The sequence below is a fragment of the Serratia proteamaculans genome, assembly GCF_949794035.1.
Lineage (GTDB): Bacteria > Pseudomonadota > Gammaproteobacteria > Enterobacterales > Enterobacteriaceae > Serratia > Serratia proteamaculans.
This window is the reverse complement of the sequence record NZ_OX461106.1, coordinates 1-54775: the sequence shown is the minus strand read 5'-3', so window position 1 is coordinate 54775 and position 54775 is coordinate 1. Positions and strand designations below refer to the sequence as shown.

At 51.0% G+C, this 54775-nt stretch carries 65 protein-coding genes (1 of these 65 cut by a window edge); 26 read left to right on the top strand and 39 right to left on the bottom strand.

Translation table 11 applies throughout. The features are described from left to right. Nucleotides 1-2540: the 5' portion of a Tn3 family transposase gene (locus QOT07_RS25475; RefSeq protein WP_012817690.1), read on the bottom strand. The gene continues 469 nt to the left of window position 1, outside the view; the window shows 2540 of its 3009 coding nt (coding positions 1-2540); it begins with the start codon at nt 2538-2540; the stop codon falls past the left edge of the window. Between the two features lie 163 nt (nt 2541-2703). Here QOT07_RS25475 and QOT07_RS25470 point away from each other — a divergent pair, with 163 nt between their 5' ends. Then, nucleotides 2704-3276 (top strand): recombinase family protein, encoded by a 573-nt coding sequence (locus QOT07_RS25470; protein ID WP_001556711.1) that lies wholly within the window; start codon nt 2704-2706, stop codon nt 3274-3276. Nucleotides 3277-3284: 8 nt separating this feature from the next. Then, nucleotides 3285-3689, top strand: coding sequence for an ArsA-related P-loop ATPase (locus QOT07_RS25465; RefSeq protein ID WP_004118313.1), 405 nt, complete (start codon nt 3285-3287; stop codon nt 3687-3689). Nucleotides 3690-3719: 30 nt separating this feature from the next. Here the strand turns inward: QOT07_RS25465 and arsC are convergent, their stop codons facing one another. The 8 genes from arsC to mobA form a co-directional block, all read right to left on the bottom strand. Next, nucleotides 3720-4145 carry a glutaredoxin-dependent arsenate reductase gene (gene arsC / locus QOT07_RS25460; protein WP_000065758.1) on the bottom strand — a complete coding sequence of 142 codons (426 nt, stop codon included), beginning with the start codon at nt 4143-4145 and terminating at the stop codon, nt 3720-3722. Between the two features lie 12 nt (nt 4146-4157). After that, nucleotides 4158-5447 (bottom strand): arsenite efflux transporter membrane subunit ArsB, encoded by a 1290-nt coding sequence (arsB, locus tag QOT07_RS25455; RefSeq protein ID WP_000922630.1) that lies wholly within the window; start codon nt 5445-5447, stop codon nt 4158-4160. A gap of 48 nt (nt 5448-5495) precedes the next feature. Further along, nucleotides 5496-7247 carry an arsenite efflux transporter ATPase subunit ArsA gene (gene arsA / locus QOT07_RS25450; RefSeq protein WP_001556710.1) on the bottom strand — a complete coding sequence of 584 codons (1752 nt, stop codon included), beginning with the start codon at nt 7245-7247 and terminating at the stop codon, nt 5496-5498. Between the two features lie 17 nt (nt 7248-7264). Next, a complete protein-coding gene (gene arsD, locus QOT07_RS25445; RefSeq protein WP_000783215.1) occupies nt 7265-7627 on the bottom strand; it encodes an arsenite efflux transporter metallochaperone ArsD in 363 nt (120 codons plus the stop codon). Between the two features lie 47 nt (nt 7628-7674). Continuing rightward, nucleotides 7675-8028, bottom strand: coding sequence for an As(III)-sensing metalloregulatory transcriptional repressor ArsR (gene arsR, locus QOT07_RS25440; RefSeq protein ID WP_001114073.1), 354 nt, complete (start codon nt 8026-8028; stop codon nt 7675-7677). 266 nt (nt 8029-8294) lie between these two features. Further along, nucleotides 8295-9443 (bottom strand): IS30 family transposase, encoded by a 1149-nt coding sequence (locus tag QOT07_RS25435; protein WP_283604497.1) that lies wholly within the window; start codon nt 9441-9443, stop codon nt 8295-8297. Nucleotides 9444-9632: 189 nt separating this feature from the next. Further along, nucleotides 9633-11588, bottom strand: a complete 1956-nt coding sequence (gene traI, locus QOT07_RS25430) for a TraI/MobA(P) family conjugative relaxase (RefSeq protein ID WP_130016777.1) — start codon at nt 11586-11588, stop codon at nt 9633-9635. Nucleotides 11589-11598: 10 nt separating this feature from the next. Beyond that, nucleotides 11599-11904, bottom strand: a complete 306-nt coding sequence (mobA, locus tag QOT07_RS25425; RefSeq protein WP_130016778.1) for a plasmid mobilization protein MobA — start codon at nt 11902-11904, stop codon at nt 11599-11601. Nucleotides 11905-12172: 268 nt separating this feature from the next. Between mobA and QOT07_RS25420 the strand changes: the two genes are divergently transcribed. Continuing rightward, nucleotides 12173-12514, top strand: a complete 342-nt coding sequence (locus QOT07_RS25420; protein WP_242503224.1) for a mobilization protein MobC — start codon at nt 12173-12175, stop codon at nt 12512-12514. A 130-nt stretch (nt 12515-12644) separates the two neighbouring features. On the opposite strand, the gene QOT07_RS25920 is transcribed toward QOT07_RS25420, so the two are convergent. From QOT07_RS25920 to QOT07_RS25335, 18 genes are all read right to left on the bottom strand, one after another. Next, nucleotides 12645-12956, bottom strand: coding sequence for a DUF5983 family protein (locus QOT07_RS25920; protein WP_261159732.1), 312 nt, complete (start codon nt 12954-12956; stop codon nt 12645-12647). A 46-nt stretch (nt 12957-13002) separates the two neighbouring features. Beyond that, the gene (locus QOT07_RS25415; RefSeq protein ID WP_130016779.1) at nt 13003-13821 is read right to left on the bottom strand and encodes a DUF932 domain-containing protein; all 819 of its coding nucleotides are present in this window, start codon (nt 13819-13821) and stop codon (nt 13003-13005) included. Between the two features lie 446 nt (nt 13822-14267). Then, nucleotides 14268-14417: a hypothetical protein gene (locus QOT07_RS25410; RefSeq protein ID WP_165366321.1), complete on the bottom strand. Its 150-nt coding sequence runs from the start codon at nt 14415-14417 to the stop codon at nt 14268-14270. A 60-nt stretch (nt 14418-14477) separates the two neighbouring features. Continuing rightward, complete coding sequence (locus QOT07_RS25405; protein WP_129935340.1) at nt 14478-14930, bottom strand: hypothetical protein; 453 nt, start codon at nt 14928-14930, stop codon at nt 14478-14480. A gap of 563 nt (nt 14931-15493) precedes the next feature. Continuing rightward, on the bottom strand, nt 15494-15937 hold the full coding sequence (locus tag QOT07_RS25400) for a helix-turn-helix domain-containing protein (protein WP_127147056.1): 444 nt from the start codon (nt 15935-15937) through the stop codon (nt 15494-15496). Beyond that, nucleotides 15934-16245: a type II toxin-antitoxin system HigB family toxin gene (locus QOT07_RS25395; RefSeq protein ID WP_017891116.1), complete on the bottom strand. Its 312-nt coding sequence runs from the start codon at nt 16243-16245 to the stop codon at nt 15934-15936. Before QOT07_RS25395 ends, QOT07_RS25400 begins: the two co-directional genes overlap by 4 nt. A gap of 114 nt (nt 16246-16359) precedes the next feature. Beyond that, nucleotides 16360-17088: a plasmid SOS inhibition protein A gene (locus tag QOT07_RS25390; RefSeq protein ID WP_130016780.1), complete on the bottom strand. Its 729-nt coding sequence runs from the start codon at nt 17086-17088 to the stop codon at nt 16360-16362. Next, nucleotides 17085-17549: a conjugation system SOS inhibitor PsiB gene (psiB, locus tag QOT07_RS25385; RefSeq protein ID WP_130016781.1), complete on the bottom strand. Its 465-nt coding sequence runs from the start codon at nt 17547-17549 to the stop codon at nt 17085-17087. Before psiB ends, QOT07_RS25390 begins: the two co-directional genes overlap by 4 nt. Nucleotides 17550-17589: 40 nt before the next feature. Further along, complete coding sequence (locus tag QOT07_RS25380; RefSeq protein WP_130016782.1) at nt 17590-19626, bottom strand: ParB/RepB/Spo0J family partition protein; 2037 nt, start codon at nt 19624-19626, stop codon at nt 17590-17592. Between the two features lie 682 nt (nt 19627-20308). Beyond that, on the bottom strand, nt 20309-20815 hold the full coding sequence (locus QOT07_RS25375; protein WP_130016783.1) for an antirestriction protein: 507 nt from the start codon (nt 20813-20815) through the stop codon (nt 20309-20311). Between the two features lie 326 nt (nt 20816-21141). Next, a complete protein-coding gene (locus tag QOT07_RS25370; RefSeq protein ID WP_130016784.1) occupies nt 21142-21378 on the bottom strand; it encodes a hypothetical protein in 237 nt (78 codons plus the stop codon). A gap of 53 nt (nt 21379-21431) precedes the next feature. Beyond that, complete coding sequence (locus tag QOT07_RS25365) at nt 21432-21839, bottom strand: DUF1281 family ferredoxin-like fold protein (protein WP_165366320.1); 408 nt, start codon at nt 21837-21839, stop codon at nt 21432-21434. Nucleotides 21840-22262: 423 nt separating this feature from the next. Beyond that, nucleotides 22263-22820: a helix-turn-helix domain-containing protein gene (locus tag QOT07_RS25360; RefSeq protein WP_130016787.1), complete on the bottom strand. Its 558-nt coding sequence runs from the start codon at nt 22818-22820 to the stop codon at nt 22263-22265. A gap of 84 nt (nt 22821-22904) precedes the next feature. Next, entirely contained in the window at nt 22905-23309 is a 405-nt protein-coding gene (locus tag QOT07_RS25355; protein WP_129935331.1) for a plasmid partitioning/stability family protein, read from the bottom strand. Nucleotides 23310-23311: 2 nt separating this feature from the next. Then, a complete protein-coding gene (parM, locus tag QOT07_RS25350; RefSeq protein WP_130016788.1) occupies nt 23312-24286 on the bottom strand; it encodes a plasmid segregation protein ParM domain-containing protein in 975 nt (324 codons plus the stop codon). A gap of 256 nt (nt 24287-24542) precedes the next feature. Further along, nucleotides 24543-24884, bottom strand: a complete 342-nt coding sequence (locus tag QOT07_RS25345; RefSeq protein ID WP_165366319.1) for a DUF3085 domain-containing protein — start codon at nt 24882-24884, stop codon at nt 24543-24545. A gap of 45 nt (nt 24885-24929) precedes the next feature. Beyond that, the gene (locus tag QOT07_RS25340; RefSeq protein WP_130016790.1) at nt 24930-25433 is read right to left on the bottom strand and encodes a hypothetical protein; all 504 of its coding nucleotides are present in this window, start codon (nt 25431-25433) and stop codon (nt 24930-24932) included. 461 nt (nt 25434-25894) lie between these two features. Next, nucleotides 25895-26665, bottom strand: coding sequence for an N-6 DNA methylase (locus tag QOT07_RS25335; protein WP_130016792.1), 771 nt, complete (start codon nt 26663-26665; stop codon nt 25895-25897). 361 nt (nt 26666-27026) lie between these two features. On the opposite strand from QOT07_RS25335, the gene QOT07_RS25330 reads away from it, so the two are divergent. The 3 genes from QOT07_RS25330 (at nt 27027) to QOT07_RS25320 (ending at nt 28514) form a co-directional block, all read left to right on the top strand. Continuing rightward, nucleotides 27027-27671: an AAA family ATPase gene (locus QOT07_RS25330; RefSeq protein ID WP_129935326.1), complete on the top strand. Its 645-nt coding sequence runs from the start codon at nt 27027-27029 to the stop codon at nt 27669-27671. A 58-nt stretch (nt 27672-27729) separates the two neighbouring features. After that, nucleotides 27730-28002: a ribbon-helix-helix domain-containing protein gene (locus tag QOT07_RS25325; RefSeq protein WP_127146980.1), complete on the top strand. Its 273-nt coding sequence runs from the start codon at nt 27730-27732 to the stop codon at nt 28000-28002. Nucleotides 28003-28085: 83 nt separating this feature from the next. Then, nucleotides 28086-28514, top strand: a complete 429-nt coding sequence (locus tag QOT07_RS25320; protein WP_130016793.1) for a plasmid protein — start codon at nt 28086-28088, stop codon at nt 28512-28514. A 116-nt stretch (nt 28515-28630) separates the two neighbouring features. Here QOT07_RS25320 and QOT07_RS25315 read toward each other — a convergent pair whose 3' ends face one another. Continuing rightward, on the bottom strand, nt 28631-28879 hold the full coding sequence (locus tag QOT07_RS25315) for a helix-turn-helix transcriptional regulator (protein WP_130016794.1): 249 nt from the start codon (nt 28877-28879) through the stop codon (nt 28631-28633). 773 nt (nt 28880-29652) lie between these two features. Between QOT07_RS25315 and QOT07_RS25310 the strand changes: the two genes are divergently transcribed. Together QOT07_RS25310 and QOT07_RS25305 are read left to right on the top strand one after the other, a co-directional pair. Continuing rightward, nucleotides 29653-29793, top strand: a complete 141-nt coding sequence (locus tag QOT07_RS25310; RefSeq protein ID WP_165366318.1) for a hypothetical protein — start codon at nt 29653-29655, stop codon at nt 29791-29793. Beyond that, nucleotides 29793-30494 carry a helix-turn-helix domain-containing protein gene (locus QOT07_RS25305; RefSeq protein WP_130016795.1) on the top strand — a complete coding sequence of 234 codons (702 nt, stop codon included), beginning with the start codon at nt 29793-29795 and terminating at the stop codon, nt 30492-30494. Before QOT07_RS25310 ends, QOT07_RS25305 begins: the two co-directional genes overlap by 1 nt. Before the next feature lie 146 nt (nt 30495-30640). Here QOT07_RS25305 and QOT07_RS25300 read toward each other — a convergent pair whose 3' ends face one another. Genes QOT07_RS25300 through QOT07_RS25290 form a run of 3 tightly spaced genes read right to left on the bottom strand, consistent with a single transcriptional unit; the run spans nt 30641 to nt 32869 of the window. Beyond that, nucleotides 30641-31366, bottom strand: coding sequence for a hypothetical protein (locus QOT07_RS25300; protein ID WP_207213989.1), 726 nt, complete (start codon nt 31364-31366; stop codon nt 30641-30643). A 40-nt stretch (nt 31367-31406) separates the two neighbouring features. Continuing rightward, nucleotides 31407-32192: a site-specific integrase gene (locus tag QOT07_RS25295; RefSeq protein ID WP_261159727.1), complete on the bottom strand. Its 786-nt coding sequence runs from the start codon at nt 32190-32192 to the stop codon at nt 31407-31409. Beyond that, a complete protein-coding gene (locus tag QOT07_RS25290) occupies nt 32189-32869 on the bottom strand; it encodes a hypothetical protein (RefSeq protein WP_130016796.1) in 681 nt (226 codons plus the stop codon). The genes QOT07_RS25295 and QOT07_RS25290 overlap by 4 nt, the downstream gene beginning before the upstream one ends. Before the next feature lie 863 nt (nt 32870-33732). Here QOT07_RS25290 and QOT07_RS25285 point away from each other — a divergent pair. From QOT07_RS25285 to QOT07_RS25265, 5 genes are all read left to right on the top strand, one after another. Beyond that, nucleotides 33733-34602 carry a nucleotidyl cyclase domain-containing protein gene (locus QOT07_RS25285; protein WP_130016798.1) on the top strand — a complete coding sequence of 290 codons (870 nt, stop codon included), beginning with the start codon at nt 33733-33735 and terminating at the stop codon, nt 34600-34602. 152 nt (nt 34603-34754) lie between these two features. Continuing rightward, nucleotides 34755-35804, top strand: coding sequence for an Abi family protein (locus QOT07_RS25280; protein WP_207213988.1), 1050 nt, complete (start codon nt 34755-34757; stop codon nt 35802-35804). 267 nt (nt 35805-36071) lie between these two features. Continuing rightward, on the top strand, nt 36072-36245 hold the full coding sequence (locus QOT07_RS25275) for a hypothetical protein (protein WP_261159723.1): 174 nt from the start codon (nt 36072-36074) through the stop codon (nt 36243-36245). A gap of 451 nt (nt 36246-36696) precedes the next feature. Next, nucleotides 36697-37056 (top strand): TonB family protein, encoded by a 360-nt coding sequence (locus QOT07_RS25270; RefSeq protein WP_165366317.1) that lies wholly within the window; start codon nt 36697-36699, stop codon nt 37054-37056. A 67-nt stretch (nt 37057-37123) separates the two neighbouring features. Beyond that, the gene (locus QOT07_RS25265) at nt 37124-37462 is read left to right on the top strand and encodes a colicin E1 family microcin immunity protein (protein ID WP_130016801.1); all 339 of its coding nucleotides are present in this window, start codon (nt 37124-37126) and stop codon (nt 37460-37462) included. A gap of 16 nt (nt 37463-37478) precedes the next feature. Here the strand turns inward: QOT07_RS25265 and QOT07_RS25260 are convergent, their stop codons facing one another. Beyond that, nucleotides 37479-39194 carry a colicin-like pore-forming protein gene (locus tag QOT07_RS25260; RefSeq protein ID WP_242503221.1) on the bottom strand — a complete coding sequence of 572 codons (1716 nt, stop codon included), beginning with the start codon at nt 39192-39194 and terminating at the stop codon, nt 37479-37481. A 372-nt stretch (nt 39195-39566) separates the two neighbouring features. Here QOT07_RS25260 and QOT07_RS25255 point away from each other — a divergent pair, with 372 nt between their 5' ends. The 6 genes from QOT07_RS25255 (at nt 39567) to umuC (ending at nt 44416) form a co-directional block, all read left to right on the top strand. Then, a complete protein-coding gene (locus QOT07_RS25255; RefSeq protein WP_006322729.1) occupies nt 39567-39818 on the top strand; it encodes a hypothetical protein in 252 nt (83 codons plus the stop codon). After that, the gene (locus tag QOT07_RS25250; RefSeq protein WP_129935310.1) at nt 39815-40771 is read left to right on the top strand and encodes a hypothetical protein; all 957 of its coding nucleotides are present in this window, start codon (nt 39815-39817) and stop codon (nt 40769-40771) included. Before QOT07_RS25255 ends, QOT07_RS25250 begins: the two co-directional genes overlap by 4 nt. A 19-nt stretch (nt 40772-40790) precedes the next feature. Beyond that, complete coding sequence (locus QOT07_RS25245) at nt 40791-41654, top strand: hypothetical protein (protein ID WP_129935308.1); 864 nt, start codon at nt 40791-40793, stop codon at nt 41652-41654. Nucleotides 41655-41852: 198 nt separating this feature from the next. Continuing rightward, on the top strand, nt 41853-42539 hold the full coding sequence (locus QOT07_RS25240; RefSeq protein WP_283604542.1) for an SOS response-associated peptidase family protein: 687 nt from the start codon (nt 41853-41855) through the stop codon (nt 42537-42539). 195 nt (nt 42540-42734) lie between these two features. Beyond that, nucleotides 42735-43151, top strand: coding sequence for a translesion error-prone DNA polymerase V autoproteolytic subunit (umuD, locus tag QOT07_RS25235; protein ID WP_130016803.1), 417 nt, complete (start codon nt 42735-42737; stop codon nt 43149-43151). Nucleotides 43152-43153: 2 nt separating this feature from the next. Further along, nucleotides 43154-44416, top strand: coding sequence for a translesion error-prone DNA polymerase V subunit UmuC (umuC, locus tag QOT07_RS25230; RefSeq protein WP_130016804.1), 1263 nt, complete (start codon nt 43154-43156; stop codon nt 44414-44416). A 450-nt stretch (nt 44417-44866) separates the two neighbouring features. Here umuC and QOT07_RS25225 read toward each other — a convergent pair whose 3' ends face one another. Further along, the gene (locus tag QOT07_RS25225) at nt 44867-47764 is read right to left on the bottom strand and encodes a Tn3-like element Tn5403 family transposase (RefSeq protein WP_129941809.1); all 2898 of its coding nucleotides are present in this window, start codon (nt 47762-47764) and stop codon (nt 44867-44869) included. A gap of 94 nt (nt 47765-47858) precedes the next feature. On the opposite strand from QOT07_RS25225, the gene QOT07_RS25220 reads away from it, so the two are divergent. From QOT07_RS25220 to QOT07_RS25205, 4 genes are all read left to right on the top strand, one after another. Then, a complete protein-coding gene (locus QOT07_RS25220) occupies nt 47859-48464 on the top strand; it encodes a recombinase family protein (RefSeq protein ID WP_000509966.1) in 606 nt (201 codons plus the stop codon). Nucleotides 48465-48515: 51 nt separating this feature from the next. After that, complete coding sequence (locus QOT07_RS25215; RefSeq protein ID WP_224718488.1) at nt 48516-48653, top strand: hypothetical protein; 138 nt, start codon at nt 48516-48518, stop codon at nt 48651-48653. A 153-nt stretch (nt 48654-48806) separates the two neighbouring features. Further along, nucleotides 48807-49427 carry a ParA family partition ATPase gene (parA, locus tag QOT07_RS25210; RefSeq protein WP_283604466.1) on the top strand — a complete coding sequence of 207 codons (621 nt, stop codon included), beginning with the start codon at nt 48807-48809 and terminating at the stop codon, nt 49425-49427. A gap of 39 nt (nt 49428-49466) precedes the next feature. Further along, nucleotides 49467-49694, top strand: coding sequence for a plasmid partition protein ParG (locus QOT07_RS25205; RefSeq protein WP_283604464.1), 228 nt, complete (start codon nt 49467-49469; stop codon nt 49692-49694). A gap of 183 nt (nt 49695-49877) precedes the next feature. On the opposite strand, the gene QOT07_RS25200 is transcribed toward QOT07_RS25205, so the two are convergent. Genes QOT07_RS25200 through QOT07_RS25190 form a run of 3 tightly spaced genes read right to left on the bottom strand, consistent with a single transcriptional unit; the run spans nt 49878 to nt 50809 of the window. Next, nucleotides 49878-50123 carry a hypothetical protein gene (locus QOT07_RS25200; protein WP_283604462.1) on the bottom strand — a complete coding sequence of 82 codons (246 nt, stop codon included), beginning with the start codon at nt 50121-50123 and terminating at the stop codon, nt 49878-49880. Between the two features lie 41 nt (nt 50124-50164). Beyond that, nucleotides 50165-50497, bottom strand: a complete 333-nt coding sequence (gene mazF, locus QOT07_RS25195) for an endoribonuclease MazF (RefSeq protein ID WP_283604460.1) — start codon at nt 50495-50497, stop codon at nt 50165-50167. Then, the gene (locus QOT07_RS25190) at nt 50498-50809 is read right to left on the bottom strand and encodes an AbrB/MazE/SpoVT family DNA-binding domain-containing protein (RefSeq protein ID WP_310902779.1); all 312 of its coding nucleotides are present in this window, start codon (nt 50807-50809) and stop codon (nt 50498-50500) included. 475 nt (nt 50810-51284) lie between these two features. Here QOT07_RS25190 and QOT07_RS25185 point away from each other — a divergent pair, with 475 nt between their 5' ends. The 3 genes from QOT07_RS25185 to QOT07_RS25175 are packed head-to-tail and all read left to right on the top strand — an operon-like array spanning nt 51285 to nt 52703. Beyond that, entirely contained in the window at nt 51285-51443 is a 159-nt protein-coding gene (locus QOT07_RS25185) for a hypothetical protein (RefSeq protein ID WP_211271130.1), read from the top strand. Nucleotides 51444-51475: 32 nt separating this feature from the next. Then, nucleotides 51476-51793 carry a helix-turn-helix domain-containing protein gene (locus QOT07_RS25180; RefSeq protein ID WP_064645508.1) on the top strand — a complete coding sequence of 106 codons (318 nt, stop codon included), beginning with the start codon at nt 51476-51478 and terminating at the stop codon, nt 51791-51793. Next, nucleotides 51756-52703, top strand: a complete 948-nt coding sequence (locus tag QOT07_RS25175; RefSeq protein WP_261371862.1) for a reverse transcriptase family protein — start codon at nt 51756-51758, stop codon at nt 52701-52703. The genes QOT07_RS25180 and QOT07_RS25175 overlap by 38 nt, the downstream gene beginning before the upstream one ends. Before the next feature lie 62 nt (nt 52704-52765). Here QOT07_RS25175 and QOT07_RS25170 read toward each other — a convergent pair whose 3' ends face one another. The 3 genes from QOT07_RS25170 to repA all read right to left on the bottom strand — a co-directional run bounded on the left by QOT07_RS25170 (nt 52766) and on the right by repA (nt 54775). Then, nucleotides 52766-53050, bottom strand: coding sequence for a type II toxin-antitoxin system RelE/ParE family toxin (locus tag QOT07_RS25170; protein ID WP_283604457.1), 285 nt, complete (start codon nt 53048-53050; stop codon nt 52766-52768). Further along, a complete protein-coding gene (locus QOT07_RS25165) occupies nt 53043-53285 on the bottom strand; it encodes a type II toxin-antitoxin system ParD family antitoxin (RefSeq protein WP_000124732.1) in 243 nt (80 codons plus the stop codon). Before QOT07_RS25165 ends, QOT07_RS25170 begins: the two co-directional genes overlap by 8 nt. 572 nt (nt 53286-53857) lie before the next feature. After that, nucleotides 53858-54775: a plasmid replication initiator RepA gene (gene repA, locus QOT07_RS25160; protein ID WP_283604454.1), complete on the bottom strand. Its 918-nt coding sequence runs from the start codon at nt 54773-54775 to the stop codon at nt 53858-53860.

The window sequence follows — 54775 nt, the reverse complement described above, 5'->3', positions numbered from 1 at the left end:
AAAGAGCGAATGAGTTCTGAAGCATGAATGGTGCCCAGTTTCAGCGAACCGGCGGTTCGCATCATCTCATCCCACTGATCCTCGGCTTTCGACAGATCGGCACAACCACGTGCCAGTTCGTCCAGTGCACCGTAATTTGCCGATTTATCCACTCGCCAGAATACCGCTTCACCGGCATCGGCAAGCCGGGGGGAAAACTGGTATCCCAGCAGCCAGAAGAGGCCAAAAATAATGTCGCTGGTACCGGCTGTGTCTGTCATGATCTCAACCGGATTCAGCCCTGTCTGCTGCTCCAGAAGGCCTTCCAGCACAAAAATGGAATCTCGTAATGTGCCGGGGACAACGATGCCGTGGAATCCAGAGTACTGATCAGAGACGAAGTTGTACCAGGTGATGCCACGTCCGGAACCAAAATATTTTCTGTTAGGTCCTGAATTGACGGTTTTCACCGGCGTGACAAAGCGCATGCCATCAGCTGAAGCCACTTCGCCACCACCCCAGCGGCCAGCAAGCTCCAGTGTGGACTGAAAATCAACCAGGCGGGCATTGGCGCTGACCAGCGTTTCTGCCCGGAGGTAATTCTGTTTTACCCAGCTAAGCCGGTGGCGCGTCAGCGCCGGTATATTGTGCTTTATCAGCGGTTCCAGCCCGATATTGCAGGCCTCTGCCATCAGGACCGCGCACAGGCTGATGTGCAGATCCTGTGCCCGGGCCCCGGATTCACTGACATGCGTAAACTCACGTGTAAATCCCGTTCTGGCATCTATTTCAAGCAACAGTTCCGTCAAATCTACTGGCGGGAGTAGCAGCCTTACCCGACTGTTGAGACGATGCAACGATGTTGGCTCCTCCAGTTTCTCCAGGCTGCTGATAGTCAGGGAAGGATGTTTACCGTCATGGCAAATATGAACCTCCGCATTTCCTTCAAAGCGGGATGCGACGGTTTTCCAGGTTTCATCTAGCTGGACCGCCAACTGTTGCACGCCTTTATGTCCATCAGTGGGATGTCCCAGCGCCCGGCAAACGGGGACCCGCTGAGCCTGCCATTCTTCCCCCTGCAACAGCTTCTCGCGGGGATTTCCCCAGCGATCGCTGTTTTCGAGCCAGATGTCCCTTCGACGTAGTGCATCCTGAAGGCGCTCCAGCAGACAAAGCGAGTAACCGGCACGCTGTATCCGGCCCTCCGCATCGTATACCAGGCGTTTCCAGGGGCCGGTAATAATATGTTCAGGCGCATTGTCCAGGATGCGCTTTTTCGAGCAGTTCAGTTCGGTCAGATAATGAATGGCGGACAACGTATGTTCTCCGGCTGGCGCTGCCTGGAAATGCAGGTCGCGCAATACCGCCGGAAGAAAGCGCTTTACCCGCCCGTACTGCTCCACCATTTCGTCATGGAAATTGTTGTTCTGAGGCCGGGCCAGCTCATTTACCTTGCAGACGGATTCTGCCAGCCTGCTTTTCGGTATGCTGTTGAATATGGTCTCCCTCAGTTCAGCATCGTCAGCCTGTTCATCCAGCAACAATGAACATGCCCGCGCCAATATTAGCGCAGCACGATCAAGATCTTTAAGCGTCCTGAGCCGTTTTTTCTGCCCCGTTTTCTTCGCCGCACGAGTGATATCCAGTATCAGCATATCGAGCACATCAACGGCCTCATCCAGCGCCGCAGTCTCCTGCGCTTTAACGAATGCTGTGAGTACGGCCAGTTTTCTCTGCTGTGGCATTCGCGCGATATATTTTACCGACGCCATGCCTGCGTAACGGGCCAAATTACGCAGTTGTATAGCAGGCAGACCGGTAAAATTCAGTCGGGAAAATTCCAGGTTTCGCAGCCGGATATACCGCTCCAGCGCTTCGGTAAATGCCGGGCCGCTGACGGTGACCGGTCCCTTTTTCAGTTGCTCCAGCGGTGAAGTACGCTGCCCCTCAGGAATGTCCAGAAGCTCCGTCACGCGGGCGGTCTGCCAGCTGTCCGGCAACGCGGCCAGTTTCTTCCACAGCCGCTGATTTGCCCGTTCGCGTATTTCACTGACGAGACGTACAAGTGTGGTTGCTCCGGGCAGCAGGACCTTATTCTGAAGCAGCCACGCGGTGGCAAAATCAAACATAAGGCCGGGTCGCTCATTACTGAGCCATGCGCGGGTGTACAGCAGGCGCTTCAGGCGGAAAGACCAGGGGAAATCGCCAAATTCATGGTAACCGTAATATTCCTTAATCAGCGCAGTATGCTCTCTGAGGGTGGTAACCCGTTCTGCGTAGCGGGTAAGGACTTCTGGACGGCGAATATTAAGCTGCACCGCGACAAATTGCTGAACACCTGGCAGAACCCGGGTTAAGTCTGTCAGAAAGGTGCCCAGAAAACGGGCGGTGGTGAGCTGAAGCGCAATTCCCAGCCGGTTATGCCTTCCCCGCCGCTGGTTAATGAAGGCAAGATCCCGCTCATCAAGATGAAAATAGCGCGCCAGCTGCACGTCATTGGGTTCTGCAACATAGCGACCATAATTCAGTTCCTGCTCAGTGGTCAGAAAATCGACGGGCATACCGGCCTCCCTGCCTGATGGTCATGAATTAACAATTTCGCAACCGTCCGAAATATTATAAATTCTCGGACACACTAAAATGGTGTTGTCTAGGTGTCTATTAAATCGATTTTTTGTTATAACAGACACCCACTGTCCGATATTTGATTTAGGATACATTTTTATGCGACTTTTTGGTTACGCACGGGTATCAACAAGCCAGCAGTCCCTCGATATTCAGATCAAGGGGCTTAAAGAGGCGGGGGTGAAAGCCAGTCGCATATTTACCGACAAAGCATCCGGCAGTTCTACCGACAGGAAAGGACTGGATCTGCTGCGAATGAAGGTGGAGGAAGGTGACGTCATCCTGGTGAAGAAACTCGACCGGCTTGGCCGCGACACTGCCGATATGATCCAACTGATAAAAGAATTCGACGCTCAGGGAGTCGCGGTCCGATTCATAGACGACGGGATCAGCACCGACGGTGAAATGGGGAAAATGGTTGTGACCATTCTTTCAGCTGTAGCCCAGGCCGAACGCAGGAGGATTCTGGAGCGTACGAACGAAGGACGGCAGGAGGCCAGGCTGAAAGGTATCCGGTTTGGCCGAAAGCGCATCATCGACAGAAATAGTGTACTGGCACTTCATCAGCAGGGAACTGGTGCAACAGATATTGCCCGCCGGCTCAGTATTGCCCGTTCCACTGTTTATAAAATTCTGGAAGATGAGAGCCGGGTTAATCTGAGCAAAATTTGAGGACGAACATGAGTGATGTAAAGGCATTCAACAATTGCATGAGTGTGTTCTGGCGACAGCATGAAGCCGAATTCTCTCGCTTTCTGACATCGAAGACAGGTGATAGCGAAAAAGCAGCAGACCCGGAGAAGACGAAGGTGATTATCGTGACGCTTGCCGAAACGACACCTGTACTGGAAGCCGCTAACCTGCAGCAGGATCTACGCCGAGCTGGCATCGAGCCGTGGGCATGGGTCGTTAATAACAGCCTGGCAGCTGCTCAACCGTCTTCGCCTTTCCTGAAGATCAGGGCGAACCGCGAGCTGCCTCTCATCTCTGATGTGGAAGAGCAGTATGCAAAGCGTATTGCATTAACAGCGCTACAGAGCGAAGAGCCGGTTGGTATTGACCTGCTGGAAGAAATGGCGAAGTAATAATGAAGGGGGCAAATGCCCCCTTCGTCTTTATTTCAGTCTTTTACCTGAATCATCAACGACTTTTTCACCGTCTTCCTTGGTGAAAGCCGCTTTCTGGGCATCTGGAAGGATATCGAGAACAACCTCTGAAGGACGGCAAAGTTTAGTTCCCAGTGGCGTCACTACGATCGGACGGTTGATCAGAATCGGATGCTGTAGCATAAAGTCGATGAGCTGGTCGTCAGTAAATTTATCTTCTGCAAGACCCAGTTCCTCATACGGCTCGACGTTCTTACGCAGCAAAGCCCGGACGGAAATGCCCATATCCGCAATGAGTTTGAGCAGCTCATCGCGTGAAGGTGGAGTCTCAAGGTAAAGAATAACGGTCGGCTCGATACCGCTGTTGCGGATCATCTCCAGCGTATTACGCGACGTGCCGCAGGCTGGGTTGTGATAAATGGTGATGTTGCTCATATCAGTATCTCATTACAAAGTGAAAGAGAGACGTAGCGCCAGCGCGGCCAGCGTTACAAACAGCACAGGCAGAGTCATGACGATCCCGGTGCGGAAATAGTATCCCCATGTGATGGTCATGTTCTTCTGTGAAAGGACATGCAGCCAGAGCAACGTTGCCAGGCTACCAATAGGTGTAATTTTCGGTCCAAGATCGCAGCCAATCACGTTGGCAAAAATCATCGCCTCTTTGATAACGCCTGTTGCAGTGCTGCCATCAATAGAGAGAGCACCAACCAGCACGGTAGGCATATTGTTCATGATGGAAGAGAGGAAAGCCGTCAGGAAGCCAGTACCAAACGTCGCGGCCCAAAGTCCTTTATCTGCCAGCACGTTCAACACACCGGAGAGGTATTCTGTTAGTCCGGCATTACGCAGACCATAGACCACCAGATACATTCCCAGAGAGAATATGACGATCTGCCATGGCGCACCGCGAAGCACTTTGCCAGTGTTAATGGCATGGCCTCGCTTCGCCACCGCAAACAGAATGACAGCCCCTACAGCAGCAATCGCACTGACCGGGATACCCAACGGCTCAAGGACGAAAAAGCCAACCAGAAGAAGGATCAACACTATCCAGCCGGTTCTGAAGGTTGCCAGATCTTTAATCGCTTTTGCCGGTGCTTTCAGGAGAGCCAGGTCGTAAGTTGGCGGAATATCTTTGCGGAAGAACAGATGCAGCATCACCAGCGTGGCGATAATGGCTGCGATATCCACCGGCACCATTACCGACGCATACTCAGTGAAACCCAGCCCAAAGAAGTCTGCAGAAACGATGTTAACCAGGTTGGACACGATAAGCGGCAGACTGGCCGTATCGGCAATAAACCCGGCGGCCATGACAAATGCCAGCGTAGTGCCTTTGCTGAAACCTAATGCAAGCAGCATGGCGATAACAATTGGCGTCAGAATCAATGCCGCACCATCGTTGGCAAACAGTGCCGCCACCGCTGCGCCGAGCAAAACGATATAGGTAAACAGCAAACGCCCGCGACCGTTACCCCAACGTGAAACGTGCAGCGCCGCCCATTCGAAAAAGCCCGATTCATCGAGCAGAAGGCTGATAATAATCACGGCAATAAAGGTCGCCGTCGCATTCCAGACAATATTCCACACTACAGGGATATCACCAAAATGGACTACGCCAGAGATCAGCGCCAGTACCGCGCCCAGCGTCGCACTCCAGCCGATCCCTAATCCCTTCGGTTGCCAGATAACCAAAACGATGGTCAGGACAAAAATAGCGCCTGCCAGTAACATAAATCCTCCAGACAGGACGGCTTTGCCGCCCTGTATATACAAAAAAAATTAAACAACCAGCTCTCTGAGTTTCTCGATGCCAGTGGGCTCTGCAGCCATTACCGGTACTAACGCTATGCGGCTTGCATGCTGGTTTTTCACAACCTCGATTTGAGGACGCTCTTGTAGGGCGCGCTGGCAAAGCAGCGGCGATTGCGTCTGTGCAATCGAAAGGCTGTTATTGATAATCCAGCCCCAGGGATGAATCCCCGCACGTTCAAGATCGGACTGCAGGTTTGCCGCTTCCAGTACAGGTGTGGTTTCAGGCAGAGTGACCAGCAAAACTTTGGTACGTTCCTGGTCCTGAAGCTGCATCATCGGAGTGGTAAAATGACCTTTATCCCCCATCTTCCTGGCAATCTCACGGTGATAAGCCCCGGTAGCATCAAGCAGTAATAGCGTATGCCCGGTAGGTGCCGTATCCATGACCACAAACCGTTTGCCAGCTTCACGAATTACGCGTGAAAACGCCTGGAACACCGCAATCTCTTCTGTGCAAGGAGAACGTAAATCCTCTTCGAGCAGCCGTTTCCCAGCCTCATCCAGATCCCTGCCTTTCGTCTCAAGAACATGCTGACGATAGCGTTCAGTTTCATCGTGAGGGTTGATTCGGCTGACCTGCAGATTTTTGAGGCTGCCATTGAGCGTTGTACTGAGATGTGCAGCAGGATCTGAGGTGGTGAGATGCACATCAAAACCCTTATCCGCCAGACTGACGGCGATAGCCGCAGCCATTGTGGTTTTGCCCACACCACCTTTGCCCATCAGCATAATCAAACCGTGTTCACTGCGGGCGATATCATCAACCAGGACAGACAACGACATATTCTCTGGCTTGTTCTGTGGGCTTTGTTCAGGAAGCGATGTTATCTCAGCGTGTTCGTTGAGCAGGCCTTTCAATGCGGATACACCAACCATGTTCAGCGGCTGCAGGTATAAGTTGTCTGTCGGCAAATCAGATAACCCGGCAGGAAGATTTGCCAGCGCCTCTTGCTCCCGTTGCCATATTGCAGCGGCCAGTGCATCACGTTCTGCTTCGCTCGCAGGCAGGACACCGTTAATGACTAAATACTGATTTTTAAGGCCAATAGCTGATAATTCGTCATGAGTACGAGCGACTTCCTGCAGTGTTGATTTTTGCAATCGCGCGACCAGCACAAGGCGAGTTCGTTCAGGATCGGATAATGCCTCAACCGCATGAGCATATTGCTCGCGTTGTTTTTCCAGCCCAGCCATTGGACCAAGACAGGAAGCACCATCCGGGTTACTTTCGATGAAGCTGCTCCAGGCTCCGGGAAGCTGAAGAAGGCGAATAGTGTGGCCAGTTGGGGCAGTATCAAAAATGATGTGATCAAAGCGGGTCAGCAGAGAAGCGTCAGTCAGTAAGCCAGTAAACTCGTCGAATGCAGCGATCTCTGTCGTACAAGCTCCTGAAAGCTGTTCACTGATGCTGTTAACAACGTCATCAGGCAAAAGACCTTTAATAGGGTCAACGATTCTGGCGCGGTATTGCTGGGCGGCGTCCTGCGGGTCAATCTCCAGAGCCGAAAGACCAGACACAGCAGTCACGGGCTGGATAGTGTTACCGATAGTCTGATCGAATACCTGACCGACATTGGAAGCCGGGTCGGTACTGACAAGCAGAACACGCTTTCCCAGTTCAGCCAGACGTATAGCCGTTGCGCAGGAAATCGAAGTTTTGCCTACACCTCCCTTACCGGTGAAAAACAGGTAAGACGGGATATTCTCTAAGAATTTCATATGTCCTCCTGACATACTCAACAACAGGAAGTTTTACCACCACAGCAACTGGTGGAAGCTAAACCCACCTTTTCCAGCGGTATACCAAACCAGCGAGCCAGTTCAGCGCGTTTTGGGTATCGCCCGGCCATCACCGTTTCACCATCAAGCAACAGCAGCGGAAGCCCTTCAGCTCCAGAAGCCTCAAGGAATGCTTTCGCTTTTTCGTTCTCAACGAAGCTCATAGGCTGCTGCGCCAGGTTATAACGTTCGATCTGAACCCCACGCCCTTTCAGCCATTGCACATCAGCAGAAAAATTGACCAAAACCTGATCGACATCTGAACCACAAACGCCGGTACTGCAGCACATCGCCGGATCAAACACCGTTAACATTTTCATCTTTAACACCTCATATTCGTAAAAACATATATGTACAGGCAAAATTTTTAGATACAAACAGCCTTACCGCTGCCAGAGCAGTTGGCCGATGCCAGCTTACGGGCGATGGCCTGTACGTCGTCCTGTTGACTTAACCAGGCCTGCTCAATCACCAGGGCAGCCCAGGAAGGAATATGCGGGGATAAGCGATAATGAACCCATTTCCCCTGCTTGCGATCCAGCAACAGGCCACTTTCCCGAAGCATCGCCAGATGGCGGGAGGTCTTGGGTTGTGATTGTTCCAGCGCTGTGCAGAGATCGCATACGCACAGCTCCCCCATCTCCCTGAGCAGTAGCACGATACCCAGGCGGGTTTCATCAGATAGTATTTTGAAAAGTTGTAGGGATGCAATTTCTGGCATTATGTACTCCTGCTATGAATGGGTATTGTCTCTCCACCAAAACAAGAAGTCAAAATCATATGTGTTTTCTCGCATGTGAGTGCAGGTGTCACTATGCGGTTGAAAAACGACCTGATGTGCGATCGTTACGTTAGTTGGGTAGGTAAAAAAGTCATTTGAGGCTAAAACATTGCTTAGTGCGGGCTTTCAGTTCATAGAGAAGAATGAATAATATCAATTATAACAATTGGTTATTTCCTTAGCGTACGTTTTCGTTCCATTGGCCCTCAGACCCCCTTATTGAACCGTTCTGCGGGTGATTCATAGTCTAGCGTTTTTCTCGGTCTTTCGTTGAGCTGTCTGGCAACGCTGTTTAGTCTCTGCTGACTGTGAACCGATAAGTCAGTTCCCTTTGGAAAATATTGTCTGAGCAACCTGTTCGTATTTTCATTTGAGCCACGTTGCCAGGGAGATTGAGGATCACAGAAGTAAATCTGGATGTCTGTTGCTACAGTAAACCGGGTGTGGCTGGTCATTTCAGCTCCCCGATCCCAGGTTAATGTTTTATAAAGCTCAACAGGCAATTCCCGGGCTTGTCTGATGAGTGCAGATATAACCGTTATGGTCTTGTTGTCCCTGATTTTAGCCAACATAACAAAGCGGGAATGGCGTTCTACGAGGGTGACGATATAGGAGTTTTTCGAGCCCTGGATCAGATCACCTTCCCAGTGACCAGGTATGGCTCTGTCTGCGGTTTCCGATGGCCTTTCGCTGATAGGTATCGCATTCGGGATTTTCCCTAATCCTTTCCCTTTAAGTGATGACGTTCGGGATCTACGAACCGCTCTTCCGCTTCTGAGGCATTGCTGTAGTTCTTTTTTTAATGCTCCCCGGTTTTGTATAAAAAGCGTTTTATAAATCGTTTCGTGTGACACATGCATTTCCTGATTATCCGGATAACAGCGTTTCAGCCAACCGGCGATTTGTTCCGGCGACCAGTCCTGATGCATCTTTTCTGCAATGAGTTTACACAATGTGGGGCTTTCAATTAGCTTGCAAGGTTTTGGTCTCAGAGCACTTTCCCACGCAGCTGTATCTGCTTTTGCTGCACGGTATTGTTTTGCACCTCCATGCCTCTTGATCTCGCGGCTAATCGTTGAGGGGGCTCTTGATAATTTATCAGCGATATCCCTGATGCTACGTCTTGCTACCAATCCTCTGGATATCTCCTCTCTTTCATCAAGTGAAAGAGCCAGCCGGTGCCGCTTTCGAACAGGAGGGCGATACCCACCAGTCTGGTGGATAGTCGGCATAATAGAAGAATGAAATCTGTCGAACATTCTGGCGATATCATGCAGGGAATCACCTTGCTTATACCTGTCCCAGATAATCGCCTTCTGCTCTGGCGTGTAGTTAATCCGAGTTCTTCGTTTCATGGCAACGTCCCCCCTTGATTAAGGATAGCGTTGCATCGACCCATTGAACTCACAGCTCAAAGCCGACCGTCAGATAAGATTGTATTCTATCCGCGGAAACGGTCAGTTCAGGTCTGAGCTACTACAACTGAAGACCCAATATAAAGCCGGCGCAGTGAAAACTGCAGCCGGCTTTTTTCGTTGTAACGATCACTGTTGAGGACGATATCCCGAGCGGGGTTTGCTCTGTTCGACATCGGTTTGTTCAGCGGCAGAAGGTGTATGTTGCCCGTCGCCCGTTGAAATAGTCTGAGAATACGCGTCATAACCTGCCATCCTTCGTTGTTGCGGATCACTCAATGGCAGAGGCTCCTCCCCTCCTTCATTGAACCAACGCACCATAGAACACGCCTGCTGAACAAAATCAGATTCACCCTCAAACTTAAGATGCTCCCAACTTTTATTCTCTGCCAATGCCATCCCGCCGGCGATATGCTCACCTTCATTCACGCGATGATCACCCACTTCGATCCGCTCACCTTTATCCTGAAGCTCGACACACCCATCACGCACATACTGTACCGTCCCATCACGTGTAACCTGTGTGGCATAACCGTCTAATGCAAAGGCCGGTGTATCGTCAGCCACGGCGCACACAATGCTGTTGGTTGATATCGGTGCGGTACGTTGTGTCCGTTTCATGCGATACGCAAATGCACGCAGCTGAGCGATGGCGGCTTGATCATGACTCAAGGCCTGCTGCTCAACCCATTCACGGTAAGACAGTCGACGGTTAGCGGGATCGGCTTTGAAGGCAGCACGTTCGTCCTTAACCGCGAGACGCAATGCTGCCATGGCTTTCATGCGTTCGACTTCAATAATGTGGTACGTCAATTTCCGCAACAACGGATCGCCAATGGCGACTCTTGCTCGCGCCTTCTGCCAGGCAAAGCGTTTTGACTCATTCTGGTAGCGTCGTTTGACGACACTTGCATCTAACTTTGGTCGTTTCCAGGCGTGTTTATACGCCTGGTAACGTGCTTTCAAATCTGCACGTGCATCTGCTCTCGCCAGGCGACGCTCGAGCCGGGCAGTCAAATCACGCGCATGCAATGTTGGCTCATACCGGAACTCATGCACAATGGCATCAGTCGCTGTCGTAGTGTGATCTTTAGTATAAGTACCCACATTTTCCAGGGGCTGGAACTGACCCAGATCTTTCTCCAGACAACCCAGCGTAAGGTCAGGATGAACGCTACTTGCCTTCACCGGAGGAAGCTCGGGATTGTCGATAGAATAGATGGCCAGCCCTTTCCCTTTCGGTTTCAACGCTAACCCGGCATTCACTAAAATGCGGTGAACATCCTTCCACGTCAGGTTAGGATCGGCCATAGCCTCATCAATTTTAAACCCACATTCAGTGACGGCGTAGGTATGGAGGCTTTCAACATCGGCGTAATACTCCAGTGCCTTGGCACCAGAGGGAGTCAGGCTTTTCTCGCGTTTTGAGCGAACAATTTCGCCCTGATCGTTAACAGCAAAGAACCCGTTCGTCGGTGTCCAGTTGTACTTGAGTTCTAGTTCACGTGCCGCTTGCTGCAGTCGGATCCGAGTAAAGGAGTCATCGGCGGCTTTATAGGTTTCTGGATGAATACGGTTGGCAGCAACGTGGCAATGGATGTTGTTCGTATCGGTATGGATCGCCGCGACGTACTGGTGTTCCGACATACCCAGTGCCGATAAACTGTGACGAACGCTATCAAAGATGTGCTCCGTTGACGGGTTATCTGTTTCTGGCCATGACAGGAAATAATGCAGCACGGGATCCTTGCAACGCGTGTTCTGCAGTGCGACTGCATTCATCTCGACCGATGCAGTCGTAATGTTGAAGCAGTTCGTCTCACACATGACGCCATCAAACATCACCTGAGTATGACCGTGAGGATCAGCATGCATGATTTGCTGCAAGTCCGCATCGCCATTACGACTGATGTAATCAACGAGGTGGTTAAAGATAGCGTCTTTTGAACGTGGGCGTCGCCAGCCTGGGTGCTCGGGTTCCAGTGGAGTGTCGGGTTTATCTTCGTCGCGGACAACGGTATAGGCGACCAGCTGTAAGAAGCTGCTCTTGCCATCACGCCGTTTTTCCGGGATTCGAATAATCATGCTGTCAAACTCACTCCATACCCACTTTTAATATTGCCTTCTGAATCGCCATCAACACATCAGAATACTCTTTACTCATCACCCCGCCGCCCTCTTTAAACAAGTGCTTTTGCAAGCCACCAAGGCGCCGGAGTTCCATAATCAGCTCTGTATCACACTTGGCTTCTATACGACGACCGAGCGCGCTACGAAGCATGAAGGCACCTATGCTGAGGCCTGCTGCGTCAGCCTTCTTCATGACGGCTTCTTTGTCTTCGGGAAAACAACGAATGCTGGGAAGCAGGGCTGTTCTGTTCCGGCTTTCGCTTTTACTCATGGTGAGTTTTCCCTTCTAGTCTCGTCAGAAAACAGTCTCGTGGGGTGTCGGGGCTCTGCCCTGACCCAGCGTTTTGTTGAACCGACTGCGTGCAGGCGGTGCTACAAAACACATCTGGTCCCGTCTTTGAAACCGGATATCTGTATTATGGCTGATATCACCTGTTTTGTCATTACACCATGGGAGAACTTTTTCGGGAGTTGTGCTTGTTGAAGGCATTCGTATACTATTGTCATTATTGAGATTAATGAGAATGGAGACGTTGAACATGGCAGCAAAAAATCAGTACAGCTCAGAGCAATTAGAATTGGCTAAAGTTCAGCTTGATGAGCTTCCAGATTTGAGCAAAGAAAGACTCACTGGAAAAGAAGTTCTGGAAGGATTGAAAGACAAAATTATTGTATTGGCTACGCAAAAAGGGTACACCGCCAAGGACATTAAATCCGCCCTTGAAGCATGCGAAATCACAGTCAGTGAACGTTCCATTCAGGACATGATAAAAAGCACAGTTTCCTCGAAGAGGAAAACAGCAACACCACGTAAGTTGAAAACGATAAATAATGCACAACCTGATTCAGTTCATAGTGGCAATTCGGCTGCACAAAACTAAAAATCATCTGGTTACGGTTCAATGCCGTGACCAGATGAAAGGTAAATATACGCACAAAAATGGATTTAACTGAGATGTGTACAGCATTCTCCTTTAGCATTCGATGTGCTTAAGGAGAATAAGAAGATTTTCACCAGTAATACGTGGGCATCTCGTCTATTGTATCCCCATCAGCATCAAACTGAATCATGTTAAAATCGTACTTGAGTATCATCGAATAGACAAACTTTCTAAATTCCTTTGACAATCCTAACGCTTTCAATCGCAAAACGATGTATCGGTATCCCCACAGGTCAATAACAAACCCATACTCATATTCCATTATCCAGTTGTATTTCTCAGTCGTGCAATTTGCTATCAACCCCAGAGTCGCATTGTCTTCAATCGTCATGTGCGCTGTGCTGCACACCAAACACCGTTTTATCTCAACTGTTTTTCTCATAAAAAATCCTTATAGGCGGCAGATTACTGCCGCCTGTTTATAATTATTATTTCAATGCTTTCATCGCTTCGGCCATTTTCCACAATGCATTATTGAGCTTAATATCACCTGTAATGCCATTCACGGCACGCGTTCTGCTACGTTGCCCTTTTGCAGTTCGACCATCAATCCCACCCTTGATCATGTTCTCCTGGACACGTTGATAGGTTGTCCATAAATCCGGGTCATTGTCCTCTCTGCGCCTTGCCTGCAACACTTGTTCTGCGGAAATGGGTTGATGCGTGTCGAAGTATTTGTAACCCAATGCAGCATCTGCATAGAGCATTTGCTCATCACGATTTAACGTTATGGATTTCATCTCTTCACGTGATTCCGTCACTTTATCGAACAAGCCAAGCACCTCATAAGCCCCGTCAATAACTTGTCCAACCACGTCCCCCTTGTGAGGTACACGAACCTCACCAAACGTATCACCGCACACCAAACCGTTATTGCACACGAAACGAAAAACGCCGGGGATCATCTGGTAACTGCTGCTGCCGTCATGACTGTTTAGCAAAATAATTTCCGGAACTTCATCATGTTGACCGAAGCCATTACGGCGCAGGCGAAGCATATGGCGGGTATGCCCCCTCTTGCCTTCATCACGAACTTTAGTCTGACAGGCGTAAAACGGTTGGAACCCTTCTTCCCGGAGTTTATCCAACAGGCTGATCGTTGGAATGTAGGTATAACGCTCGCTACGGGAGGCATGTTTCTCCTCAGAAAAAACACTGGGTACAAATGTTGCCAACTCGTCGTTGGTCAGCGGGCGATCTTTACGGATGACATTGGCGCTGCGGAAACCTGAATATAATCTTTGCATTTTAATTCTCCCAAACCCTGTTTCTGGTGTTACTCCCCTTTCCGGCGTTGCCGGGCGCGGAGCGTCTTGTGCTGTGACATTGAGACCGGGCCGGGGTACAAGACGAAACCACAAGGGCACCACCGCAAGCCGCATGCGCAAGCGAATGACTGAAAGGAATGAGTGCGAACGGGTGAGGATGGAGGCGCAAGCGAACCCTTGTGGGATCGACGCCCCGGCTCAGCGTCTGTCACGGCAAAAGACACTCTGAGCCATGCCTGTTGGCAAGGAGTGGCACCGAAATAATTCACCTGGCAAAGCCAGGTCGCCTTAGTGTTGCCGCAATCTGTGGCAACAGTGAAAGCGGCGCCGGCGAATAGCCGGCTGCAAGCGCGGGGGTGTTTCGGGAGGTGCCGGCTCAATGCCGGCAGCGCCCGATAGCCGCCCTGAGAGGCGGCACAATAAAGCTAACAGGTATAACCGCGCTGAATTTCCAAATAGCGCAGTAACTGCGCCCACTCAAACACTTTTAAGGCGGGGACACGCGCCGGTTTACGCGCATTACGTTGTTGCAAGATGTAGCGCCCGATCGTCTCGATATATTCATCAATAATCATTTTTTGCTCTCCGTGAGAAATGATGTCCCGCTGCGTTATAGCAGCGGGAAACGATGGGTTTTAGGCAGCAACCTGCGCCGATTCCGTTTCACGAAACGCACTCACGTGCGTCATGATCTGACTGTGCGACAGCGTGACATGATCGCGAAGTTTGAAATACGCCTCCCCGAACTGAACATAAATGTCGGTTATGTTACCGCTATACATTTCCATCATTTTGAAGGACGAATAACCCGCGCTAAATTGCCAATCCAGCGGCGGCAACATTTCCAGCTTTTCCATGTATTCGTCTTTGCTGATGCGCTGAACCGGCAATTTTGCCGCATCATTCATCGCACGCAAGGCCGCTTCGAACGTCACCAGTTCGCAAGCTGGCTTGATCTGCTGTAACTGTGCCAAGGTCTGGCCGCAGGAGGTGACATACTCCCCATCCAGCCAGATAGCCACACCAACCGGCCACATTGTCCCCGGCACATAAAAAACCATTTGTTGTTGTTGCTCGATCGTTGACATAACCACTCCCGTTAGTCAGTGAATCAGAAGCCGCGGCGACTTCTTTCTGGTGTATACCCCTTTTGGCTTTTTGCCGGCGCGGGGTGACTGGCGCCGTGACAACATGACCGGGACGGGGTATCAGCTGACGATGCAAGGGCGGGACCGCAAGCCGCATGCGCAAGCGAATGACCAACGGGAGAGAGTGCGAACGGGTGAGGATGCCGGCGAAGCGAACCCTTGTGACGGCGGCGCCCCGGCCCAGGGTCAGTCACGGGGACGGACGCCTTGCGCGTAGCCAGGGCTAAGGGAATACACCAGAAAGGGCCAGGCTTTTGCCTGGCGGCATCAGCGAACGACCGCACAAGCGGTCGGGCAGTGAAAGCGGCGCAGGCGACAGCCTGCTGCAAGCGTTGGGTGCATTGGTTCCTGCCGGCTCAACGCCGGTTGGAACCAACAGGGCAGTGAAAAAAGAAAACGCACAGCAGGACGACGGATAAAAGAAACGGCGCCACAGGCGCCGTCTCACGATGTCAGTCGTTAGGGGGTTGGTCAGACAGGTCACCAGAAACCCGTCCTTCCCATCAGATAAACAAATCAGCAGGGACATCAAAACGCGTCGCCAGCGCCTTAATGTGCTGCACAGTCAACGCACGGCGACCACTGAGAATGTTACTGACATTACTTTTAGACCCCAATTCATCTTCCAGATCAGCCGCTTTCAAACCATGCTGATCCATCAGGGTACGCAACGCGGCGACCCCGGTAGGGATCTCCGCCAAGCGGCGGTTAAACGCCTCAAATTCCGGGGCGCTGTTTTCATACTCTGTAATTTTGGCCGCAAGCGGTTCAAAAAGCGGGTTGCTCAGCTCGTCGCGATCGACAAGATACTCAATCAGCTCAAGCGCTTTTTTGTATTCAGCCTCGCTTTTATCACCCGTCATCAGAGGAATGCATTTCACCGCGTTGGCAAATGTCGCGATCATGCCTTCGGCACTGGCGGCGTCGATATGAGTGGCAACAGTCATTCTTTATGCTCCCTATAATACTTGGTTAACTTGTCGTATTCGGCATGAGTCGCAATGTGCTTAACAAAAACCTTTTGTTTTTCAAAGTCAATGAAGGCCATAAGCCGCAGCGTATTGCCGGACACATCGATAACCCACCACTTTTTACGGTACTTGAAGTTATCCAGTGACGGGATCGCTCTTTTCATTTCATCCGGGCTGTTGAAGGTCTTTTTTTCCAGAACCCGCATCAAATCCAGAAGCGCCAATGCGCTATTAGGGTATTTACCGGCAGCCTCGTTAAACGGCTGTCTGCTAATTACATGCACTGCAGATCCCTCTACCCTGTTTTCATCTTGAAAACATTGTACTCTTCAATCGCATTGTTTTCAAGTTGAAAACTATTATTTTCTTCATTGAGCGCGTATTTCAAGCCGCTCCCCTCATACCTTACGTGGCAGTTTATTCGGAATAAGCAACGCGTTGAATGCCCGTTCGTCATCAGTCAAATCAGCTTCAACCTGCTGCAATCTTTCCATCACCGCCCACAGCGCATCAGATTTGTAATGCTGCAGGTTACAGCCAGCCATGCGCGGAAACCGCTCGAACCACGCGAAAAATCCCTCGGTCAGGTCGTCCTCGTAAATGTCGCGCTTGCTCCAGTACGCATACCATGCGCCGACCGTACTTGGCGTTACAAACGCCAGTTCAACTTCGGCCTGCGCCAGCTGATTCTGATAGCGACGGCGCTGTTGCTGTTTTTCCCTCGACTGCCAACGGTCTTTCCGTTCGGCCTGCATATCCCACTTTCGTTCCCGCCGTTCCCGGCAAAGTTCGCCATAGGCGGGGAACAGGGTTGCAGCAACATCGCCGGACAGCGGAAGTGGACTATATTGGCCACCGCTCTCAATAAGCCTGTCCAGCGCCTCAATGTATTGCTGGATGGATGATCCACCCCGCTCATCCGGGAAATAGTTTGACGATATTTGGCGAATATCGCTCGCTAAAATCTGCCCTCGACCGTTGTTCAGAACCTTGAAAAAGGCTTTGGCATACGGAAACGCGGCGAGCCGCTTGCCCTGCTCTTTCTTACGCTCGACCAACACCACGGCATGGACGGCGGCTTGCTGATATTCGTTGACTGGCACCAGTGCGCGATTATTCGGGATCATACGCAAAATCCCCCCATTCTCAGCGCAACCGCCAGTTTCTCCGGGCGGGTGAATCCATGACGGTAGTACTTACCGACCACGTTCAATACCCGATTAATCGTCTCCGGCTCAAAATTGTCAGCGGTATGCACCCAGGCAATGCAGTCGCCCTGGTTAGCGGTTAACGATGTTCCCTGGTACGGAAGAACAGCAGACCAGCCCGGCACATCCGCCCCCGCGCTACACAGATAAATCGCGGTAACATCATCCCCCTTCGGGCTAATCCGACACACCACGGGTACCTGCCCACAAAATTCGCACACCTCTTCTGCGTTCGCTACCCACCCCTTCGGCAGCGCCAGCGCACCCAGCACCGCATTGTTCAGCATTCTCCGCCACGCCCTGCACCGATCGCGATACTCTTCCAGTTCGGTAGCACTCATCCCGGTTAACTGCTCAAGGCTCAATCTTTGATTTTTCATGGTTTTGCTCTGCCGCCTTCCGGCGGCAGCTCCCTGTCAGTTAGGCGGCAGCGCGGACGTCAGCAGCAGAATCAGTGTTGAGGGGAGTCCCCGTATCAGTGGAACTCTCCAGCACGGGCTGCGGCGGCGCTGCGGGTGACATGCAGACGGGCAACCAAGAGGTCTCTTTCAGCACGGCCTCGGCGAACTCCGCCGCTTCTTTGCGTTTCATGCCCTCGGCGTCGCTGGCATTACCGGCGCGACCAGCACTGTTGAGTGCGTCAACAATCTGGTCTTTGGCGATGCGTGAAAAATAGTTGGCAGAGGTCGGTCTCCACCAATCGCCGATCTGGAAGTTCAGCGCCTTCTCAACACGCGCCAGCTTGGTACCCACGCGGTTGTCATGCAATTGGCACTCTCTGCCATCGAGACCGTGGGAAACACAGTAGGCCAGCAGCGCCAGCACGTCTTCCTGTGGCCATTCCAGTAACCAGTCGAACCCGTCGACCCACTCCTGCGGAAAACGACTCAGCCAGCTCTCATGCAGCGCGTTCAGCGTCTGGTTAGCGAGGCCGTTTTCACTGCCTGCGTCCGCGGATTGGTTCAGGCAGTTGCTGCGTTGGCTGTCCACGGAGGTATGCAGTTCGCTGAAATACCTCTTTCCAAAGATCCGGCGTGTCAATGTGAAGGTGTGCAGGACAAGAGCAACCATCGAATTTTGTGCCAGCGAGGCGGCAACGGCCAGAGTGCGTTCGGCAGACAGACTGTTGACCAACACCTGCGATAACCCTTTCTCTGAGGGTGGGGTTTCTTTATTGGCTTTTTCACGCTCGGTTTTCTCAACCAGCTCGATGTCTTCCATCTTCATCAAACCGCGTTGGATATTAATTTTTCCGTCTTGCAGATAGGCAACCACACCCGCCGTGTCGCGTACATCCAGCGACCATTTGTTGATTTCAGCGTGTTCGTTGATCTCGGCAAGACGTGCGTTAATTTGCCCGATACGCGGGGTATGCTCCCACTCGTCGTCGGCATCAGCGCCCTCGAGCTGGCTTTCGAGCAATTTTTTCTCAGACTCCAGTTGATCAACTTCTGCATTCTGCTCGTCGCTCAACGTGGCATGGGCATAGAGCACGTCGAAAACCTTTGCATCCTCACCCCAGCTCCTCACTTCCTTGCACCGGCCTTGTGCCCAAGCCCAACCTTCTTCTTTAGCGACAACGTCCGCCGCGTCCTGCAGCTTGGCAAGCGCCATCGTTTCCAACTGCAACCGATTTGTCAGGATGATGCTGTCAGCAAACAAATCTTCACGGGTTTCACCGCCTGCCGCTTGGTAGGCTTCCAGCCCAACGAAATCGACCAAATCACTCTCTACCGCTGACACTTCATCGTTCAGCACGCTTTCACGCAACGCCTTGGGTGTACGGTATTGCTCGTAATAATGACCCTTTTCCCATGCCTGAATCTGACGCGGGTGATCATCGGTAGCGCCCAGTGCGGCTAACTGGTCAAAATTGATGTCGTTGGTTTTCAGCAGTTCCAGCAGGGCTGGCGCGACGGTCGTCAACTTGAGGCATTTTTTGACATGAGCCGTGCTGTAACCAAGGATGGCACCGATCCGCTCTACAGACGTTCCCTTTTCCGCCATGACGCGGAAGCTTTCCAGTTGGTCAGCTGGCTCCAGATTAGAGCGCTGTACGTTTTCCGCGATGGAGATGGCATGAGCGTCGTCTTCACTCACTACCAAGACGGCTACCCTGAATTCTGGCGTCACCGGAACGCCTGCCGCAGACCGGCCCTGTTCCATCAGCATGTTGAGGCCCAAACGGCGGGTTTCACCGGCAGCAACCCCGTACAACCCATCAGCCATGAGATACACGACGAGATTCTGCAGCAGCCCAGCGCCTTCAATACTGGCCGCTCGCCCTTCAATATCTGCCTTCGTGCGGGGCGTTATGCGCGCATTGAGATCCGTCGCAGCCAGCTCTTTGAGCATGACATATTTCAACTCGGCCTGAGCCAGAGTCGCTTCAACAAACTGAGCAGCATCCGTCTTCACGGTTTTTTTTGCACTAGGCTTGGTCGTGGTCTTGGACATGGGTAATTCCTCCATCAGTGATAAAACGTGCCCAGAATCCGCCCTATCCGGCTTCTTTCTGGTGTATTCCCCTTTTGGCTTTTTGCCGGCGCGGGGAGTCTGGCGCCGTGACACAAAGACCGGGACGGGGTATCAGCTGACGGAACAAGGGCGGTGCCGCAGGCCGCAGCGCAAGCGAGTGAACGACCGGAGGGAAGGAAAGAGTGCGAACGGGTGAGGACACCGGCGAAGCGACCCCTTGTGCTGTCGGCGCCCCGGCCCAGCGTCTGTCACGGAGACAGTCTCCATGCGCTGCAGCCGCAGACTGGGGGAGACAGCGGAAAGAGCCAGGCCTTTAGCCTGGCAGCCTTAGCGACCGGCCGCATAGGCGGTCGGGCAGTGAAAGCGGCGCCGGCAATAAGCCGGCTGCAAGCGCCTTGCCTTGACCTTTAGCCATCAGACCCTAGCGATAGCCCGAAACCCGCAGGGGTTCGGCGGAGTCTGAGACGCCGGTAAACCGGCGGAACTGACGGAGTGGGGCTGACGACCCGGCACCGCCGGGGAGCCGAACGGGGGCCATAGCCCTTGATCTTCGAACATAAAGAGGATGTGAGCTAAAACAAAATCGACGCCAAACGCATCGCCCATGGCTCAGAAAATAAACGTCAGGGAGAAGATCCGGGCAGAACGCCCGGACAATAATTCAATCAATTGCGCGAAAAATCAGCGCTCTCTCAGGGTGACTTATGATGCTGACATAATCTTTTAGCGCATCCTGACGGTCGATAAGTCCCTGACAGGTCAACGCATATTCGCTTCCCATCTCGGAAACCTTCCAGGCAAGCTGATTCAATACAAACAGGGTCGCTATAATTCCAGCGGCATCGGCCGAGACCTCTGCATCGAAGTAGTTCCCCGGAATACTCAGCCTGTACGTGCCCTCAGTCGGGGCAATGTAGCCCGTTGGCCGGGTTGTTATGATATCCGTCCACGGCGCGACATGGCCGCTTAACCCGCGCGGAACCTCGTAAAAAGCCCACATGCCCCCCTCGTAATTACTGTGTTTATGCAGAAAGCTGATCGCCATACTCTCACCCAGCGGCGTCGCAAACAGCCTCGGAACAAAGGCCAAACGGCATCGTGCATCGGTAACTTCGATTTTGGTCACGGATCCCGCATCGGATTGGACGGTATTTACTGAGGTATTCATTGCTTCTCTCCGGCTTCTTTATGGTGCCCCTTTCCGCTATTTATGAGTGCGGGGAGCACGTTGCTGTGACACCAGACTGCCCCGTTCCATCAGGGGCAGAAACAAGGGCGATACCGAGGCCGCAGCGCAAACACCCGCCCCTCGGGAGGGGGGCGAACGGGGGAGGAAGCGGGCGTTAGCCTGTACCCTTGTTGATGAACCGGAACAGGGCAATGTCTGTCACAGCAAAAGTGATCACCGCCGACAGCACGTATAACAAGGCTCAGAGTGAAGCCGTTGGCAACGGCTTTCCTTAGCGGCCGCCAATGGCGGCCAGTGAAAGCGATCTATCCTTCCGCTTTGACGATATCAATCGCGTGCTGGATAGCATCCCAGTTGATCCCAAAATTGGCATCATGGTTGTCATGAACGATTTCCATCGCCGCCTCAATTTCGCAGGCAGTCAGCGCACCGTCTAACTCAAGAAAATCATCATCCAGCCAAAAACTGCCCACACACAAAGCGTCTTCGGGATAGCGTTTTAAACGGGTAATCAGCCCTGCAATCGTCATTCGTTCAAACATTGTGGTATTTCCTTTTGTGCCAAAAAGCGCCCCAAAGGGGCGCAACCGCCGTATTACCCGCCGTAATTCGGGACGTTACCTAACACATATTCCGGGCCAACAACCTCGGCGTAACCGTATTCATCACGCTCTTCTGACCATTCCAAATCGTCACTGGCACTGTCGATATATTCACCACATGCATAGACGTGATAACCGCAGAACCCCTCACCTGCCTCACTGAACGTATGAATGACGTGACAGGAAAACTGTTTACTCAGCGCCCGGATATCGGCACATTCCGGAGGAGCCCACCGTGTATCAAAATCAATCTGCACAGTCCCTTCAAAGGCCATCACATCGACATCTGCCTCGTTGAAAAAACTCACCTCCCCTTCGTCCCGGGCAAAATCGGTCACGGCGGTCAGTTGGTCTGGGTTTCCAGTCACGATAATTCGGTTTGCACACCAGTTAGGCATCATTCTTCTCCAGTCAGGTTATCGGATATCGGCTTGCGCCGTAGCCAAAACACAGACGTGCGCAAAGCGGAGAATGCAGGGGCCGTACCGCAGGCCGCAGCGCAAATGACCGACCGCAGGGAGGGAGTGCGAACGGGAGAGGATACGGGCAACGCGAACCCTTGCAGGCGTAGCGGCACGGCTACGTTCGGGCTACGGCGTAAGCCCAGGCGACGCCATATCATTTTGATCCCCGCCTGCAGGGCGGAAAAAGGGAGAAAGCGCGGAGGTTAATATCAGGGGATCGGTCGCGGCCGGTTCGAGGCCGGCAGTGACCGTTGGGAGGAAAAAGGAAAATGACAAGACAGACGGGAGCGCGATGTTTCGGGGCCCCGGCCCTGCCGGGGATCCTTTTCGTGGCCAGCCCTGGCCACCATAAACCCTGTGCTAGTTCACGTCGATATTGACCAGTTGATCCAGCACCTGCAGTAGCCTGGCACACGGATAGGTTGACCAGACCGGCAACAACGTGGCCAGCGTAACGGCCTGGGCGGCCAACATCAACCGACGCGGCAAAGGCCCCTGCTCATAGTGCTTGACGGTCCGCAGCGAAACACCAAGATAATCCGCGGTCTGTTTTTGCGTCCAGCCCAGCGAACCCCGCCAGGCCTTCATACCTGCAGAAGGCATAACAAGCGATACCACGCCTCTGGACTGGGGTGTTATCTGGTCATGCCGCGTCAGCGCCTGCAGTTGCAAGACGATTTGCGGTGGGTCCATCCGGAGCAAATCGGGGAGCAGGCGGATCAACATCAGTGTCTGGATCCCCAGACGCGCCGATCGGGACACGCCACTATTTTCATAGGTTCGGTAAGTCCGTTCTGACACCCCCAGAGCATGAGCTGCATCCTCTTGCCGCCAATGGCTACCAGGACGTAGCGAACGCGCCTCAGACAGCGTAAAATATTGACCGGCACGCCATAATCTCAATTCAAAAACATCCATGCATTGCCATCCTTTCTAAAAAACAGGCAATTTATGCACCCTGAAACGCGATAACAAACACATAATCCGGCAATAATTGCCCCCTTAGAGCAATTTACCCAGTTTCTTGCGCGCCTCTCCCAGGGGAGCCAATTCGCTCGGCTGTTGAACAGGTTCGACCGGAACCACCGATCGACAATCCTCACCGGACAACGCCGTAATCACGTCGCGGATCGCCGCCATATCGGGTTTCCAGCCGGTTGTCTGGCTGACCAGGTTGACCAGCTGTTCGCTGGTCAACTGGCCGTTATACATCGTGGCCAGCAACACCGGTAATCGTGGGTCGAGCTGATGTAATGCCGCCGTTGTGATGATGGCATTACGCAGGAAATCCCCGCGTACTCGCTGCGAAATGGATTCAACCACATCCAGGGCATGGCGATCGGCTTCGCAGTCCAGCTGCAAATAGCTGGTAAATTTACGGCGGGTATCACTGCTGTTATCGCTCACGGTTATCCCTCTTGTTTATACAATGCCATTTCACTCGCCAGCGCCATTTGCGGGCTTTCGACCAGCGTTATACGCTCTGCCGGCAGTTTCCAGGCTTTTCTTACCGCAGATTCTATCAGCGGAGCGCCCCCACCGACCAGCCAAACCCGGTTAACGTGGCGGAATCGCGCCAGTTCGTTCACCACACGATCGCCAAGCCGGGTGATACCGTGCTCTATCGCGGCGATAACGTCATCAACCCGGGAAGCATCATTAATCAGCTGTGACAAAAAGGCGCGATCATGGCGGCGTTGGATCACCGTATCCGCCACATAGGCGCTCGTATCGCTGTCCGCCATACGCAGCGCCGTCAGCGCGGCCTGCGTCACCATCGAAACACCCAGGGTGGGATTACCGTGGATCGCCATCACATCGTCGAACTGCCCGACAATGACTCCGGCATCGAGCGTCGTACCGCCCAAATCGATAACCAGGGACGTTTCCAGCGGCCCAACATTCTCCCGCACCAAGGGAGAAAACACCGCAGGCAGGGATTCTGGCATCACTTCAACAGCCGCCACGGTAAAGGCCTCCCCCTTGTTCAACGTCACAGGCCGAAGCAGATTGTCGATTTTTCGCTGAATATTAACCGTGTTTTTCTGACAGTCTTCGGTATAAAACTCACTGATCGGCAATGTGACGGTCAGCTTAACCGCTTGTGGCTCAACACCACTGTTTAGCAAGGCATGATGCACCGCCAGGAGATTGGTATCACCGTACTGATACTCAATGTGGGTCGTGCTGATCGCCTGTTGGCTGACATCGTCAAAGGTGTACTTTACGCCATCAACGAGATAGTTGAACGTGCGACGGCTGCCGATACCATCGATTTTCCATCCCTGACGGAAAGAATTGGGTGACAAGGTCGTGCGTAAATCCCCCGCCACATACCAGGCCAGTTTCACATTGGTAGAGCCATCATCACAGCAAATATGCATTTCACACTCCTTTAGTTACTCAATTTGAGTATCATTATAAGAAAAACATAGACTACATCAAGATATAGTTACTCATTTTGAGTAAATTTAAATACTCAATATGAGTTTGTTATGTACTCACTCGCGTCGTTACGCATCAAACTGAGTCACTTTATGATTGAAGAACCCCCTACTGGCTCCATTGAAACTCAGCATGAGTATCAATGGAGCTTTATCACGCCGCGGTGTTGTCATTAACGCGAACCGGGCAACACTCTTAACCCACCGACGTCATACAGAACTCGGTTTGTGTAATGAGAAACTCAAGATGACCTTGTTTCTCGAGCAGATGGTCAAAGGTCGGATCGTTCGACGGAAGGCGTTCCATAAAGTCGTCCCCACCACATAACCGGCAGGCGTCATCAAACACGTCGCCACTGTCACGGATCGTCGGATCCAACCCTTCGGCGTAGGCCAATAACCGCTTTCCTTTGGTACGCGCTGCCGCCATCAAATACACGCCTTCATCCTTGACCAGCAGCACATCACACCCCTGTTGACGTGCTTGCGTGATCACCTCAAATGTCTTTTTACCTTTGAAACAAATCTTGTTATTCATAGCGATATCCAATTTTTTAATGGGCGACATTCATCGCCCTGATGATTATTTGTAGACTTCGGCGATGACGGTGGTCAGTGCATTCTGGTTCGACAACGGCTCCAGACGAGCACTCAGCAGGACCAGTTCTGTTGCCAGTAAGCTGGCGGCAACGCTGAGATGTTGATCATGCTGTTTTCGACTATTGATGTAGCTCAGCAGGGCGAATGCAGCATCCGGGTGACTTGCCTCCATCGCGGTAAACCCGGTGGTTTCCGCGTCAAAGTGCCCCATCGCTGTCAGTAATACTGCCTGTCGCCATAACGGAAAATCGGCATAAACACCGGCGGTGTGCAGGTGTTGTCCAAGGTGGAAGAGATCGGCCATCAAATCGCTGAAAACCGAGGTGACATCGCGATCATCGCCCGGGCATCGTTCCAGGAACGCCAATACGGCTTCCGCCGCCCCAGAGACGCGGACCAAAGTGGCCTCCGTCGCCTCATCCTGCAGCGTACTGCTCGTCTGGTTGGTGGCCAGTTCGGCCAGAACTTCTTTCAATAATTTCGTCATAAACCCTCCCGTTTCGACTTCTTTCTGGTGTATACCCCTTTTGGCTCTTTGCCGGCGCGGGGTGACTGGCGCCGTGACAACATGACCGGGACGGGGTATCAGCTGACGATGCAAGGGCGGGACCGCAAGCCGCATGCGCAAGCGAATGACCACCGGGAGAGAGTGCGAACGGGTGAGGATACCGGCGAAGCGTACCCTTGTGACGGCGGCGCCCCGGCCCAGGGTCAGTCACGGGGACGGACGCCTTGCGCGTAGCCAGGGCTAAGGGAATACACCAGAAAGGACCAGGCTTTTTTGCCTGGCGGCATCAGCGAACGACCGCACAAGCGGTCGGGCAGTGAAAGCGGCGCAGGCGACAGCCTGCTGCAAGCGATGGGTGCATTGGTTCCTGCCGGCTCAACGCCGGTTGGAACCAACAGGGCGGCAAAAACAGAGAAAAAGGGGGCCATGCCCCCTTTCCCTTAAACAGCGTGTAACACCGCCTTGAATTTCGTGATCATATCAACCAGGCGAAGTCGTTCGCTCCAGTCGTTGGCGTAATACATCGGGGTATGCCTGACTTTAAACATTTTCATCGTCAACGTATTTCCGGTATAGACCGAGGCCGGTAATCCCAAGAGCGCAAGCTGGATAAAACACATATCCGCAGCCAAAGGATCGATATCGGTACAACGGATATAAAGCGCTTGTTGCGGGTTATACCCTTTAGAGAGCAGGTGTTCAGCAGCGGCGATCACCATGCCGCCCGAACCACTGGCAGGTTCATCCAACGTGATAAACGGGCGATGTTCCAGCTCTTTAACATGGTCCCCGAGTGTCAGGGCGGCAATGAGTCGTGAGACTTCGCACGGCGTGAAGAATTGCCCCATCGACGACGAGCCAAATTCAAGCTCCATAAATATCCCGCCCAGCAGGTCATCCATTCCCCCTTCCATCGCGTCGATTAAGAAACAAAAAAGTTGCTGCATCCTCTGCAGATCTACAGCCTCGTATCGCTTACAAATCTGAACCGCTTCTTCCCTGCCCTCCTCTGACCGTACTCGCGCCAAATCGAGTTCGTTAGCAGCCAGGCGAATGAAGTCGCGGAAAACATCGAGACGACGGTGATAGGTCGCGATAACAGAGAACGTTTTGATGAATTGTTTTCTGGCTTCGCGTGGCGTCAAACGCGGCGCACGTTGAACCGGGGTTTCAGGGGCTAACAGTGCATCGAAGGAAAGTTGGTTGCTCATGGTGTGTCTCCCTTGGGAGGCAAGAACTCATTTTCTCGCCATGGCGCAAAAACAAGGCTCGCCAGTCAGGGATGTGGCAGGTACGACGGCCGAAGCCGCATGCGTAAACGAGTGGAACAACGTGAAAGGAGTGCGAACGGGTGATGCCGGCGGCGCCAGCGAATACTTGCCACAGACCAGCGCGAGGCTAGATTAAGCGCGGCGAAACATGAGATCTCGCGCACCATCACACAACAATTAAAGTAATATCATTTTAATATCATAACAATCCAATAAAACAGGCTTGACACACAAACCCAAAAGACTATTATTTAAACCTCATTTCACTATCAAAGTAATATTAAAAAAAGGTAGAAACGATATGATTATAACAGTAGGAAACACCAAGGGCGGGGTAGGCAAAACCACTTTGGCAGTAAACATCGCTGCAGCACGAGCACAACAGGGTCGAGATGTATTATTGATAGATGGGGATCGACAAGGCACGGCTCAAATCGCTGTTGGCATAAGGGCAAATGATGATTCGCTGCCAGGTATCGCCTGTGTGTCTTATCCCGAAGGACCGATCCTTCGTGCTCAAGTGCTCCAGCAAAAGATGAAATATGATGACATCATCATTGATGCCGGTGGCAGGGACTCCACAGCGTTACGTGCTGCTTTAGTGCTATCCGATGCACTGTTGGTTCCATACCGTCCTGGAAGCTTCGACGTTTGGGCTCTTGAAGACATATCTGCACTGATCAAAGAAGCGCGGAGTGTGAGAGATGGGTTGAACGTTTTCGCTATTATCAACGCTGCCGACTCCAATCCACACTCGATTGATAATCGAGAAGCAGCAGAAGTGATTGCAGACTTCCCAGAACTGACACTAATCCCCAAACATATTGTGGCGCGTAAAGCGTGGTCGAATGGGGCAGCATCAGGGAAATGTACGCTTGAAATGAAACCAAGGGATCCCAAAGCTGACGCTGACCTGGAAAGATTAATATCAATCTTATTTTCATAGTCATTTAACACTATTTGAATATCAAAGTAATATTAATAAACGATTAAAGAGGTAATAAATGGCTATTGTAAGACCCACGAAAAAACACACTACCCCTGCTGAAGACAGCGCAGCAGAAGCCTTTATAAATTCGGCTCCAGATGGCGCGGCAACGCGAAGAAAGGGCGTAGTAAAGGGCAAACGCCAACAGATCACGTTAACGATAGATCCTGAGATTTTGGACCGGCTCGATGTGAAAGCCGCTGAAGATGGAGTGTCTCGGGCTGCGCTCATCAACATCGCAATTCGCCAGCTATTGAACCGAGGAGCCACAGTTGGAGGCGGGAGTTAATTAACTATCATTTTAATATTAAAACGCTATGAAAACAGGGTTGTTTGAATTGCATTTTGGATGGTAATTGAGAGGAATAACCAATGACACACGAAGTTATGGAAAAAATCATTGCCCTGGCCGATTACCAAAATATGATTAGCCCTGGGAGCCACCCAGCAAAGGGGCAATTCGTTGTCACCGGCACAACCCGCGGCGATAACGCAATACGTTTGGGTTATTGCATTCAGGTTCGAAAAGGCCGCGGTCAATTCGGCTCTGACATGGTTTTTCTGCGCCATCCGGACGGGACAATAAACACGCATGAGAATCAGTTCTATCTCAGCATGACAGACGTACAAATTCAGCTTGCTCGTTCGGTCTTCAGCATCATGCCAGAAGATGAAGATGACTCACGGGGCTATTGCTGCTGCGGAAAAATCCGCGAATTCGGGTTCGTTGTCGAAAACTCAGGTTCAGTACAAACACCTGATCACCCGTTTGTGATAACGATCTCTAGTGAAAACGCTTAACAGAATAGTTAGGAATATCAATACACTAATCGCCAATCAAAGCAAGATTACCACAACATCAAAAAAATATCTTTTAGATATCATTTTAATATTAAAATGATATCTAAAAAAACAATTCAGTTTTTAACGTGAAGCAGTAAAACTTTCTCCGCAAACCCCTCGTCCAGCACATAGAAATAACACTCCGGGACGTTAAGTACACGTGCCAGTGAGCACATAGTCGTAAAGGACGGGGTGTAGGTACCACTCTCGTATTGGGAGATCCGCGAACGAGCAGTGGCTTCATCAATACCCGCCAGTACGCCCAGTTTCTCTTGTGTAAGCCCAGCCCGGAGGCGGGCGCTTTTCAGTCGTTGGGGAACCATGGTCAGCCGTCATAGAAAGGATTGACGACATGTTTAGCATCACTTAACATCAGACTTGTTTAGAGTTACTAAACACCGAGACACCAACCATGCAGTACGCCAGGAAACACCAGGGAAAAAAGGCCGGTCATTGACCGGCCTGTCTTTTATTGGCATTCCACACACCAGTCATTCTCCGGGGATCTTTCAGTATCGCCACAGCGTCCACTCCAGGCATCGAGAACTGGTCGGGGATATAGTGGAGCAGGACGATCACTTCCACGACAAGCAGTCCGGGTGACCCCATGTTCGAGCGCCAAGGCTACTGGGTAATCGATATTCACCAGCATCGACGACGGCACGTTATAGTAGGCTACCGCATGCAGGAGCTAGCCAAGAATGATAGGAAAGATCATTGATGCTCCTTGAGAAGTGCCACGCGAAACTGGCGCCGTAACGCCCCACGGTACGATACCAGTTTTACGCAGCACAAACTTTTATGAATTGTACCAATCCCACAGGAAGATTGCCCCAACGGCCGCATACGTCAGCGCTAACCTCCGACGTGCATAGGTTTGGAAAAATCAGTCGGAAGTGAAAAAGTGTCGTAAAAATGAATAAAAATCGCTGTTCATGAACTGATTGTCAGTTTCAAAATACCATTTTTTTACTAAATAACATATTGAATAATAATGATATTTAATCATAATTTAATCATTTCAAAAGTCACCTGTATCTAGATAAGACGGTTTTTGCTAAGTACAATTCAAAAACGTTATCGAACAGGAGGATTTATGAACACTCTCTACTTAGTAATTTATCTTTTCATCGAACTTTCAAAAGTTGCGGACAAGCTTATTCCTCTATTTACCAGCGCATCTTTGTTAGTTGCGTTAGTGACAGTGCTGACCCTTTTGTTCAAAGGAAAAGCGTAATGGCGAAAAAACTCTGGATAAAAATGCCCACAAACTGGATTCACAAGGAAGGCTTGCGAGCATTTGGTTGGTCAGTCCGTTCTGTAAAAGTAAGCAATGCACATAAAATCGCGGCGCTGCAATTGTATGTAGCGATAGCTATGACATGTGAGGATATGGAGATAACTAACCAAGAGGGGACGTCGCTAACCTGTTTCGCGTCATCACTAACTTACAACAGGCTGCAAGTGATGACAGGACTGAGTAGAGCGTCAGTTGCTGGCGGTCTGTCACTTCTTGAAAACAACGAAATCATTAAGGTTTTCAGAGAGGGGAGGAAAAATTACTACAGCCCGGCTGACTATAACGGAGTCAGCGGGTGGTGTAAGGTTCCGTATCGCAGACTACTGAATGACCAGGGTAATGTGACAGCTTTTCACGCATTTAAGTTACGAAGGAAAGCCGAACTGCATGCCCTGAAACTGTATCTGTACCTATGCTATGCACGTCCTAACACGTCTCACTTTACGATGGCCTCCTATGAAGCCATCAATAAGGCGACAGGTATTCCTGAAAAATGTATCCCAGCGGCATATACCGTTCTGGTTGGCACGGGACTACTTTCACACATAGATAAAAGTGCCGAGGAAGGGGCCACAAACAAAAGAATGGCAAACTCCTACTACATTACCGGCTATAGGGATCTGCTCCAAAATTTTTAACGTGTGCAATAGAAAGGCCCAGCGTAACTCACTAAGCATCACGATGAGATTACTGTCATGCTGAATACCGCTGGCTAACATCAAGTTTAAAAAACCAAAGTTAGGCACGGTTTTGGCAGAAAAACACAGAGCAGATACATAGAGGATCAGAGGCTGTCACGCCAGAAATCGGCGCTAAAATTATTCAGCCTACCTGTCGTTGTCTGATACGAGTCAGGGATCAATGCACCGTCTCTCCCTTCTCTAAAATATTGCTGCACTGATTGGAGCCCTAGCGATTTTAGATGCTCCCACTCATGAGACAACTCACTTTGCCTATTTTGCTCTTGTTTAGCCGCACTGAGTTTGCGGGCCGGATGTGGGGATAAGTAGTCCGGCCGCAAGTCAGCATTGTGTAGAAAAGTGATGCTGCTGTATGACCAGTCATCCTCTACAGACTGGCGCCAGTGGTAACAAACCCTAACCGTCAAACGTTCACTAAAATGAAGTGGCCATAGAATTTGCTCGTCGATGCCAAAGAGCAGTGCGTCGACTTCTTCCACATCCACCCTCGATTTCATCTGACTTACTGCAAAGGATAAATTATCGCCAGCTTTACGGGCTGAGTACCCCGTTTCTTCGCGCTTTTTCGTGGATTTAGCCCTGCCATGTGCAGAAACAGCATTTTCAAAGTTTGATAATTCTCGGGCCACATACGAACCGCACCTGTAAAGCTGGAGGGTTTGAAGAGGGTAAGTCCTTTCCTCTCTCAGGCTTTGCCTTATTAGCTGATCCAGCAGCTCAATATCTATCGCTTTAAGGGCATTTTTCACGTCTCGTGGGGTATTTATCTCACTCATCAAATTTATTCCCTTCTTGCCAAGAAGATCCATTGGAGAGTCTACTCCGCTGGTTTTTTAGTTAGTAATGCAATCATGTTCCTTTCAGCATGGCAATAGCGTCAAGTTCCGGCATCGAGAACTGCACCCGGTGCCGTGCCGCCACATCCAGCGCAAACACCTTCGTATAGACCTCCGTGGAGCTGATCGACTTGTGTCCCATCAGCGCCTGCAACACCTTGAGTGGAATGCCGGCATACAGCATATGCATCGCGTAACTGTGCCGGAAGGTGTGTGGGGTGACCGGCACAGAGAACGTCACCCCGTCGCACGCAGCGGCGTCTACAGCCTCTGCCAGCCAGCTGCGCACCGTCCGATCGGTGATCGTCCACAGACGTACCTTCTCCATGCGGCCGGATTTGGGATTACGACGTTCCTGCGGAATTTTCAGCGTGGCCACCATCGTCTGCAGCTGCGCGACGTACTGCGGATCGGACAGCGGTACCAGGCGGTGTGCGGAGTTACCCCCCGGAAGTCGGCCAGCCGTTCGGGCGGCTTTTTCCGTGCGTTGCTTGAGCGTGGCCAATTGCGCGAACGGGTAGGGGGGCGCCAGTGAGAAATTCTCGCGCGTCAGTGCCAGCGCCTCGTTGATCCTGGCTCCGGTATTCCACAGGGTGGCTATCAGCATTTTGCGGTGCAAATCCGGCACATAATGGAGCAGGGCGCTGATCTCCGGCGCCAGCAGGTATTTGGGGTAGTCGTCGTGAACCTGCGCCATCTGCCGGAGCGCCAGCGCGGCCGGGTAATCGATAGCCACGGGCAACGGTGCCGGATTAACTGAATGCGAGCCAGGCAGAGCAGGGAGGGGCGGGATACTCATGGCTTTTCCTCGATCGATAACGGCGCCAGCGACTGGGCCATCAGAACAGCCAGAACGCGGCGCCGTTTTCTTTCCTGCCGCCATTCTTTCCAGAGGACGTTCTGGGCCGACCAGGCGGTCGCATCAAGGCGGGTATGCGGGAGGCCCGCTAACTGCCTCAGTCGCCGTGCCTGGATGATGGCCTTGAGTCCGAGACGGGTATACTGGTACTGCCGCGCCTCAAAAAATTCATCAAAGTCGGGGGGAATATGCTCTGCAGAATGAATAGTCCGATCAGCCTCCCCCTGAATCACCGGCAACTCCCTAATACGGTACATTAGCTTTGCGGGTAACACTCGCCAGTCCCCGGCAACAGCTGAATAGTCGAGGACAGGAACAGATATTATCGGAACCGTGATAGCTTTGGAGTTCACGTCACCGCGATCGGTAGCAACTCCAGCACAGCCCTCTACAAATTGCTCAATCAGGAAGACCAGCTCAGTGGCGATAAAAAGACGCTCACTGGCCTGCTTCGCCGCCACTGCTCTTTCCTCCCGCCGGCGGGTAAAGTAGTGGGCCAGGTACACACCGCCCAGTGCCGCGCCGGCGGACGAAACCGCCGTGATGATCTGCGGCCACAGGCTGGCGCTGTCTTTGACGATCTTCACACCCTCAGTGGCAATAAACCAGTCGCCCATGTGTGTTCCTTATTGTTGTCGATAAATCCCGCCCAGCTCTTGCATAAACGTCAACATCCAAGGTCTAAAAGAATCTGAAACCTTGTTGCCCCATCACTGAGATCGACAAAATCCCCCCGCTGCGGGTCTGGCCGTTCGTCAATGGCTTCATTATCGTGGATACGAAGCGCCCATCCTTTTCCTGGAGGGGCATTCCATATGGCCAATACATCACCTGCAGAAGAAAGGAGATTCCTCGATAGAAAATCGCTTCGAATTCTCGATGAATCGCGCAGCCATAAAACGGGGTGAGTAGTTGCGAGATGGTCATACACACAATAAACCGAGTGAAAATAATTAGCGTCAATATCACATGACTTGCACATAAATCCCCATTGAAATTGTCACATCCCGCAATCACCCCAGTAACGATGATCTCCCTCGCAGTTTCCTGCCGTGAACATTACACATCTTATAATAAGTAGGCATATAACCACGCAAGTAAATTACCGGACGCCTGTTTCCGGGTGATCCGACTTTCTGGCTTATGACAACTTTCCGGAAGTGTACCACGGTCGGGGAAGGAGCAAAGTGCCCTTTTTCGCCCCTGCGCGGTGAGTCACGGGAGAAGGATAAGACACAACATATATTATAATATCCAGCCAGAAGTAGCACATGCTGTGCTTGGCGGGGCGATAGGGGAGGGTGGCGATCGGCAGATCCGGGACTGCCGGAAATCGGATCTGTACAAAGCAAATGAAGAAAAGGGGAAACATAATCGCTAAATCACTGGACATGTACGGCGTGCGCACGTACAGTTACGGTATCCATAACGCTACAACACAGTATAAACCCGTACCCCAAGCCCAGCAAGAGAGATCCCCATGGAAACGAAAGACCAACGCATAGAACTCCGACTGCCTCAGCAGCAGCTCGAGGATCTGGATAATTTCATTAGCAACATTGAGGGTCAGTATAAGCCGTCCCGTTCAGATGTATTGCGTACGTTTATTGCACAAGGTATTCGCGGGAAATTTACCCCGGCCAGTCAGGAAGCAGAGATGTTTCCCCTGGCCGCGCGGCTGAACCTCTTTTTCCAGCTTTGCCAGCTGCAGCAGAGTAGCAATGTGCTGCCCCGCGCTTTCGATCACCTGCGATACACGATACCGAATTACACCGAAAGCACCGTGACTGCGGAAGCGCTGGTTCGTCAGGTCTATCTCCAGCGTTATATGTGGTTCTTTGAGCTCGACGTGAAGCACCTGCAGTCCATTAATGACCATCTGAGAGGGGACCAAATCCTGTCGCTGATGGATCCTCAGCACAACCAGGAGGTCTGCAATACCCTGGATACGGTGATGGCCATACGTGATATGTTTGCCCGGATAGGCCAGGTGATGGAGGAGGCTGAACAAAAGGCGGGGGACGAACAAAGCGTCAGTGCCGCGCTGGCCCGTATTCGCGGATATGCGACTGATTACGATGTCCCACTCACCTTCAAGGGCTATCCAAACACGGCAGCGTATACACAGCAGATCCAAATGTGGGCCTTAGTTGACTGGATTGACGAAGGGGAAGGCAAGCACACTATCAGCGAATACCGCTTGCGTCAGGATAAGGATATGACGTCCAAGTACGCCATCATGCTGGAGATCTACCAGGACATCTGCAGTAACCACCCATTCAATCTTGACGGGCTGGAGCAGATGGTCAAAAGTCGCCGTTTCGACTGCCACCCACTGAGCGGCCGGTGAACTGAAGGCTAAAACGAGAAAAACCACCGCGAGGGTGGCTTTTCCGAACTACTATTGTCGCGTGAGGCCTGAACTACGGCACACCGCTTTGATGTGCGAATTAAAGCAGATACACGCCACGTATGTCAAATCTTTTTCTGAAGGTAGCGAGAATGAGCCTTGATTTGTTCATTAATAAAGAACGCCTCGATATCTATGTACAACACCTCAAGATAGCTCCGGCTCAGGTAATGCCCGCCTATCACTGGAACAAAGCACTTTGCGGTGCCATGCTTCCGGCACTTCAGTGTCTCGAAGTTACGTTGCGGAATGCTCTTGATCATGCAATTCAGTCGAATCCACCGCCAGCCGCAGTCGCGTCTTCACTATGGCTGACGGACCATAACTGGATATTTGATCTTCCCCGTTACATAGGGAATAAAGCCTTTCCGAAAAGCAATGACCGGTACAAACGACCACATCCTCAAAAGCCGGCACAGCCAAGAGATGCTCAAGGTTTTTTGCTGGATCAGTACGGAAAGCGTGTATTGAAAAACACAATATCTGTTGAAAATCAGGTAAGTAACGCAATTAGTGAAATTGCCAAAACGAGTAAGCTAATCACACCAAACCGTGTGATCTCCGGGTTGTCCTTTGGCTTCTGGACTCAGCTACTTACACGATATTACGAAAATCCTAAGGGTGGGCATAAAACGTTGCTCTGGCCCCATCTCACGCGAACGGTTTTTCCAAATGCTCCGGCTCATTTTGAACGGAAAGAAATCTGCGACCAGTTTTACCGTATTAAGGAACTGCGCAACAGATTGTCCCACCATGAGGCTATCTGGAAGTTCCATCATGATGATCCTCAGACGGGCAAACCGAATTATGGAAATCCTGTTTATGGGGCACAGGCCAGTTGTAGCCTACTGAGAAAGCATTATGACGATATTCTGGATATGATCGGATGGATGAATCCTGACCGGAAAACGAATTTTCTGAGCCACTCGGCAAACCTGCGATTCTATGCGCTGTGTTCTGTAGACGGATTGAACAGTTATATCGCCCCCGAAAAAATCAAGGCGCAGATTAAGGTTACACGCGGGGGTAAAGGTATCAGCAAGTTAATCAGGATAATTGAAAAAAATGAGTTCATAAGGATTGTGAAGGAGGGGCAGACAGTACTCACCATCGGTGCTGACAACTCCTTTTCCATTCCCTGAATGCTTATATTCTCTTTTACTCATACAAACCCGGAGTCCTTCCGGGTTTGCCAGAAAACGGATTGAATAGGCCCGGGTTTCGTAGACACTTTTTTGCCTCATAATGGAGGCTCAATGAAGGAGTGTTTATGTCAGCCAAAAATTTCACTGAAGAATTCAAAATTGAAGCCGTAAAACAGATTAACGAGCAGGGATAACGTTCTGTCAGATAAAAGCACTCTCGTCCCCGAGAAGACAACCCAGTAGGCCATGACTCACGAAGGAACAATGACATACTGCTACCGGCCTCGTCAGGTCAGGCTGCGTGAAACCAAAACCATGTGGATCAGTGAATCCGGGCATCGGTTCAGAAAGTCCACCGGTGCCGCAGTCGGCAGTCGCGTCTGGAGTTCACACCGTCTTGATTTAAGCAGCATCCGCGAAATCCTGCCCGATGAATAATCGTCGGGCCGGGTATCACGGATAACAACCATCAAGGAATGACCGTATGCCTTACTATAATGCAGCGGATATGCGGGCAAGAGCCCGTGATGCCTGGCACTCAGAATGGATCAGCACACGTGGGTTGAAAGCGCGTTTCTGGACAGATAAGGCAATATCTGTGTTTCTCGGCAGGCCTCAGAAAGCGGGCCCGATAATGGCCTGGAAGCGGAAGGACGTGCAGAAGGTCGAGAGTACGCCTGAATTTCAGAACTGGCTGGCAAAGCGGCGTGCCTGGCTTGCGGCACATGGCAAATTACCTGGTGAACAAAAGCCCAGTGCGTAGTCGCGCTGTACGGCGATCTGTGATCGCCGCAGTAACGCAATATTGTCAGATTTGCCCTATAGTTAGGGGCGATCGCCGAGGCGCGGTCTTGTAGCAACCGCTCATTTTTAACCAATGGATCATGACATGAGAAAATCTACGTTTGCCGCTCTGCTGTTACTGTGCCTGACGCCGGCGCTGGCGCTCGGTGCCACACCGGCCCCCCACGCCATCATCAAAACCGCCCCTGTTTATCCTGAACAGGCCCTGTTGAAAAGCACCAGTGGCGTCGTCAAGGTAAAATACGATATCGAGCACGACGGCACGGTCAGCCATGTGCGTATTGTGCAGGCGAAGCCTGCCGGGGTCTTTGACGAGGCGGTGCTGACCGCCATGAAAAGCTGGCGCTTTGAACGCGATCAGCCGGTGAAGGATCGCGAATTTACCATTAACTTCACCACCAAACCGACCAACTCGGTCTATGGCAACGGGGTTCCATTTCGCTGATCGCCCGCAAAGCCGGTACGATGGCAAGCGAGAAAGATGAAAAGGACCGGTGCCCAGGGAGGCGAGAATGACCAAAGCGTATTATTGGAAAAGTCAGGTGTGGGGCGTGACGTACTTTTTTATCGCGCTCTATTATATCCATATCTTCCAGCCCAGCGTGAATGTCCCACTCTCTCTGGTCGCCGCCATCCTGAGTCTGTTGCTGTATCCCTGCGCCAAAAAAGCCATTGAAACGGCCGCCCTGCAGTTCACCAGTGAAGCATTCTGGCACCGTGGGTTGTTCGCCGATACCATCGGCAAAAATGGGGTGCTGATCCTGTATTATGCCTTCTGTTTTGTCATGGCCCTGCCGCTGGGCACCCTGTATCTGCTTGCCCTGTTCCTCCGAAATAAAAAGGCCGCGTAAGCGGCCTTACTTTACGTTAAATACCGGCGGCTTTGTTGACCTTCTCCACAAGCTTTTCATTAACCATCACGCTGACCAAGGTCATGATGATGGCAAAGCCAAAAATGCCCAGCGGCGTACCCAGTATCACGCTGTAGGCAAACGCCGTCAGCGCCGTGGCGGCCATGCCCGCCCCGATGGTCTCCATCTTCACGAAAAGTGGTCTGAAGTTCTGCGTCCGGATCGCTTTAGGCAACTCGACAACGAAGACATCGTAGGCATCGATGACCTTGCCCGTGTAGTTGAACGCCTTGCTGAACTTGGCAAGGTTCTGGGCGATATGCTCTCGGCGCACCGACTCCAGCGCTTTGGCCACCGCTTCGCGATCGGCGACGCTGAATTTCTTGTTCAGCACGTCCTTGTACTTCTCAAACGCCTTCAGCGCCTCTTCCGCATTTTTGAGCGTTTTCCCCTTGGCCGCATCGGCCAGCTCTTTGGCCACCTTGGCGGACTGCTCGCCAAATTTCTCCGTCAGTTCCTTGTAAAAGTCCGCCGTCGTCTTGATGGCGTCTTTCATCGCCTCCTCTTCTTTCTTCCTGGCTTCTTCAGCCTCCCGCGCCTGCCGCTCTGCTCGCAGGGCATTCAGCCGCTTTTCTGCCTCCAATTTTTCTCGCTGAGCCTGTTCAATACGTTGCTGTGCCAGGTTTGCTTCATTTCGCGCCGATACAATAGCAGCCTTGTGTGCATTGACTTTATTACCGGCATCCTCTGCATCGCCCCGAAGTATCGCTTGAGATGTCTTACCTCCTTTTTTCGATAACGCAATCAGCCTGTCCCATTCAGCCTCTAGCGCTGGAAGTTGCTTCTCAAGTTCAGTGGCGCGGCTCTCTGCAACTGACTTCTCTGTACTTGCCGTGTTAATTTGCTGCTGTACTTCATTAAGTTTACGCTGCTGCAATTGCTCATTATTCTGAGCATCCCATTCAGCCTGCTTGCGTTTCGCCTCTTCCTCGGCGCGTCGCTTGGCTTCCGCCTCTGCCGCTTTGCGTTTGGCTTCTTCTTCCGCCTTACGTTTTGCCTCTTCGGCCGCCTTACGTCGGGCTTCTTCGTCCGCCTTACGCTTGGCGGCGTCTTGCTGTTCTTTTTGCCACTGCTGATAGGCATTGGTCAGGCCAGGCACGGCCTCATTGGATTTCCGATACCCGGTGCGATCACTTCCTTTGCCGCCGCCGTTGATCTCGTATTTTTGCGTGATCTCGGTCATGACCTTGTTGTTGTCAAGCCAGAAGCCCGGGGGGATTTGGCCGCGACGGACCGCCGTAAAGATAGCCAGCGGAAGGGTATAGTCTGCCGCCGGGTTTTTGCCGGCATAGCGCCCATCCGAAATGCTGGCGTTATTGCCAAAATTCTGGCCGGCCGGCGGTTTGGCAGCATTGATGATGGAATTCAGTACGCGGGTTGCACTGCCCACACCATCATTCACTAACGATGAATTCTCATAGTTCATGACGACCCCGTTCATCGTTGCGTGGCCCTCGGCATTGATAATGACCTTGCCAAAGCGGGAGGTATGCACATCACCGGGCTTCATGATCACCATATTGATAGTGCCGGTATTGCCACCGCCGCTGTCGCCCCCGTTGCCTGTAGGGCCAGTAGGACCAGGTCGGCTGGGAGGATCGCCGGTCACCGTCATGCTGTCGCCATCATCCGGTGAATGATAAGTAAATTTGGTATTTGCATTAAAAAGCATGGGCTATCTCCGTTGATTAATACTGTACGAATGCACAGTTAAATCGACTGTATAGACCGTGTCTGTCGGGGACAACCCCATGGAGGTCACTCTCGTTTGTGTGCAGGCTGGTACAACATTCATTAAAGAGAATGCATGACCGAATACCCCCGAATCGGTCCCAGCGAGATCCGAGACTGCCGGAAATCGGATCTGCGCGGCGGAAAATCCGCAGATGATATGATAATTAAACAACATACATAAAATCACATCTGATATGATGTTTATCATTAATCACAAAATCATATCTAATATGATGTTTACTCATTCAGTTTAAAATCATTCGTGATATGATTTTTTACTTACCGGACATTATCAGATTGAGCGTGCAGGATGGATCAGGAACAGAACTTTTCTCTCAGCTACGAACAACTGCTGAAGATCACCGAAGACGAAATTAAAAAATGTGAACTCGACGGCAGCAGTGAGTGGAATGCTCATCAATGGATGAAAGCCGACGGCATTGTGCAAATGTGGCACATCCTTGCACTCCAGGGGTTGCCGAAAGACGCCGGATTTGACCGCGTGAAGGCTGACCTCGCGCAGCTGAAATCGCTCATCCGTCAGCGTCGGGGCAGAGCATGACAGCGGTAACCGCCCGCCGTCCGTCGCCGCTGCAGCGGCGGGTGCTGATTGTGCTGGCCGCTCTCAATGCGAAACGTCCGGGGCCGGTGGCGACGAAAGATATTGAGCGGCTGCTGGCGCAGGGCGGTGAGGCCCCGGTGTACGGCAACAACCTGCGCGGCTCCTGTCGCCGGATGGAAGCCGCCGGCTGGTTGCGCACCCTGCGTAACCGGCAGACGCTGCAGCTGGCGGTGGAGCTGACGGACGCGGGCAGGGCGGTGGCCACACCCCTGCTGGCCGGCGAACAGGAACGCATGCTGACCGAACAGCGCGCAACAGAAGTAATGATCCTTCCCCTGGTCCCGGTGAGGCCGTCGGAAGATGCTGGCACCTTCGCAGACGACCGGCTAGTGCAACTAGATAACATCTGGCACATGGCGTGCCGGGGCGATTACGTGGTCCGCCTCGACGGCACCACCTGTCTGCAGCTGTGGAACTCGACCGGACAGGCGACTCGTCTGGAGGGCGATCCCCTGAAGGTGGCGCAGTGGCTACAGGCCTGCCACGATTCGGGCATAGATATCCGTCTACAGATCAATGAAAGCACCACGCCGGAAGAGGGTATGACTGCCGCCCCCTCGCCAACTGACCAGACCGACACCTGGTACCGGCAACTGGACACTGCGTTGCAGGAGCTGGGGATCACCGGCCTGACTGACGAGGAGTGGCGGGCTGTCGTGACACCCGGGGAGGCGCTCCGATCGCTGCCGGCACAGGAGCGGCTGCTGCATATTCTGCGGGAAAGTATGGAGGCGTTTCCGCTCACGGCTGCCTCGTATGAGGAAGATACCGGCGCTGCACTGGGTACCCTGCTGGCCCGTACAGGGTTCACGGTCACCCAGGCACAAGAGCTACGGGAGCACCGCATTCGATGGCCACTGATGAGCGAGGAAGCATTCGCTCTAAAAAAATGATTAAATAAGGAATGTTGGCATGGTGAAATTTTCTTTGCTGGAAAATGCACTGGACTCAGTCGAAACCGGGCTGGAGCACTTTTATAACGCTGCTCGCGAGAATAGAAATCGCGATCACAAGCGCTGCCTGTTAGATCTGTTTCAGGGGGCCGAACTGCTGCTGAAGGCGACGCTGACTCGCCTTGATGACACCCTGATATTTGAGCAATGGTCGATTAAAAAGGTGTGTGGTGATCGGCAACCTACAGAACAGGATCTATATCGTTGCAAAAGTGTGGCGATTGCCGGGCTCATCGAGCTTCTCGAAAAGCATTATCCTGATTCATTCGAGAAAAACAGTTTGAGTTTGCTGAATACACTGGCGCTGGAGCGCAACAAGATCCAGCACTTCGCCATTGAAATATCATCAGAAACCCTGGCCATGATGTTGCGTGAACTTTACCGGACGGTGTACAAACCCGCATTTGCCATTCTGCAGTCGGATGACACCGAGCTGGCGACGTATGATTCAGACATAAAAGAAAAAATAGTAAAGTTTGAGCGGCAGTTCCTGGATATCGATGTCGAGGACGAATACCACCTGGCCATGTGTCCAGTCTGCGAAAGTTGGTCTCATTTTATTCTGTATCGTGGTGAAAGTTTTCCGGTAGAAACATACTGCACCTGCTGCGAATTCAGGTTGGAAAACCTTCGTCCCGAGGACCATCACTTTTGCCCTGAGTGCGACTGGCCAGCAGTCATCTACGTGCCCAAGCATCAGGCAGGGGCCTGCCTTGCTTATACTTGTTACTACAGTAAGGAGGGGGGATTTGTACCGATGGAACCATGTGATTGCGGCGGGTACAAAATGGAAGGACATTGCAGAGAGTGCAATCCTGAATAATAAGGGTAGAAAGCGATAGAGACTGCTCTAGACCAAAACCACAAACCACCCTAAGCCATTGATTAATTTAACATAATCAGTATTATGTGAACTTTTTTAACATTTTCAATGAGTTATATAATTAACTCCTGGTTCGAAATCCCACCATACCGCTGAAGCTATACTTGGGTCATGTTGACACAAAAGGATCAGCTGCCTATGTGTGGCCGCTTTGCCCAGTTCCATAGCCGAGACGAATTTCTCGCAGCCCTGGCGTCTGATACACCAGTTAGCACCACCGGCGACTGGCGCGCCCGGTATAACGTCGCCCCCGGCACGCCGGTACCGCTGTTCCATCATCATCATGATCAGTTGCAGCTGGCGCCGGTTGACTGGGGATATGCACCTGCCTGGTGGCGCGCCCAGGGAAAACCGGCCCTCATCAACGCCCGCGTCGAAACCGCTGCAAGCAGCCGAATGTTCGCTCCACTCTGGAAACATGGCCGTGCGCTGGTACCGGCATCGGGTTGGTACGAATGGAAAAAATCCCCGGACAATCCGCGACTGAAACAGCCGTATTTCATCTATCCCACCGATCGCAGCCCGCTGTTCTTCGCCGCGTTGTGCGCCACTGATCCGGAAGTGGCTGACAGCTTCGTCATTATCACGGCCGCCAATCATGACGGTTTGTCGGATATTCATGATCGGCGCCCACTTGCGCTGCCAGCAGCAGCCGCCCGCGACTGGCTCGATAGCCGGTTGATTCCGCCACCGGGTGACATGTTGGCCGACATCTACAGTCTGCAGGCGGAGAGTTTTGCCTGGCAGCCAGTATCTTCAGACGTCGGTACCGTTCGCAACGACAGTGCATCACTCATCGTGGCCATCGATACACCCAAAGTCTGACCCGGCGTTATCCACAGTTTTAGTGGATAACATGTGCGCAAGCCCCCCGAAAAATCATCGTCAAGGGGTATAAAAAACACTCAGAAAATTATTAGATTACGCCGCAACTGGCAGGGTGGCTTAGTTTCAGGCTTGCGTCTGCGTGCGTTTCGTTTATGATTTACTGTATATATATACAGATAAATTATACCTATTATGAACACGTCGAAATTGTATTTATTTTCACCAGTCCAGCCCGTGAAGCTCCCTCTATTTGGAACACAATGCCCTGCGGGGTTCCCCAGCCCTGCCGATGACTATGTTGAGCAATCAATTGATTTAAATGATTTTATAAAACATCCGGCGGCGACATACTTCATCCGGGCTACTGGCGAATCGATGACCGACGGCGGGATCTTGTCGGGTGATTTGCTGATCGTCGATCGGGCGGAAAAACCCGTGCATGGCAGCATCGTCATCGCCGCCGTTGACGGCGAATTTACCGTAAAGCGGCTGCTGCTCACCCCGCGGGTCTGCCTGGCGCCAATGAACCCGGCATACAGCCCCATTTACCCCGAAACCCTGGAAATTTTCGGTGTGGTGATCCACGCCCTCCACTCATTTGGGAGGTGATCATGTTTATGCTGGCTGACGTCAACTCAATGTATTGCGCCTGTGAGCAGGTTTTCCGGCCAGATCTTAAAGGTAAACCATTGATTGTATTATCAAATAACGATGGAACCCTGGTAGCGATCAACAGAGAGGCGAAAAAACTGGGTCTGAAACGCGGCATGCCATTTTTCCTGGCAAAGGACACCATCAGAACACATCAGGTTACTGTGTTCTCGAGCAATTATGCCTTGTACGGTGATATGTCGGCACGCTGCATGACCGTTCTGGAATCCCTCGCGCCGGCGCTGACCATCTACAGTATCGATGAAGCATTTTTGCACGTCGCCGGCATCGATGCCGTTGAGTCATTCGAAGACTATGGCCGGCGCGTTCGCGATACCGTTTTGCAGCAGACGGGACTCACCTGCGGGATCGGTGTCGCCCAGACGATGACGCTTGCTAAACTCGCGAATCACGCTGCGAAAACCTGGCCGGCCACCGGCGGTGTGGTCGACCTGACGAACCGCGACCGACAACGAAAGTTGATGGCGTTGCTGCCGGTCAACGAAGTTTGGGGATGCGGGCGCCAGTTGACGAAAAAGTTGGCCACGATGGGGATCACAACAACGCTGCAGCTCGCGGACAGCAATCAGGCGTTGATTCGCCGGACGTTTGGTGTCGTACTCGAGCGCACAGTACGCGAACTGAACGGAGTTCCGTGCATCTCGATCGAGGCGCTGCCGGCAAAGCAGCAGATCATCGTCAGCCGGTCGTTTGGCCAGCGCGTCACGCAGCTGCAGGACTTGCACCAGGCGGTGTGCCAATACGCAGAGCGCGCGGCAGAGAAACTCCGTCGAGAACGGCAGTATTGCCGGCATATTTCGGTATTTGTGCGAACCAGCCCATTTGCTCCCCACGAGCCGTATTACGCTAACAGCTACAGCGTGCAGCTCATGTTGGCCACGCAAGACACCCGCGACATAGTAGCGGCAGCAGTGAAAGCTCTCAAAGCCATTTGGCGCGACGGGTTTCGGTATCAGAAGGCGGGGATCATGCTGAACGATTTCTGTGACAAACCTGGCCAGATCGATCTCTTCGACGAACATCCACCGCGCGCTGGCAGCGAACAATTGATGAAAGCCGTCGATGGCATAAACCACTCCGGGTTAGGAAAAATTTGGTTTGCCGGCCAAGGGATCAATAAATCCTGGGCAATGCGCCGCGAACTGCTGTCCCCTAGCTACACGACACGACTCAGCGACATTCCCGTCGCCAGGTTGATGTAAATGTGGTAGTGCCCATAAACAACTTGGTTCCCCTCGCTGAAATTGGGCGTGGAACCAGGCGGTAAACTGATAGGGGGCAGTTTGGATATAGAGAATTATTGTACGGTAAGTATATTTTTTGAACAGGATTACCTATAGCAATAGGGTGTACTCCTGCGCTATAGACTGCTTGGCTAGCATTTTTAGCCAATGAGATAACCTAAATGCGATACAGAATGCCCGATAATTTAAATGCGATAATCGCTAATACAAGATCAATAAATTACTCACCAACGTTGGTAAAATAATGCTCTAAACGTACAAAAATTTCCGGTTTTCAAACCGCCCCCCACGGTACTAATAATAGACAATTAAGGGCATTTAATGCAGCGTTTAACTTTTTATATCGCAGCGATGGCGGTAACACTAGCGGGATGTGGGGTCGGTTCCGGCTGAGGGCGAAATGACACCCTAAGCTTTCGGTTCCTTGGGCCAAAGATATTCGCCAGTCAGTAGAATGTGCGCCCAGCCCAATGGGGATATGTGGGGAAGACATTCAGGGGGAACATCCAACCCTTCGTTCCGCCGCTCCGTGACGGCATGACCAAGATGGACGGTATTCCAGTAAATGATCACCGCAGTCAATAAATTGAGCCCAGCGATTCGGTAGTGCTGCCCCTCTGTCGTGCGATCGCGAATTTCCCCCTGCCTCCCGATACGGAGCGCATTTTTGAGCGCATGGTGGGCCTCTCCCTTGTTAAGACCGATCTGAGCACGCCGCTGCATGTCCGTATCCAGGATCCACTCAATAATGAAAAGGGTCCGTTCAATACGACCAACTTCACGAAGCGCAACTGCAAGGTTGTTTTGTCGTGGGTAAGAAGCGAGCTTGCGCAGGAGTTGGCTGGGCCTGATTTTGCCAGCGGTCATCGTCGCGGCACAACGGAAAATATCAGGCCAGTTCGCAACGATAAGATCCTCCCGGGCTTTTCCACCTACCAACTTGCGTAACTCCCTGGGGGTCGTATCGGGATTAAATACGTACAACCGCTTCAATGGCAGATCCCTGATTCGCAGAACGAGATTGTAGCCGAGCAGGCTACTGGCTCCGAACAAATGGTCGGTGAATCCTGCTGTATCGGCATACTGTTCGCGAACATGGCGACCGACCTCGTTCATCAGTAGTCCATCGAGAATATACGGTGCCTCGCTCACGGTCGCCGGGATCGACTGACAAGCGAATGGCGCGAACTGGTCGCTTACGTGAGTATACGCTTTGAGGCCGGGAACAGAACCATATTTGGCATTGACCATGTTCATGGCTTCGCCATGCCGCGCTGTCGGGAAAAACTGACCATCGCTCGATGCTGACGTGCCCATCCCCCAGACGCGTGACATCGGCAGTTTACCCTGCGCGGCCACCACAATTGCCAATGCCTGGTTCATGGCTTCGCTTTCAACATGCCAGCGGGCAAGGCGTGAGAGCTGCCAGTAATCATGCGTGTTTGTAGCTTCCGCCATCTTACGCAGGCCCAGATTGAGCCCTTCAGCGAGCAGGACGTTGAGCAGACCGATCCGGTCGCGACATGGAGCCCCGGTTCTCAGATGGGTAAACGCATCTGTGAAACCAAGGGCTGCATCAACTTCAAGCAGCATGTCGGTAATCCGAACGGACGGCATTCGGCGATACAGATCCAGTATGAGTGCCTCGGCACCATCCGGCACGTCTGCTGTCAACCTGTCGATCCGCAACGTTCCATCTTCTATGCTACCGTGCGGAATAGTGCCGTTACGGGCAGCCCGGGCCAGCCGCTTAAGAGCGATCGTGAGTCGCGCCTTTCTGTCTGCCAGCCAATCCTGTGGGTTGGAAGGCACGGCCAGTTTTGCATTTTCCTGCGCCGCGATCATCGGCACCAGTACCTGCTTGAGGTCACCATAGCGGCGCGAATGAGCGAGCCAGACATCTCCGGAACGAAAAGCATCCCGGAGGTGAAAGAGTACCGCCACTTCCCAAAGACGGGTATCTCCTTTTTCCTGAGCTCGTAAATGACGGTTCCATTTGGAGCTGGGCCGCAGGAAACGCCTTTCTGGCGATGCAACACCTTTCATCTCTCCGATCGACAAAGCTGCTGCTACCAATGGTCCGGCGACCGGCGCGGCTTCGAGCTTCAGACAGCGCAACATGCGGGGCGCATAACGACGAAAGCGATGGTATCCCTGCCCGACATATGCAAGAGGCTCATCGGCTAGCGTGTTGCTGAGTTGAGTCCCTGTCGCTACCAGTTGAGCGAGCCGGTCCCATGCAACCGAACTGGCGACAGCCATCTCCAGCGGGGTTCCGTCACTGCGGGCCTCAAGCAACGAAGCTCCCAGCGCGGTGAAGGTACGGATCGTATCCGTGAGTGTGGCTTTAGAGCCGGAAATTGTTTCGTCATGCTGGCGCTTCGCTTCCCGCCAGGTTTTTCCTACGATCCTGTCATGGGTTTCGACTATGGCATCAGCAATCGCCGCTTCCCACTCCACAACACAGACGGCAAGGATCGCCCAGCGGCGGTCCGAAGTGATGTCACGCAAACCGTCGGTGAAGTAGCGTTCACCCTGCCGACGCAGCCGGGCAATGCGATGGGCAGGTATGCTGGCCAAAGCACTATGATTGATATTCAGGGTACGCAGAAATTCGAGCCTGTCGAGCAAACGGTTAGCAGCAGCCGAGTTGTTACCAACCTCGAAGTTGCGAAGCCAGATGAAACGACTGATATTGCCGGCGAGCATTTCACTCAGAAGTTTGTCCAGGTGATCGCGAACATCCGCTGTTAAATTTTCCGCAATCCGCGTTTCAATCCGCCGCTCAGCGGCGACCAGAGCATCCGCGCACAAGCGCTCGATTGTCGATACTGCGGGCAGAATGGTGGAAGTTTCCCGACACCGCACAATAAAACGATGAGCAAGATCCTCGTTTGATCTGGCATCTTCGGCCTGGCCGAAAGTCCACTCCCGCAGATCACGGGCACCACGGCCCGTGAAGGTCTTGTAGCCGTAAATTTCGCGCAGCGTGTCCATGTGCTGCTGACGGGTTTGGCGCCGTGTGGCATAAGTGAGAAGCGCATCAGCCGGAACTCCAAGCTGAGCACCGACGAAGGAAAGGACTTCACGCGGGATCATCTCACCAGGAGCCAGTGCACGGCCCGGATATCGTAAGGCACAAAGTTGCAGGGCAAAGCCAATCCTGTTTTCCGGTCTGCGGCGCTGCCTAATGTTTTCCAGGTCATCATCGCCCAGCGTGTAGAACTTCAGTAGCGACAGTTCGTCCGTGGGCAGATCGAACAGCGCTGCTCGCTGCCGTTCGGTGAAAATATGGCGTCGTGACATACAAATTCGTCCCTTTTGAAGTATAGTCTGTTTTGGACAACAGCCAGCCCATATAAATCAGGGCGTTCCGATACAAAAATCCAGGAGGGTTCAATTGGGACATCGTGCCGCCATTTACTGCCGGGTTTCAACAGCGGATCAGTCTTGTGAACGCCAGGAATTTGATCTGCGAGCCTTCGCCGGCCGTGCCGGCTACGACGTGGTGGGAATATTTAAGGAAACAGGTTCAGGAACTAAACTCGACCGGGCCGAGCGAAAGAAAGTCCTGGCGCTTGCCCAGTCCAGACAAATTGATGCAATCCTGGTCACTGAGCTTTCCCGGTGGGGGCGCTCGACGCTCGATCTGCTCAATACGCTACGTGAACTGGAGAACTGGAAGGTTTCCGTGATAGCCATGAATGGAATGGCGTTCGATCTTTCGTCGCCGTATGGACGAATGCTGGCGACGTTTCTTTCCGGCATTGCGGAGTTTGAGCGGGATCTCATCAGCGAGCGGGTCAAGTCAGGCCTTGCTGTTGCGAAGGCACGTGGTAAGAGGCTTGGTCGTCAGGCCGGAGTGCGACCAAAATCAGACCGACTTTTGCCTAAGGTGGTTGCGATGAGGGCCGAGGGACGCAGCTATCGCTGGATCGCACGCGAGCTCGGTATCAGCAAGAATACCGTCGCTGACATCGTGCAACGACACAGAGCTAACGCTTAGGGTGTCATTTCGCCCTCAGCCGGAACCGACCCCTATAGCGATGAGGCCGATTTGAAAGAGCAGATTGACGAACTTTTTGACGAGATATACCGCACCGCTGAGATACGTAACTGCGTGGTCGATGATATGACGCTAACCAATGATGCGACGAATCAGGGCTGGAATGAATACGATGGAGGTTGGCAATAATTTCCTGAGAGAAGCTTAAACCAAAATTCCCGCCAGTTCTAACATTCAAAAAAACACTCATATACTCATTCACACACAACAAACACATTTACTCATTTGTGTTTTTGTGTATAATTAAACTCAAATGAGTAAACACACAAATGAGGTTTAAACATGAAAATTATCGCGTTCCTCAACCCCAAAGGGGGGTCTGGTAAAACGACTGCGGCGATCAACGTCAGTAGCTGCCTTGCCAGTTCGGGTAAGAAAATTGCAGTTGTAGATACAGACCCACAGATGAGCCTGACTAACTGGAATAAAGCAGAGAAAGCAGCATTCGATGTTTACACCGCAGCATCAGAGAAAGACGTTTACCAGGTAAGAAAGGATCTGGCTGAATATGACTTTGTGATTATTGATGGTGCCGGTTCTCTGTCAGTTATTACTTCCGCAGCGGTGATGGTCAGCGATCTGATTATCATCCCGGTAACGCCCAGCCCTCTGGATTTTTCCGCTGCCGGTTCTGTTGTCACTGTACTGGAAGCCCAGGCTTATAATCGTCCAGTAGAAGCTCGATTCCTCATCACACGGAAAATCGAACAAGCCACCATGCTTAACGTCCTGAAAGATAGCATTGCTCAGACGGGTATTAAATCGTTTAAAACTGCGATCACACAACGCCAAAGTTACGTTAAATCCGTCATGGAGGGTGAGAGCGTTTTCGATACCAACGATGGAGCAGCCAAGGGCGAGATAGCCATTCTGACGCGAGAAATACTTGAATCATTTGAGTAAAAACTCATATACTCATTTTGGCATATTAAGAGGTTATGTATGGCACTGACTAAACAACAAACATCAAAAACAATGAGTTTCGGTGAGCATCGGGATCTTGAAAAAGTCGTCAATAGCACACCCACGGGAAAGCAAAAGAGAGTCAACGTTAACTTTGATGAAGAAATACATATCCGCTTCAAAGCTGCGTGTGCAAAAAAAGGCACATCTATTACTGATGTGATAAAGGACTTGGTCGATAATTGGCTGAAAGAAAATGACAGCTAAAAACTCAAATGAGTAAAAACACATTAATTCAAAAACACACCTATCCTTACCGAGAACACTGATCTGGTGCATAAATTTTTTATGTGCCAGATCGGTGTTGGCCAAGCAAAGCGCGGCAGCGTGTTTAGATTTACAGTAAATAAATGGCATTTATGGTTCATGGGGATTATTGGACTGAATTAATTACTCCCTGTTCGAACCTAAAACCACATTAAGATACACACCGATAGAAACAGAAAAGATAAAAATAACCCATTGATTATTAGAATAAAACTCTGCTGAAATAATATAAGCCACCATGTTTGTGATAAACGCGATAAACAGGATTATCAATACTCTACCGATTTTTGACTCTTTTTTATTCGCTAATTTTTTAGCGTAATCAGTAGTTTCACGTATCTGAGCAAGCAACTCCTTATCTGATTTCATAACTATCTCCTAGTTAAGTGATGTTCAAAAGAACATCATATTTACCCGATTAGAGCCTTAGCCTTTGCTCTGATCTCAGCAAGTTCTTCAGGCGATACTGCGCCTTTCTTTGTTACTTTTCGCGCTCTCCAGTCAACACAGGTAACTTGATCGGCAAGAGCAACACTTTCGCGGCTACCCGATAGTTCAACCTCAAATGGATAGCCTTTAGCTTTAGTGGTACACGGAACGCAAAGCAGCAACCCTACGGGATTATTGTAAGAAAAAGGACTAAGGACGACCGCAGGGCGATGGCCTCCCTGTTCGTGACCTTCTACGGGGTCAAAATCCAGCCAGATTAGATCAGCAGAATTTGGTACGTAACGTGAAACCATTTAGATCAATTCCTTTCCAACTGGCGAACCAAAATCTATTTTTCCGTGAACGTTATCTGGTGTGATACCTGATAACAGTACATCCAGTGAATACTCTTTAGATTTCAATGGTACTAAAACAATTTGGCCAGCTTCATCAATTTTCAAATCGAGTTTATCTTCGACATTAAGTGCTGCTGCTTGCATTACGCTGGCTGGTATTCTGATCGATGGGCTATTGCCCCATTTTTTTAGCGTTACTGTTGTCATTAACATTTCCTCCCTCATATTTGTAGATACATTGTAGAGGATAAACAATGTATCTACAAGCATCCCCCTTCCTGCTAGACCGGGTTTTTAGCTAACTTTCAGTAGTGATGTAGGTAAGGGCGAAAAGTGCCTTTTCGCTGTAGTCGGCGGTTCCGAGGTAGAACCCCAAGAAGATACTGCAAAAGCTAATCTTACTGAAAGTTCGCAAATAGCGAACTTTGTTGACATATAGCGAACTTGTGTTGTATATTAACCCTGCCGTTACTTAAGAGAGATTTCGCCAGTTTTACATGAGTAGATTTACGAATTTACTCGCGGAGGATTTTATCCTCTACATAGTTACCCCCACCTGATGACGTTGGCTCCGTAGCTAATCTTATCGCTGTGTAACGTAGTGTTGCGCATGTAAGGGTCGAGGGTATTCTGATTGTGGTGGCGACACCACAATCAGATTGAAAAGGGTTTGCTGCCAAAAACTCTCATTCTTGATAGGGCGAACTAACAACAATAATGTTGTTAGGTATCAAGAGAGGTTTAAATGCGTATATTTAATAGTAATGGTTTTTGGCAGGCACTTAAGAAAAAGCAAGCTTTCAAAATTACACGTATCATTTGGAATTTGATGTTACGTTTAATTAAGTTAGGAATTTTAATTTATAAAATTCTTGAGATTTTTGATAAGCATAGTGATTCTTAAGTGTGCCCTACTTTCAAAAGATGAGGTGTGAAATGATCTATCGAGCGCTTAAGACAATAAGACTTTACCATAATATAAAACAATCTGAACTCGCAGAAATTTTTGGCATGTCAAAATCCTATCTTTCCGAAATTGAATCTGGAAAGAAAACTGTAAATTTTGATATTCTTGAAAGCTATTCGAAGCAGTTCGAAATACCCGTTTCTTCTCTTATTTTCTTTTCCGAAGAATTGAATTCTCCTTCTAAGAAGAAGGTAGCAGAGAAGTTCAGATTAGTATTCGCCGATAAAATATTAAAAATAATGGAATGGAGTGTTGAACGAAATGAGGAGAAAGAAACCGAAAATTAATACAAAAAACAAATCCTATAGCCTTCAAGATTGTGCGTTATATAAATGCATAACAAAAAAAAGGCTGGTAAAAATATTAAAATCAGATTTGGGTAAATTAAAAAACCTTAGCAGGGATATTGATAATTACACCACATTCTATGAAAAAACTGACATACAAAAAAAACGCCTCATAGAAAGGCCAAATGAAGAATTAGATGTCATTCATACTAGGATAGCTAGTCTTCTATGTCGAGTTACTCAGCCAGACTTTATGCATTCTGGACTAAAATTACACTCCCATGTATCCAATGCCAAAAAACATATTGGAGTACACCCTCTTTTAACAACTGATTTAAAATCGTTTTTTCCATCAACAAGTAAAGCTATTGTATTTGACTTCTTTTTTAAGAAATTATTATGTTCTCCTGACGTATCTGAATTACTAAGTAATTTATGCACTTATAATAATCACATACCCACAGGTAGCCGAATTAGTATGCCATTAGCATATTGGGCTAATAGTAAGATGTTTTTAGAACTAAATGCATTATCCAAAGCACTTGGTATATGCATGACTGTGTATGTTGATGATATTACTTTTTCTGGTAGATCTGTAAATAAATTATTCAAAAGCAAAGTCAATAAAATTATAGAATCTCACTCTCACATAATGCACCCTGTAAAAACAATTCTATATAAACCGTATCAAAATAAGTTGGTAACAGGGGTTATTGTTTCAGGTGATAATTTAAGGGTCAGAAATAAACAGTTAAAGGATATACATGTTCAAATGAAAGAATGGGAAAATTCAAACCTTATTATTAGCAGGAACATTGTTAAAGAACGTCTACTAGGAAGGTTAAATTCGGCTTCAACTATAGATATTAGATTTAAAGACAAGGCTCGGACATTAAAAAAAACCACATAATATATTAAATACTAACGTATAAATTTTATTGCAGCATTTCTAAAAAGAAGAAGGCAGGAGTTTTACAATAAATGACGTTTATGGTTCATCTGTTGGTGCAAAATACGCGCAATCAGAATATCCGTATCACGAACCGTATAAAAAATGGCATGTCGCTGAAATTCAATGCGCATCACGCTAGGAACAGCATCGTAGTCCCGCCCCATATCTGGCATTCCGGCCAGTGTCTCGAAAAATGCCTCAAGTGCGTCGGTATAATGGTCTGCCTGAGCTTCACCAAATTTCAAGAGCGTATAATCATAAATCCCAGCGAAATCTTCTGCCGCCCATTCGGTGAGTTTATACACGATGTCTCAGTTTTCTTTGTGCTGCAATATCCCGCAGTGATAGCGAGCTTTCACCGCTTTCCAGCCCAGCAATAACAGCCTGGCGAATAACTTCATCGTTTGTTTCCTGTTGCTCCAGCAATCGCAGCGCAGAGCGCATAACTTCACTTGCAGAGCCGTAACGGCCACTGTCTATTAATCGACTGATAAACGAATCGAGTTGTTCGCCAATTGTAACGCTTGTTGTTCTGGCCATAACGCCCCCTGTGTTAACTATCAACACAATGATAGGAATACTTGCTCCTGGTGTCAACGAATACACCCAAACGGATTTTGCCTCCTTCCTGCTAGACAGGTTTTTTAGCTTACTTTCAGCGGTGAAGTAGGTAAGGGCGAAAAGCGTCTTTTCGCTGTAGTGGTTACAGTTAACTCCCTGCCTCCGGGCAAAGACCGGAGGTGCTACTTAAAGTTGTCGGGGAGCATAGCGACCATGCCGAACCGGCGCGGCCGTCTGGCCGCTGCAAGGGCGGTCATTATCGGTTTTCCCCGTTATCCACAGAACTTATCCAGCGAATAAGTAGATCTTTAATGAAGTTAAGTAGGTCGAAGACCTGATTGTTTTGCAGCTAACTATTAGTTGATTGCAGATAGTCCCATTTACCTATTTGCAGGTAAGTGTGCATAAAAGATATAACACCGGTGTTGATTGGGGGTTTGACCAAATATCGGTGAAGTTATCGTGATAATGGTGACTAAAAAACGAGCTGTTTTAGCAGATGGACAACGAACATCCTCCGCAGGGAATCGGATTAGTAAAAAGAGGGCGGGTTAGTGAGGCGGGGCTGTGCCTGGCTGCTCCATATTTACCAGTTCAAGCTGGTAAAGCTGAGTCCAGACCATTTTTTCAAACTGCTGAGGGGTTAGATGGTGTATATCACCCTTCATATCACGGAAAATACGCTCGGCCACCTGACGCTTTCGCTCATCGAACGGTAATTCGGCCAGCTTACGCCGTTGTTTGCCCTCAATAGCGCGTGTACGGCGGCTGAGTATCGTCTGATGGCGGCAACGTTCATACCAGCGCTTACGGGCTTCTTTTACTGTCATAGCCTCGCCGGGTTGTAGAATGCCGTCCTCAATAGCGCGTAGGCGTTCTTCTTGCTCTGCTCGTAGCTTGTCCATATCCACACCGGTAAGACGCCAGCCTTCTTCTGTAATGATTATATGCTTAGGAAAACGGCACCCGTTCACATAATCCCACTCAGTTTCAGGCGCAAGGACTATGCCAAACCTCGCCAGTTCGTCTATCAGACGCGACACCCTAGATACCGTCACGGCAGTTTCAGGGATGATCTGGCCATCTTCATTCCGTGGACTGAGTTCTTCAGCCAGCTTAGTGATGTTGATAGTGACAATACCGGTAGCAAGATCGGCTTTGTTGACGAAAAGCACAAACAACGCATCGAGCAAACGCCGGCGTACTTCACGGAAAGCTCTTTTTCTGTCCGCGACAGGTCGCAAAAAAGTGAAGATTGGATCGGCAGAAACACGACGACGAATAACCCAGGCACCAGAGGTTTTGTCCTGGCTCATAAGGTTACGTAAGGCTCGACCATGCTGTTTACTGAGAGGTTTATAATGCGCCGGACGCACGTAGAGCGGTAACGGACATTTACAGGCTGTAGAATGTTCGCCACGATGACGCTTGTCTGGGTTTTGTTGGGTAGAATTTGTCTGGTTATTCAC

What these genes read in the sequence shown, in the direction of transcription:
- QOT07_RS25470 (WP_001556711.1), top strand. Translation starts at nt 2,704, where the DNA reads ATGCGACTTTTTGGTTACGCACGGGTATCAACAAGCCAGCAGTCCCTC.
- QOT07_RS25465 (WP_004118313.1), top strand. Translation starts at nt 3,285, where the DNA reads ATGAGTGATGTAAAGGCATTCAACAATTGCATGAGTGTGTTCTGGCGA.
- arsC (WP_000065758.1), bottom strand. Translation starts at nt 4,145, where the DNA reads ATGAGCAACATCACCATTTATCACAACCCAGCCTGCGGCACGTCGCGT.
- arsB (WP_000922630.1), bottom strand. Translation starts at nt 5,447, where the DNA reads ATGTTACTGGCAGGCGCTATTTTTGTCCTGACCATCGTTTTGGTTATC.
- arsA (WP_001556710.1), bottom strand. Translation starts at nt 7,247, where the DNA reads ATGAAATTCTTAGAGAATATCCCGTCTTACCTGTTTTTCACCGGTAAG.
- arsD (WP_000783215.1), bottom strand. Translation starts at nt 7,627, where the DNA reads ATGAAAATGTTAACGGTGTTTGATCCGGCGATGTGCTGCAGTACCGGC.
- arsR (WP_001114073.1), bottom strand. Translation starts at nt 8,028, where the DNA reads ATGCCAGAAATTGCATCCCTACAACTTTTCAAAATACTATCTGATGAA.
- QOT07_RS25435 (WP_283604497.1), bottom strand. Translation starts at nt 9,443, where the DNA reads ATGAAACGAAGAACTCGGATTAACTACACGCCAGAGCAGAAGGCGATT.
- traI (WP_130016777.1), bottom strand. Translation starts at nt 11,588, where the DNA reads ATGATTATTCGAATCCCGGAAAAACGGCGTGATGGCAAGAGCAGCTTC.
- mobA (WP_130016778.1), bottom strand. Translation starts at nt 11,904, where the DNA reads ATGAGTAAAAGCGAAAGCCGGAACAGAACAGCCCTGCTTCCCAGCATT.
- QOT07_RS25420 (WP_242503224.1), top strand. Translation starts at nt 12,173, where the DNA reads ATGGCAGCAAAAAATCAGTACAGCTCAGAGCAATTAGAATTGGCTAAA.
- QOT07_RS25920 (WP_261159732.1), bottom strand. Translation starts at nt 12,956, where the DNA reads ATGAGAAAAACAGTTGAGATAAAACGGTGTTTGGTGTGCAGCACAGCG.
- QOT07_RS25415 (WP_130016779.1), bottom strand. Translation starts at nt 13,821, where the DNA reads ATGCAAAGATTATATTCAGGTTTCCGCAGCGCCAATGTCATCCGTAAA.
- QOT07_RS25410 (WP_165366321.1), bottom strand. Translation starts at nt 14,417, where the DNA reads ATGATTATTGATGAATATATCGAGACGATCGGGCGCTACATCTTGCAA.
- QOT07_RS25405 (WP_129935340.1), bottom strand. Translation starts at nt 14,930, where the DNA reads ATGTCAACGATCGAGCAACAACAACAAATGGTTTTTTATGTGCCGGGG.
- QOT07_RS25400 (WP_127147056.1), bottom strand. Translation starts at nt 15,937, where the DNA reads ATGACTGTTGCCACTCATATCGACGCCGCCAGTGCCGAAGGCATGATC.
- QOT07_RS25390 (WP_130016780.1), bottom strand. Translation starts at nt 17,088, where the DNA reads ATGATCCCGAATAATCGCGCACTGGTGCCAGTCAACGAATATCAGCAA.
- psiB (WP_130016781.1), bottom strand. Translation starts at nt 17,549, where the DNA reads ATGAAAAATCAAAGATTGAGCCTTGAGCAGTTAACCGGGATGAGTGCT.
- QOT07_RS25380 (WP_130016782.1), bottom strand. Translation starts at nt 19,626, where the DNA reads ATGTCCAAGACCACGACCAAGCCTAGTGCAAAAAAAACCGTGAAGACG.
- QOT07_RS25375 (WP_130016783.1), bottom strand. Translation starts at nt 20,815, where the DNA reads ATGAATACCTCAGTAAATACCGTCCAATCCGATGCGGGATCCGTGACC.
- QOT07_RS25370 (WP_130016784.1), bottom strand. Translation starts at nt 21,378, where the DNA reads ATGTTTGAACGAATGACGATTGCAGGGCTGATTACCCGTTTAAAACGC.
- QOT07_RS25365 (WP_165366320.1), bottom strand. Translation starts at nt 21,839, where the DNA reads ATGATGCCTAACTGGTGTGCAAACCGAATTATCGTGACTGGAAACCCA.
- QOT07_RS25360 (WP_130016787.1), bottom strand. Translation starts at nt 22,820, where the DNA reads ATGGATGTTTTTGAATTGAGATTATGGCGTGCCGGTCAATATTTTACG.
- parM (WP_130016788.1), bottom strand. Translation starts at nt 24,286, where the DNA reads ATGCATATTTGCTGTGATGATGGCTCTACCAATGTGAAACTGGCCTGG.
- QOT07_RS25345 (WP_165366319.1), bottom strand. Translation starts at nt 24,884, where the DNA reads ATGAATAACAAGATTTGTTTCAAAGGTAAAAAGACATTTGAGGTGATC.
- QOT07_RS25340 (WP_130016790.1), bottom strand. Translation starts at nt 25,433, where the DNA reads ATGACGAAATTATTGAAAGAAGTTCTGGCCGAACTGGCCACCAACCAG.
- QOT07_RS25335 (WP_130016792.1), bottom strand. Translation starts at nt 26,665, where the DNA reads ATGAGCAACCAACTTTCCTTCGATGCACTGTTAGCCCCTGAAACCCCG.
- QOT07_RS25330 (WP_129935326.1), top strand. Translation starts at nt 27,027, where the DNA reads ATGATTATAACAGTAGGAAACACCAAGGGCGGGGTAGGCAAAACCACT.
- QOT07_RS25325 (WP_127146980.1), top strand. Translation starts at nt 27,730, where the DNA reads ATGGCTATTGTAAGACCCACGAAAAAACACACTACCCCTGCTGAAGAC.
- QOT07_RS25320 (WP_130016793.1), top strand. Translation starts at nt 28,086, where the DNA reads ATGACACACGAAGTTATGGAAAAAATCATTGCCCTGGCCGATTACCAA.
- QOT07_RS25315 (WP_130016794.1), bottom strand. Translation starts at nt 28,879, where the DNA reads ATGGTTCCCCAACGACTGAAAAGCGCCCGCCTCCGGGCTGGGCTTACA.
- QOT07_RS25310 (WP_165366318.1), top strand. Translation starts at nt 29,653, where the DNA reads ATGAACACTCTCTACTTAGTAATTTATCTTTTCATCGAACTTTCAAAA.
- QOT07_RS25305 (WP_130016795.1), top strand. Translation starts at nt 29,793, where the DNA reads ATGGCGAAAAAACTCTGGATAAAAATGCCCACAAACTGGATTCACAAG.
- QOT07_RS25300 (WP_207213989.1), bottom strand. Translation starts at nt 31,366, where the DNA reads ATGGATCTTCTTGGCAAGAAGGGAATAAATTTGATGAGTGAGATAAAT.
- QOT07_RS25295 (WP_261159727.1), bottom strand. Translation starts at nt 32,192, where the DNA reads ATGAGTATCCCGCCCCTCCCTGCTCTGCCTGGCTCGCATTCAGTTAAT.
- QOT07_RS25290 (WP_130016796.1), bottom strand. Translation starts at nt 32,869, where the DNA reads ATGGGCGACTGGTTTATTGCCACTGAGGGTGTGAAGATCGTCAAAGAC.
- QOT07_RS25285 (WP_130016798.1), top strand. Translation starts at nt 33,733, where the DNA reads ATGGAAACGAAAGACCAACGCATAGAACTCCGACTGCCTCAGCAGCAG.
- QOT07_RS25280 (WP_207213988.1), top strand. Translation starts at nt 34,755, where the DNA reads ATGAGCCTTGATTTGTTCATTAATAAAGAACGCCTCGATATCTATGTA.
- QOT07_RS25275 (WP_261159723.1), top strand. Translation starts at nt 36,072, where the DNA reads ATGACATACTGCTACCGGCCTCGTCAGGTCAGGCTGCGTGAAACCAAA.
- QOT07_RS25270 (WP_165366317.1), top strand. Translation starts at nt 36,697, where the DNA reads ATGAGAAAATCTACGTTTGCCGCTCTGCTGTTACTGTGCCTGACGCCG.
- QOT07_RS25265 (WP_130016801.1), top strand. Translation starts at nt 37,124, where the DNA reads ATGACCAAAGCGTATTATTGGAAAAGTCAGGTGTGGGGCGTGACGTAC.
- QOT07_RS25260 (WP_242503221.1), bottom strand. Translation starts at nt 39,194, where the DNA reads ATGCTTTTTAATGCAAATACCAAATTTACTTATCATTCACCGGATGAT.
- QOT07_RS25255 (WP_006322729.1), top strand. Translation starts at nt 39,567, where the DNA reads ATGGATCAGGAACAGAACTTTTCTCTCAGCTACGAACAACTGCTGAAG.
- QOT07_RS25250 (WP_129935310.1), top strand. Translation starts at nt 39,815, where the DNA reads ATGACAGCGGTAACCGCCCGCCGTCCGTCGCCGCTGCAGCGGCGGGTG.
- QOT07_RS25245 (WP_129935308.1), top strand. Translation starts at nt 40,791, where the DNA reads ATGGTGAAATTTTCTTTGCTGGAAAATGCACTGGACTCAGTCGAAACC.
- QOT07_RS25240 (WP_283604542.1), top strand. Translation starts at nt 41,853, where the DNA reads ATGTGTGGCCGCTTTGCCCAGTTCCATAGCCGAGACGAATTTCTCGCA.
- umuD (WP_130016803.1), top strand. Translation starts at nt 42,735, where the DNA reads ATGAACACGTCGAAATTGTATTTATTTTCACCAGTCCAGCCCGTGAAG.
- umuC (WP_130016804.1), top strand. Translation starts at nt 43,154, where the DNA reads ATGTTTATGCTGGCTGACGTCAACTCAATGTATTGCGCCTGTGAGCAG.
- QOT07_RS25225 (WP_129941809.1), bottom strand. Translation starts at nt 47,764, where the DNA reads ATGTCACGACGCCATATTTTCACCGAACGGCAGCGAGCAGCGCTGTTC.
- parA (WP_283604466.1), top strand. Translation starts at nt 48,807, where the DNA reads ATGAAAATTATCGCGTTCCTCAACCCCAAAGGGGGGTCTGGTAAAACG.
- QOT07_RS25205 (WP_283604464.1), top strand. Translation starts at nt 49,467, where the DNA reads ATGGCACTGACTAAACAACAAACATCAAAAACAATGAGTTTCGGTGAG.
- QOT07_RS25200 (WP_283604462.1), bottom strand. Translation starts at nt 50,123, where the DNA reads ATGAAATCAGATAAGGAGTTGCTTGCTCAGATACGTGAAACTACTGAT.
- mazF (WP_283604460.1), bottom strand. Translation starts at nt 50,497, where the DNA reads ATGGTTTCACGTTACGTACCAAATTCTGCTGATCTAATCTGGCTGGAT.
- QOT07_RS25190 (WP_310902779.1), bottom strand. Translation starts at nt 50,809, where the DNA reads ATGCTTGTAGATACATTGTTTATCCTCTACAATGTATCTACAAATATG.
- QOT07_RS25185 (WP_211271130.1), top strand. Translation starts at nt 51,285, where the DNA reads ATGCGTATATTTAATAGTAATGGTTTTTGGCAGGCACTTAAGAAAAAG.
- QOT07_RS25180 (WP_064645508.1), top strand. Translation starts at nt 51,476, where the DNA reads ATGATCTATCGAGCGCTTAAGACAATAAGACTTTACCATAATATAAAA.
- QOT07_RS25165 (WP_000124732.1), bottom strand. Translation starts at nt 53,285, where the DNA reads ATGGCCAGAACAACAAGCGTTACAATTGGCGAACAACTCGATTCGTTT.